Source organism: Methylobacterium platani (assembly GCF_001653715.1).
In the GTDB taxonomy this organism is placed as follows: Bacteria; Pseudomonadota; Alphaproteobacteria; order Rhizobiales; family Beijerinckiaceae; genus Methylobacterium; species Methylobacterium platani.
Map to the genome: position 1 here is coordinate 48,496 of NZ_LWHQ01000008.1, position 55,028 is coordinate 103,523.

Sequence of the window (55,028 nt, forward strand, 5' to 3'; positions counted from 1 at the left end):
GCTCGTGTCGTGGACCGTGGCTGCAGCGCGTCGACAGGTCGCCGAGGCCCCGCCGCCGGCAGATGCCGACGACGATACCGGCCGCGCGAGACGCGGCGCCCGACCCCGCCCCTACCGCGCCCCTACCGCGCCCGCGCGATACAGAAATCCACCGCCTCGAGCAGGGCCTGCTTCATCGGCGAGGCCGGGAACAGCGCCAGCGCGTCCTTGGCCATGGCGCCGTAATGGCGCGCGCGCTCGATCGTGTCCTCGAGGGCGCGGTGGCGGCGCATGATCGCGATGGCCGCGTCGAGGTCGCTCGGCTCCTCGATCTCCTGGCGCTCCAGGGTGCGGCGCCAGAACGTCCGCTCCTCGTCGCTGCCGCGCCGGAACGACAGCACGACCGGCAGGGTGATCTTGCCCTCGCGGAAATCGTCGCCGACGTTCTTGCCGAGGTCGGCGCTGGTGCCGCCGTAATCGAGGGCGTCGTCGACGAGCTGGAAGGCGATGCCGAGATTCATGCCGTAGCTGCGGCAGGCGGCGATCTCGGCCTTCGGCCGCTGCGCCAGCACCGGGCCGACCTCGCAGGCCGCGGCGAACAGCTCGGCGGTCTTCGCCCGGATCACCGCGAGGTACTCGTCCTCGGTGGTCTCGGTGCTGCGGGCGGCGGTGAGCTGCATCACCTCGCCCTCGGCGATCACCGAGGCGGCCGAGGACAGGATGTCGAGGGCGCGCAGCGAGCCGACCTCGACCATCATCTTGAAGGCCTGGCCGAGTAGGAAGTCGCCGACGAGGACGCTGGCCTCGTTGCCCCACTTGATCCGCGCCGCGACCTTGCCGCGGCGCATGTCGCTCTCGTCGACGACGTCGTCGTGGAGCAGCGTGGCCGTGTGCATGAACTCGACGCTGGCGGCGAGCTTGACGTCGCCGTCGCCGGCCGGGTCGTACCCGCTGAGCGAGGCCGTCGCGAGCGTCAGGATCGGGCGCAGGCGCTTGCCGCCCGAGGAGATCAGGTGGTTGGCGACCTCCGGGATCATCGTCACGTCGGAGCCGGTGCGCGACAGGATCATCGCGTTGACGCGCTCCATCCCGGCCGCCACGAGGCCCACCAGGGCGTCGAGGCTGGCCTCCGGATCGGAGGGTCTGTCCTGAAGGGGAAGTACGACGCCCACGCCCGCGCGATCTCCTCGGAGCCGGCCCGGACCGCGGGGCCGCTCGATCTGTTCCCGCCCCCTTTGGCACGCGAGCGCCCCCGGCGGCAACACGCAAGCTGCCGCAAGGCCCGGAACCGGGGCGGCGGCCTGGGGATGCGGCGCACCCGGTCCGCAGGTGTGGTATGGCCGCCGCGATCCGAGCCAGGACACCGCGCGAGCCCCGACGACCGCACCATGATCGAGCTGATCCGCACCAACGACCTCGTCCTGATCGGCTTCGCGGAGTCGCTGCTCAGCGGCGCCGAGATCCCGGTCCTGGTGGCCGACAACCACATCAGCGTGATGGAAGGCATGATCGGCGCCTTCCCGCGCCGGTTGCTGGTGCCGGAGGACCATGCGCGCCAGGCCCGGCGCATCCTCACCGATGCGGGCCTCGCCCACGAGCTGCGCCACGAGGGGTGAGCCGATGAGCCCGCCGGACTCCGCCTCCCCGCCCGAATCCTGGCTCGGCGGCCGGCTCAGCCTCCGCCAGCCGCCGCGCGGTGCCCACCGGGCCGGGACCGACGCGGCGCTGCTCGCCGCGAGCGCCGACAGCAAGACCGCAAGCGGCATGACGGTGTGCGATCTCGGCGCCGGCACCGGCGCGGTCGGGCTCGCCGTCGCCCTCGCCTGCCCGGAGGCGCGCGTGACGCTGGTCGAGCGCGACCCGGAGGCCGCCGGCCTCGCGCGCCGCAACGTCGAGGAGAACGGGCTCGCCGACCGGGTCCGGGTGATCGAGGCCGACGTGACGGCGCCCGGGCGCGAGCGGCGGCAGGCCGGGCTCCTGCCCGATTCCGTGGACCTCCTGCTCACCAACCCGCCCTTCTTCGAGCCCGGCCGCACCCGGAGCTCGCCGGTGTCGGCGAAGGCGGCGGCGCACGGCTTCTCCGAGCCCGGCGGCCTGGAGGCCTGGCTGCGGACCTGCGCCGATCTCGTGCGCCCCGGCGGGCGGCTGGTGCTGATCCACCGCGCCGATGCGCTCCCGGCCTGCCTCGACGCACTGGCGGGCCGGTTCGGCGGGCTCGAGGTCACGCCGGTCCAGCCGCGGGCGGATGCGCCGGCGATCCGGGTGCTGGTCTCGGGCGTGCGCGGCAGCCGGGCGCCCTTCGCCCTGGTACCGGCCCTGGTGCTGCACGGGCCGGACGGGCGCTTCACGCCGGCGGTCGAGGCGATGCACCGGGGCGCGGCGCCCTGACCGGGTCAGCGCAGCGACACCGCTCCGCCCGGGTGCCGCCACACCTTCCCGTCGAGCTCCAGCTCCATCAGCAATCCCTGCACCACCCGCGCCGGCAGGCCGGCCTGTCGCGCCAGGGCATCGACCGGGACCGGGGACGGGCCGAGCAGCTCGAGCAGGATGGCCCGGTCGTCCTGCCGCGCCGGCACCGGGTCCGGGGCATCGTCGAGGGGCGCCTGCGCCGGCTCGGCCGCCATCGCGGTGACCGGGTCGGCCGAGAAGTCGATCTCGTCCCAGTACCGGGCCGGCTCGGGACGGTCCGCCGCGTCTTCGGCGCCCGTCTCCGGCGCCGGCCCGCCGATCAGGGGCGCCAGAACCGCCATCACGTGCTCGGGCGCGGCGCACAGGGTGGCGCCATCGCGGATGAGGTCGTTGGTGCCCTCGGCACGGGGATCGAGGGGCGAGCCCGGCACCGCGAAGACCTCGCGGCCCTGCTCCAGGGCGAAGCGGGCGGTGATCAGCGAACCGGAGCGGCGCGCCGCCTCCACCACGACCGTGCCGAGGGACAGGCCCGAGATGATGCGGTTGCGGCGCGGGAAATCGCGGCCGCGCGGCTCCCAGCCCATCGGCATCTCGGCGACGACGGCGCCACCGGAACCGAGGATGCGGGTCACCAGCTCCTCGTGCTCGGACGGGTAGATCCGGTCGAGCCCGCCGGCCAGCACGGCCACGGTCCCGCTCTGCAACGCCGCCTTGTGCGCGCGGGCATCGACGCCGCGGGCGAGGCCGGAGACGATCACCAGCCCCTCGGCGCCGAGCGCGTGCGACAGGCGCTCGGTGAAGGTGAGGCCGGCCGCCGAGGCGTTGCGCGAGCCGACGATGGCGACGGCGGGCCGCGTCAGGCAGGCCGCGTCGCCGCGGATCGCCAGGAGCGGCGGGGCGTCGGCGGTCGCCTGGAGCGGGAGGGGATAGTCCGGCTCGCCCATCGCCACGAAACGGGCGCCGAGGCGGGCGGCCGCCGCGATCTCGCGCTCGGCCTCCGCCCTGGTCGTCACCCGGATCGGCTTGCCCCGGGCCTTCGCGAGGTCCGGCAGGGCCTTGAGCGCCGCGCCGGCACCGCCGAAGCGGTTCACCAATCCCCGGAAGGTGCGGGGGCCGACGCCCTCCGAGCGGATCAGCCGGAGCCAGTCGAGCCGCTGCGCGTCGCTGAGGTGCACGCCCTTCACTCCCCTCGCAGGTCCGCCGGACCTTGGGTGAGGGTCGATGTCAGACCTTCAGCCCTTCTGCCCGATGCGCCCTTCCGTGCCTGCCGCGAGGCGGCGGATATTGGGCGCGTGCTTCCACCATAGCAGCAGGGCGAGCACGCAGAACAGCACCGCGAGGTGGGTTTGCCCGAACGCCCACAGGGCGGCAGGCGTCGCCGCGGAGGCCGCGAGCGCCGAGGCCGAGGAGTAGCGCAGCAGGAAGGCGAGGCCGAGCCAGACCGCCGCGAAGACCAGCACGCCGAGCGGATAGAGGCCGAGCAGCACGCCGATGAAGGTGGCGACGCCCTTGCCGCCCTTGAAGCCGAGCCAGACCGGGAAGAGGTGGCCGAGGAAGGCGCCGAGCCCCGCCGCCAGCGCCGCCTCCGGCCCGCCGAGGCGCGACGCGAGCAGCACCGCGGCCGTGCCCTTGAGCGCGTCGCCCAGGAGCGTCGCGGCGGCGAGCCCCTTGCGGCCGGTGCGCAGCACGTTGGTGGCGCCGATATTGCCCGAGCCGATGGCCCGCACGTCGCCGAGCCCGGCGAAGCGGGTCAGGATCAGCCCGAACGGAATCGCCCCGAAGAGGTAGCCGATGCCGAGCCAGAGGGCGATCGGAATCCAGTCCGGCGTCATCGGCCGGCCTCCTCGACGCGGTGGACGATGCGGCCGGCGACCATGGTCAGCGAGGCCAGACCCTGCAGGCGCGCCTCGTCGAAGGGCGAGTTCTTCGAGCGCGACTTCAGCCGGCGCTTGTCGAGGACGTAGGGCGCGTCCGGGTCGATCAGCACGAGGTCGGCCGGGGCGCCGGGGCTGAGGCGCCCGGTCTCGCGGCCGAGGACCCGCGACGGCGCGGCCGAGAGGGCGGCGAGAAGCCGCGGCAGCGCGACGTCGCCGGCATGGACCAGCCGGAGCGCGGCGGCCAGCACGGTCTCGATGCCGAGCGCCCCGTCGGCGGCCTCCGCGAAGGGCAGGCGCTTGGTCTCGACGTCCTGCGGGTTGTGATCGGAGACGATGACGTCGATCACGCCCTCGTTGAGCGCCGCCACCACGGCCTGGCGGTCGGCCTCGGTGCGCAGGGGCGGCGAGAGTTTGCAGAAGGTGCGGTAGTGACCGATGTCGTTCTCGTTCAGCACCAGGTTGTTGACCGAGACGCCGCAGGTGACCGGCAGGCCGGCCTCCTTGGCCCGCCGCACGATCTCGACCGAATCGGCGCACGAGATCATCGCGGCGTGGTAGCGCCCGCCGGTCAGGCGCACGAGGCGGATGTCGCGCTCGAGCAGGACCGTCTCGGCCTCCCGCGGGATGCCGTGCAGGCCGAGCCGCGAGGCCATCTCGCCCTCGTTCATCACCCCGTCGCCGACCAGCGTCGGCTCCTCGACGTGCTGCATCAGCAGCGCGCCGAAATCGCGGGCGTAGGTGAGCGCGCGCCGCATCACCTGGGCGTTGGTGACGGCTTTCAGCCCGTCGGTGAAGGCGACGGCGCCGGCCTCGGTGAGCAGGCCGAACTCGGTCATCACCTGGCCGGCGAGGCCCTTGGTGATGGCGGCGGCCGGCAGCACGTGGATGCAGGCGGTGTCGCGGGCGCGGCGCAGCACGAAGTCGACGATCGCCGGCTCGTCGATCGGCGGGTTGGTGTCGGGCATGCAGACCAGGGTGGTCACGCCGCCGGCGGCGGCCGCCGCGCTGGCGCTCGCCAGGGTCTCGCGGTGCTCGGCGCCGGGCTCGCCCACGAAGGCGCGCAGATCCACGAGTCCGGTCGTGAGCACCTGCCCGCCGCACTCGATCACCTCCGCGCCCTCCGGCACGGAAGCGGGCTTGCCCCAGTGGATGTCGGCGATCGTCCGGTCGCGGACGAGCACCGCGCCCGGGCCCTCGCGGCCGGTGGCGGGGTCGATCAGGTGGGCGTTGGTGAGGAGGATGCAGGAGGGTGACATCGGCCTACGGTGCGGGAAAAAGGAAGAAGAGAGATGCGGGCCGGATCAACCGGCGATCTCGTCGAGCACCAGGGCGCGGACCAGGCCGCTGCGGGTCAGGCCCCGCCGCTCGGCGGCCTGATCGACGGCTTGAAGCTGCGCGTCGTCGAGGCCGAGATCGTCGGCCGGCGGACGAACCGCGACCGCGACGTGGCCCGCTGCGAGAGCACCGGCGACATCCGGATCCGACCGCAGGATCTCGATGGAACGGGGCGCCGGCAGGGCGGCGCCATCCTCCCGAGCCAGGCCCGACCACTGCGCCAGGGCCTCCGCGGCCTGCGCCAGAGCCTCGTCGGCCGAGTCACCGGCGGCGACGCAGCCTGGCAGGTCGGGGAACCAGAGGCCCCAGAGGGTGCCGGGTTCCTTCTCCAGTATGCCGATATACGCGGTCACGGCTCCTCGCTCCCGTCCAGCCATCCGGCGTTCCGCGCGATCGACCGGGCGGTCCCGGACGGCAGGCTGCCGCGGCCCCGGGGCACTGCGATGTGCGGGCGTCCCGGCATGGTGTAGATGTCGTGCGGGCCCTTCGAAGGCCGGATCCGCCAACCCTCCCGCTCGAGACGCCGCCGGATCGCCTGGATATCAAGGTCGAAGGCCCGCGGCGGCATGTCAAGCGGCGGTCATGCGTTCGGCAAATGCGTCGCCAGCGCTTCCAGCACCGCCATCCGCACCGCGACCCCCATCTCGACCTGCTCGCGGATCAGCGACTGCGCGCCGTCGGCGACCTCGGAGGAGATCTCGACGCCGCGGTTCATCGGGCCGGGATGCATCACCAGGGCGTCGGCCCTGGCGTGGCTCAGCTTGTCGCCATCGAGGCCGAAATAGCGGAAATACTCCTTCACGGAGGGCACGAACGAGCCGTTCATCCGCTCGCGCTGGAGCCGCAGCATCATGACGATGTCGACGCCCGCGAGGCCCTTGCGCATGTCGGTGAAGACCTCGACGCCGAAGCGCTGGAGCCCCGGCGGCAGCAGGGTCGAGGGGCCGATCACCCGCACCCGGGCGCCGAGCGCCATGAGCAGGATGATGTTCGAGCGCGCGACCCGCGAGTGCAGGACGTCGCCGCAGATCGCGACCTGGAGCCCCTCGATCCGGCCCTTGTTGCGGCGGATGGTCAGCGCGTCGAGCAGCGCCTGGGTCGGGTGCTCGTGGGCACCGTCGCCGGCATTGACCACCGCGCAATCGACCTTGCGGGCAAGGAGATGCACCGCGCCGGCCTGGTGGTGGCGGACCACGATGATGTCGGGCCGCATCGCGTTCAGGGTCGCTGCGGTGTCGATCAGGGTCTCGCCCTTCTTCACCGACGAGGAGGCGACCGACATGTTCATCACGTCGGCGCCGAGGCGCTTGCCGGCGAGCTCGAACGAGGACTGGGTCCGGGTCGAGGGCTCGAAGAACAGGTTGATCTGGGTGCGCCCGCGCAGGGTCGTGCGCTTCTTCTCGACCTGGCGGCTGATCTCGACGGCCTCGTCGGCACGGTCGAGGAGCGCCACGATGTCGAGGGGCGAGAGGCCCTCGATGCCGAGGAGGTGGCGGTGCGGGAAGCCGGGAGGTGACTGGGTGCTCATCCTGAGCCCAGGGCTATAGGAGCGCGGCGCGCCGCCCGCAAGGACGAGCGTGCAGGAACGCTTCGGACCATCGGCGGTATTTGACAAGCGCCGCGTCATCACCCACTTGTCCGCTTCGCCGCGCGAAAATCCGCGCCAGCCGCCCCGCACAAGTTGAAGCCCGATCTGCCGCGGTGTGCTCTTCGAAGAGGCAGCCCGTCCATGAAAGTCGTCGTCGTCGAGTCGCCGGCCAAAGCCAAGACGATCAATAAATACCTCGGCAGCGACTACGAGGTGCTGGCTTCGTTCGGGCATATCCGGGATCTCCCGGCGAAAGACGGCTCGGTCGATCCCGAGCAGGACTTCCATATGCTGTGGGAGCTGGAGGATCGCGGGGCCAAGCGCGTCGCCGAGATCGCCAAGGCCGTCAAGGGCGCCGACAAGCTGATCCTGGCGACCGACCCGGACCGCGAGGGCGAGGCGATCTCCTGGCACGTGCTGGAGGCGCTCCAGGCCAAGAAGGTGCTCAAGGACATCCCGGTCGAGCGGGTGACCTTCAACGCCATCACCAAGGACGCGGTCGCGACCGCGATGGCCCAGCCGCGGGCGATCGACCAGGCCCTCGTCGACGCCTACCTGGCGCGGCGCGCGCTCGACTACCTCGTCGGCTTCAACCTCTCGCCGGTGCTGTGGCGCAAGCTGCCGGGCGCCCGCTCGGCCGGCCGCGTGCAGTCGGTGGCGCTCCGCCTCGTCTGCGACCGCGAGCGCGAGATCGAGACCTTCAAGCCGCGGGAATACTGGTCGATCGTCGCGACGCTCAAGACCGAGAGCGGCGCGGTGTTCGAGGCCCGGCTGGTGGGCGCCGACGGCAAGCGGATCCAGCGCCTCGACGTCGGCAACGCGGAGGAGGCCGAGGCCTTCCGGCGCGACCTGGAGCTTGCCACCTTCACGGTCGCCTCGGTCGAGGCCAAGCCCGCCAAGCGCCATCCCCAGCCGCCCTTCACCACCTCGACGCTGCAGCAGGAGGCCTCGCGCAAGCTCGGCCTCGCGCCGGCCCAGACCATGCGGGTGGCCCAGCGTCTCTACGAGGGCATCGAGATCGGCGGCGAGACCGTCGGCCTCATCACCTACATGCGGACCGACGGCGTCGACATGGCGCCGGAGGCGGTCGCCCAGGCCCGCCAGGTGATCGGCGCCGAGTACGGCGATGCCTACGTGCCGGGTGCGCCGCGCAAGTACAGCGTGAAGGCGAAGAACGCCCAGGAGGCCCACGAGGCGGTGCGCCCGACCGATCTCGGCCGGCTGCCGAAGGAGGTCGCCCGCTTCCTCGAACCGGAGCAGGCCAAGCTCTACGAGCTGATCTGGACCCGCACCGTGGCGAGCCAGATGGAGTCGGCCGAGCTCGAGCGCACGACGGTCGAGATCTCGGCGCAGGTCGGCCCGCGCCGCATCGACCTGCGCGCCACCGGCCAGGTGGTGAAGTTCGACGGCTTCCTCACCCTCTACCAGGAGGGCAAGGACGACGAGGAGGACGAGGAGTCCCGTCGCCTGCCGCCGATGCGCAAGGACGACGCGCTCACCCGCGAGCGCATCGCCGCGACCCAGCACTTCACCGAGCCGCCGCCGCGCTACTCCGAGGCGAGCCTGGTCAAGCGGATGGAGGAGCTCGGCATCGGCCGGCCCTCGACCTACGCCGCAGTGTTGCAGGTCCTGCGCGATCGCGAATACGTCAAGATCGACAAGAAGCGCCTGGTGCCGGAGGACAAGGGCCGGATCGTCACCGGCTTCCTCGAGAGCTTCTTCCGCCGCTACGTCGAGTACGACTTCACCGCTGACCTGGAAACCCAGCTCGACCGGGTGTCGAACGCCGAGATCGACTGGCGCGCGGTGCTCCGCGACTTCTGGCGCGACTTTTCCGCGGCGATCGCCGGGACCAAGGAGCTGCGCACCGCGGAGGTGCTGGAGGCGCTGAACGGGCTTCTCGCCGAGCACATCTTCCCGGCCAAGGCCGACGGCGGAAACCCGCGCGCCTGCCCGAACTGCGCCAGCGGCCAGCTCTCGCTCAAGCTCGGCAAGTTCGGCGCCTTCGTCGGCTGCTCGAACTATCCCGAGTGCAAGTACACCCGCCAGCTCAACGCCACCGGCCTCGACGGCGACGGCGAGGGATCCGGCGAGGGCGGCCAGCCCGGCGTGCGGGTGCTCGGCGACGATCCCGAGACCGGCCTGCCCGTGACCTTACGCGACGGCCGCTTCGGCCCGTTCCTGCAGCTCGGCGAGGCTTCGGCCGAGAAGGGGGCCGAGAAGCCGAAGCGCTCCTCCCTGCCCAAGGGCCTCGCTCCGTCGGCGGTCGACCTCGAGAAGGCGCTCAAGCTCCTGTCGCTGCCCCGCGAGGTGGCGCGCCACCCGGAGACCGGCGAGCCGATCCTGGCCAATATCGGCCGCTACGGCCCCTACGTGCAGCACGGCAAGACCTACGCCAATCTCGGCAAGGACGACGACGTGCTGGAGGTCGGCGCCAACCGGGCCATCGACCTGATCGTCCAGAAGGAGCAGGGCGGCGGGCGCCCGGCGCAGGATCCCGGCCGCCTGATCGGCACCGCGCCGGAGAGCGGCAAGCCGGTCACCGTCAAGGCCGGCCGCTACGGCGCCTACGTCACCGACGGCGAGATCAACGCCACCCTGCCGAAGGGGGCGGATGCCGAGGCGGTGACCCTCGACGAGGCCCTGCGCCTGATCGCGGCGCGGCGCGAGGCCGGCGGCGGGACGAAGAAGAAGGCGGGCGCGCGCAAGGCGCCGGCCAAGGCATCCGCGAAGACGGCAAAGGCCAAGACCACGAAGGCGGAGGCTGCCGAGGCTTCCGCCGAGAACGGCGGCGAGGCGGCGACCGCCAAGCCCACGGCCCGAAAGGCGGCGGCGAAGGGCACGGCGACGACGGCCACCGCTGCCAAGAAGGCACCGGCGAAGAAGCCGGCCGCGAAGAAGAGCGCGGCGGGGGAGTAGGCGGGCGGCCAGGTTCCGCCTGTCCCGACCTGCACCGGGCGATCCGGGGAGAGGAGAAGCGGCGGTTTCTCGTTTCCCGGGAGCGACGCCGGGCCTGCCTGACGTCGCCGCTCGGTCGCGGATTCCGGGCATGCCCGGAATCCGTCGGGGAGAGGAGAGCATCGGCGCCGGAGCCTGTCCGTCGGATCTCCGACCCGCCCGGATTGCACCGCAAGAACCGGGTTTCGGCCCTCGCCCGATCTCAGGCACGGTCCGGCCACCCGCAGCCGGATCGTCCGCCATGCCCTCAACCCCCATGCCCTCAAACTCCCTGCCCCGCGCCTTCGGGCGGCTCGCCGCCGCCAATCTCGCGGCGCAATCCGCCGAGCAGATCGCGCTCGCCGCCATCCCGATCGTGGCGGTGCTGGGCCTCGGCGCGCAGGAGGGCGAGGCCGGGCTGCTCCAGACCGCGCTCACCCTGCCCTTCCTGGTCGCGGCGATCCCGGCGGGGCTGCTCGCCGACCGGCTGCCGCGCCGCGGCCTGATGGCGGGCGCCGAGCTCCTGCGGGCCGCCGCCCTCGCGACGATCCTGGTCCTCGCCCTGCTGGGCCAGGCGAGCTGGCCGCTGCTGGCCGGCCTCGGCTTCCTGTCGGCCTGCGGCACGGTGGTGTTCAGCGTCGCGGGGCCCGCCCTGGTGCCGGCGCTCGTGCCGCCGGCCGCGCTCGGCACCGCCAATGCCCGTATCGAGCTCGCCCGCACCGCCGCCTTCGCGGGCGGGCCGGCGCTCGGCGGCGCGCTGGTCGGCTGGACCGGGGCGGCACCGGCCTTCGCGGTGGCGGTGGCGCTCTCTCTGGCGGCGGCGCTCGCGCTCGTCGGAATCGCCGAACCCCGGCGCCCGGCACCGCCCCGCCGCCATCCCTGGCGCGAGATCCGCGAGGGCGCCGCCTTCGCGGTCCGTCATCCGCTGCTGCGGCCGGTGCTCGCGACCCAGGTGGTGTTCAACACCGCGTTCTTCCTGCTGCTCGCGGCCTTCGTCCCCTACGCCGCGCGCCACCTGCGCCTCGACGCCGCCGGCATCGGCGTGGTGCTGGGCCTCTACGGGCTCGGCATGATGGCCGGCGCCCTCCTCAGCCCGGCGATCCTGCGGCACCTGCGCTTCGGCCGGGTCGTCGGCATCGGGCCGCTCGCGGGTCTGGCGGCTTCCGCCGTCGTGGCGCTGACGATCGTCGTGCCGAGCCCGGCCCTCGCCGGGGCCGGGCTGTTCCTCCTCGGCGCCGGCCCGATCCTGTGGGTGATCAGCACCACGACCCTGCGCCAGGCGGTGACGCCGGCGGCGATGCTCGGGCGCGTCTCGGGCCTCAGCGTGATGAGCCAGGGGGCGCGGCCCCTCGGCGCGGCCCTGGCGGCCCTGGTCGGCGGGCTGTCGGGCGCCGAGGCCTGCCTGGTCCTGGCGGTCGTCGTCTTCGCGCTCCAGGCGCTCCTGATCTGGACCTCGCCGGCGGTGCGGCTCGCGCACCTGCCGGCCGGGCCGCCTCACCACTCGGACGAGTCGTCCCCGTCCTCCCTCAAGCCGTCGAGCACGTCGAGGCAGCCCTGCAGGATGTAGGCGGCGGCGAGCTTGTCGACGAGTTCGCCGCGCCGGGCTCGGGAGGCGTCGGCCTCGAGCAGCGTGCGGGTGACGGCGGCGGTCGACAGCCGCTCGTCCCAGAACAGGACCGGCAGGGGCAGGATCGGCTTGAGGTTACGCACGAAGGCCCGGGTCGACTGGACCCGCGGCCCCTCGCTGCCGTCCATGTTGAGCGGCAGCCCGATCACCAGCCCGCCGACGGCGTGCTTCACGGCGACGGCCGACAGGGCCGCGGCGTCGGGCGTGAACTTCACCCGCCGGATCGTCTCGAGCGGCGAGGCGATCCGGCGCTGCACGTCCGAGAGGGCGAGGCCGATGGTCTTGGTGCCGAGGTCGAGCCCGAGCAGGCGGGCGCCGCCGCGCGACTCGGCCGCGAAGGCTTCGATCGCCTCCCGGTTCACGGCCGGCCTCCGCGCGTTAGGTAGGCCTTGCCGGCCCCGCCCTGCCGCGGCGTCCGGGCGGTCGGCCGCCGAGTTCCACCCTGCACGCTCACTCGCCCGGAGATCGTCCGATGCGCATCACCTGGTTCGGCCATTCCGCCTTCCGCCTCGATTTCGGGTCCGCTCACGTGTTGATCGATCCGTTCTTCAGCGGCAACCCGGCCTTCGACGGCGACCGCACGGCGGCGACCGCGGGCGCCACCCATATCCTGGTCACCCACGGCCACGGCGACCATGTCGGCGACACCGTCGAGATCGCCGCCGAGACCGGGGCCAAGGTCGTCACCAACTACGACCTGTGCATGTGGCTGGCCTCGAAGGGCGTGACGCAGTTCGAGCCGATGAACACCGGCGGCACCGTCGACGTCGGCGGCTTCCGGGTCAGCCTGGTGCGGGCCGACCACTCCGCCGGCATGAGCGAGGCCGGGGTGACGGTGCCGCTGGGGCTGCCCAACGGCGTGATCGTGCGCGCCGAGGGCGAGCCGACGGTCTACCACATGGGCGACACCGACATCTTCGGCGACATGGCGCTGATCCAGGAGATCTACCGCCCCGACGTGCTGATGGTGCCGATCGGCGACCGGTTCACCATGGGGGCCGAGACTGCGGCGCTCGCGGTCAAGCGCTTCTTCCGGCCGAAGGCGGTGATCCCCTGCCATTACGGCTCCTTCCCGATCGTCGATCCGAGCGCCGACCGCTTTGTCGCCGCCCTCGACGGCAGCGGCGTGCAGGTGATCGTGCCGCACAAGGGCACCGCCGTCACGGTGCAGTAGGCCCTCCCGGCCGCCCTCCCGGGGGCGGCCGTCCCGGGCGGGCGGGCGTGGACCGGTTAAGGTTAACGAAAGGTTGACGTGGCGGGCCGGAGCCGGCGGGATTAACAAACCGTTAACCTGCCGTCCCCCGTCAACGAGGTCGCCCGTGGCTGCCGACATCCTTCCCTTCGCCGCCTCACGACAGGCGCCGGACCCGGACCCGCGGCAGCAGGGCCGGATGACCCTCGACCTCGACGGCGCGGTGAGCCCCTTGCGGGGCAAGCTGCCGGCCACGGCCGGGAGCTTCGCCCCGGCCGAGGCGGCCCCGCCCCTGCGGCGGGTGCCGGCCGAGGCGATCCTCGTCATCGGCCGCCGGATCCGCCAGGCGGCAACCTTGCAGGCTGCAACCTTGCCCGCCGCGACCTTGCCGGCCCGGCCGCGAATGCCGCGCAAGCACAAGCTGATGCTGCTGACCGCCGCCGCGGTGCTCTATACCGGCAGCATGGAGGCGCGCCGGCACTTCAAGCCGCGGGCGGTGCTGATCGAGGTGCCGCAGACCCGCTCCAACGCCATCGTGGCGCTGCCGGTGCGGATCCCGGCGGCCTGAGGTCCCGGGCGCCCGTTGCGGCAGCGCGAAAGCCGGTGCTATAGCGCCCCGCGGCCGTCCACCGGCCGCCGGGCCGCGCGAGCCCGGTCCCTCGCTAGTCCGAACGGAGTGCCCATGTCGGTCGACGCCAAGACGGTCCGGCGCATCGCGCACCTGGCGCGGATCGCGGTCACCGACGACGAGGTGGCGCCGCTCCAGGGCGAGCTCAACGCCATCCTGTCCTTCGTCGAGCAGCTCGACGCGGTCGACGTCTCCGGCATCGAGCCGATGACCTCGGTGACCCCGATGGCGATGAAGAGCCGCGAGGACGTGATCACCGACGGCGGGCACGCCCGCGAGATCGTGTTCAACGCGCCGCTGACCGAGGACAACTATTTCGTGGTGCCGAAGGTCGTCGAGTAATCGACGGGACGACCGACGAACGCGCACCCATGGCGGCCCTTCGGGCCCCGACAGGACGAGACGACCGTGAGCACCAAGCCGGCAGAGCTGACCGACCTTACCCTGGCGCAGGCCCGCGACGGCCTGCGGGCGAAGGAGTTCTCCGCCCGCGAGCTCGCCCAGGCCCATATCGACGCGATCGAGAAGGCGCGGGCGCTCAACGCCTACCTGCTCGAGACGCCCGACCGGGCGCTCGCGATGGCCGACGTCGCCGACCAGAAGCTCGCCGCCGGCGAGGCCCGGCCGCTCGAGGGCCTGCCGCTCGGCATCAAGGACCTGTTCTGCACCCACGGCGTCACCACGACGGCCGCCTCGAAGATCCTCGAGGGCTTCCAGCCGCACTACGAATCGACCGTCACCCACAACCTGTGGCGCGACGGCGCGGTGATGCTGGGCAAGCTCAACCTCGACGAGTTCGCCATGGGCTCGTCCAACGAGACCAGCGCCTACGGCCCGGTGGTCTCGCCCTGGCGGCGCAAGGGGCCCGACGGCGCCCTGTCCGACACCAGGCTGGTGCCCGGCGGCTCGTCGGGGGGCTCGGCCGCCGCGGTCGCGGCCCGCCTGTGCCTGGGCGCCACCGCCACCGATACCGGCGGCTCGATCCGCCAGCCGGCGGCCTTCACCGGCACGGTCGGCATCAAGCCGACCTACGGCCGCTGCTCGCGCTGGGGCACCGTCGCCTTCGCCTCCTCCCTCGACCAGGCCGGGCCGATCGCCCGCACGGTGCGCGACACCGCGATCCTGCTGACCTCGATGTCTGGCCACGACGCCAAGGACACCACCTCGGTCGATCTGCCGGTGCCCGATTTCGAGGCGGCGGTGAACCGCGGCGTGAAGGGCCTGACCATCGGGATCCCGAAGGAGTACCGGGTCGAGGGCATGCCGGCCGAGATCGAGCGGCTGTGGCAGCAGGGCGCCGACTGGCTGCGCGAGGCCGGCGCCAAGGTCGTCGAGGTCTCGCTGCCGCACACGCGATACGCGCTGCCGGCCTACTACATCGTGGCGCCGGCCGAGGCCTCCTCGAACCTCGCCCGCTACGACGGCGTCCGCTACGGGCTTCGCGTGCCGGGGAAGGACATCGTCGGGATGTACGAGGGCACCCGCGCCGCCGGCTTCGGCCGCGAGGTCAAGCGCCGGATCATGATCGGCACCTACGTGCTCTCGGCCGGCTACTACGACGCCTACTACGTCCGGGCGCAGAAGATCCGCACGCTGATCAAGCGCGACTTCGAGCAGGTCTACGCCTCGGGCGTCGACGCGATCCTGACGCCAACGACCCCGTCCGCCGCCTTCGGCTTCGGCGAGAAGGCGAAGGCCGACCCGGTCGAGATGTATCTCCTCGACGTGTTCACCGTGACGGTGAACATGGCGGGCCTTCCCGGCATCGCGGTCCCGGCGGGCCTCGACGGACAGGGCCTGCCGCTCGGCCTGCAGCTGATCGGCCGTCCCTTCGACGAGGAGACGCTGTTCGCCGCCGGCCAGGTCATCGAGGAGGCGGCCGGCCGCATCGCCCTGCCGCAGGCGTGGTGGGCGTGAACCACCCGACCGTCCCCTACTACCCGCCCGAAGTCTGGATCATGGCGGCGTTCGATCCCGTCCTGATCGGGCTCGCGCTCTATCTCGGCTGGAAGGCGGACCAGTTCGGCAAGGTGGTGCTCGTCGCGATCATCGCCCTCGTCGGCTCGGTGCTGGTCTCCTGGGTGGTGACCGGAATCGGGGTGCCGTGGCCGGCGCCGATCGGGCGGGAGTTGCCCACCTTCTTCCCGGTGCGGACGGGGGCGGCGCTCGTCTACGCGATCGTCGGCTACTCCGCCCGCCGGGTGATCGCGCCGCGCGCTTGACGCCCGAGCGCCGCCCTTCCTACTAGGCAGGACACCGTCACCTCTCCCACGGGAGAGGCGAGATTCGTGCGAGAGACAGAAGACCGCCATGACCGCTCCCGTGAACCCCAAGAAGCTGATCAAGGGCGCGCTGGGCGACTGGGAGGTGGTGATCGGCATGGAGATCCATGCCCAGGTCACCAGCCGCTCGAAGCTGTTTTCCGGCGCGCCGACCGCCTTCGGGGCCGAGCCGAACGACAACGTCTCGCTGGTCGACGCCGCGATGCCCGGCATGCTGCCGGTGATCAACCGCGAATGCGTCGCGCAAGCCGTGCGCACCGGCCTCGGCCTCAAGGCGCAGATCAACCACCGCTCGGTGTTCGACCGGAAGAACTACTTCTACCCGGACCTGCCCCAGGGCTACCAGATCAGCCAGTACAAGAGCCCGATCGTCGGCGAGGGCGAGGTGCTGGTCGACCTGCCCGACGGCGAGAGCATCACGGTCGGGATCGAGCGCCTGCACCTCGAGCAGGATGCCGGCAAGTCGCTGCACGACCAGTCCCCGACGATGAGCTTCGTCGACCTCAACCGGTCGGGCGTGGCGCTGATGGAGATCGTCTCGAAGCCGGACCTGCGCTCGTCGGAGGAGGCAAAGGCCTACGTGACGAAGCTGCGCACCATCCTGCGCTACCTCGGCACCTGCGACGGCGACATGGAGAAGGGCAATCTCCGCGCCGACGTGAACGTCTCGGTGCGCAAGGTCGGCGCGCCCTTCGGCACCCGCTGCGAGATCAAGAACGTCAACTCGATCCGTTTCATCGGCCAGGCGATCGAGGTCGAGGCCCGGCGCCAGATCGCGATCATCGAGGATGGCGGCACGATCGACCAGGAAACCCGCCTGTTCGATCCGAACAAGGGCGAAACCCGCTCGATGCGCTCGAAGGAAGAGGCGCACGACTACCGCTACTTCCCCGATCCGGACCTGCTGCCGCTGGAATTCGACCAGGCCTTCGTCGACGGCCTCGCGGCCGGCCTGCCGGAGCTCCCCGACGCCAAGAAGGCCCGCTTCATCGAATCGTACGGCCTGTCGCCCTACGACGCGACGGTGCTGGTGGCCGAGCGTACTTCTGCCGACTACTTCGAGGCCGTGGCCAAGGGCCGCGACGGCAAGAGCGCGGCGAACTGGGTCATCAACGAGCTGTTCGGCCGCCTGAACAAGGAGGGCCGATCGATCGAGGACAGCCCGGTCTCGGCGGACCAGCTCGGCGCGATCGTCGATCTCATCGGCGACGACACCATCTCGGGCAAGATCGCCAAGGACGTGTTCGAGATCGTCTGGAGCGAGGGCGGCGAGCCGCGCCAGATCGTCGAGAGCCGCGGCCTGCGCCAGGTGACCGATACCGGCGCGATCGAGGCGGCGATCGACCAGATCATCGCGGCCAATCCCGACAAGGTCGAGCAAGCGAAGGCGAAGCCGACCCTGCTCGGCTGGTTCGTCGGCCAGACCATGAAGGCCACCGGCGGCAAGGCCAATCCGGCGGCGGTGAACGCCCTCCTGAAGGCGAAGCTCGGCATCGAGTGAGGCCAACCGCCCCTGCCGCGTGACACGGGCGGGACCACGTCCCGCCCGTCGTCCCGGTGGCGCTACGGCTCCTCGGCCGGGGCGGCCGGCGGCGTCTCGCTGTCGGGCCGGGGCTCGGCAGTGGCGACCGCCTTGGTGGCGAGCAGCGGCTCGAGGCGGCGCGCCAGCTCCTGGCCGAGATGGCGGGCATAGGGACCGGTGAAGTAGCGCCCGCCGGCGCCGCGCCCCTCCAGGTGGTCGCGCGCCTTGGTCATCGCGTCGACCTCCGGCCGGCACAGGAAGCCGATCACGCCGGCCGCCTCGTACCAGCGCCCGGCGCGGGCATGCGCGAGCGCCGCCGGGTTGTTGCCGATCGTCTCGGCGAAGCAATCCGTCGCCGCCTGTTCGAGGGGGGCGAGCATCGCGCGCCGATGCTCGGCGCGGGGCCCTTGCGCGGCCGCGGCCGGGTGGGCCGCAGCGGCCAGTTCCATCGCCGCGAGGGTACCAATCGCGCCGTACAGCAGAGCTCTCATCATCCGGGCCTCGGCCGAATCAACCGCCTGTATCCCGGCAAGCCTCGTGCCGATCAAGGGCGGATCTTGGGCGAAATCCGGCGCAAAAGCAGATTCCCGACCGCCGTGTGCTGCAAACCCCAAGCTGAGCGGCAGAGTTTGCCTGGAGCCGCGGCGCTCGACCGCGAGCCGCGGCGATCGGCCGTCAGCCGCGGCGCTTGGCCGTCAGCCGCGGCGCTCGGCGTTCCAGCGGCCCTTGCAGCTGGTCGAGCCGGAGGTGGTCCAGGTTCCGTTGCCGCCGCCCTCGGCGGCGAGGCGGCCGACCACCTGGGCCGCGGCGTCGCCCCGGCTGATCGTCGCCCGCACGGCGCCGCTCGGCTGCACCCTCCCGGACACGGTGAAGTCGCTGCCGCCGGCGTAGCGGGCCTGGCCGTTCTGGATGATGACGCCGTAGCGGTAGGCGCGGTCGCAGGATCCGCTCTCGGTGATGACCTCGACGCTCCAGGTGCCGTCGAAGCGGGTCGGCGCCTTGGCGCTGCCCTTGGCGGCGAGAGCGGGCGCTACCGCGCCGGCCAGAAAAGCTCCCGCCGCGAGGGCGGACACGATCATCCTCATCAATCTCGGTTCCCGGTTCGGTCTGGCGACAAACTCGACAGGACCGGGATGGTTTCCGCATTGCGGCGTTATCCCGGACGCATCCGGCCCTACCCGGCACCGCTCGGCGCGAGGTCCGCCGCCAGGGATGCCGCCCGCCGCAGGTCGTCGACGAAGCCCGCATAGGCTTCGTCCCGCGCCTCGTCGGGCAGGCGCAGCAGGTAGGACGGGTGGACGGTGACGAAGCCCCGGAACGGCTTGCCCCCGAAATCCGAGGGTCCGCGGGCGCGGGTGATCGGGACCTGGCGGCCGGAGAGCGCCAGAACCGCGGTGGCGCCGAGCGCCACCACGAGCCGCGGGGCCACGAAGGCGAGCTCGCGGTCGAGCCACCAGCGGTAATGCGCGACCTCGCCGGCGGTGGGCTTCTGGTGGATGCGCCGCTTGCCCCGCGCCTCGAACTTGAAGTGCTTGACCGCATTGGTCAGGTAGGCGTCACGGCGGGCGATGCCCGCCTCGCGCAGGGCTCGCGACAGGAGCTGGCCCGCCGGGCCGACGAAGGGCCGGCCCTGCAGGTCCTCCTGGTCGCCCGGCTGCTCGCCGACGAAGGCGATGGCGGCGCCCGGCCTTCCCTCGCCGAGCACCGCCTGCGTCGCCCCGGGCACCAGGGGCTCGGAGGCGCGGATGATCGCATTCAGGGCTTCCAGCGAGGCGGGCTCCTGCGCTGCCATCGCGGCGAGCGCCCGGGCCGGCACGCGCTTGACGGGCGCTTCCGGCGCGCGCTCGATCATCGCGCCGACCCGCTGGCCGGCCGCCCGCACGAGCCCCGGGATCGCCGCGGTCTCGGGCATGTTGTGCCAGTACTTCTTCGGCATCTCGGCCCGCATCGCCGCGAGGTTGGTGCGCGCCGGGTTGAAGGTGCTCGCGTAATAGTCGGTCCAGCCGGCCTCGAAGGCGTCGTGCTCCGGCACGTCCTCGCGCCGGCCGGGCGGCCCGAAGGACAGGGTCCGACCGTCCCACTGCGCCGACCCGTCCGGGGTCAGGATCGACCAGTCGAAGGACGGGAAGCGGGCGGCGAAGAACGGCGCCGCCTCCGCCAGGATGTGGTGCTCGGGCTCGAACCAGGCGGCGAAACGCTCGCGACTGCCTTCTCCCGATCCGTCCCCCGCCCCGACCCAGCGAAAGCGCAGGAAGGCGTGCATCTTGTGCAGGTCGCGCCCCACCGCCTTGCGCATCAGGTGCAGGCGGTGGACCAGCGGGTCGCTGGCGACCTCGGCCAGGTGGCGCTCGCCCTGCGCCACGCGCCAGATCAACCGGTGGAGGAGGCCGTGGCGCTCCGGGTCGCGGTGCATCAGCACCGCCGGGACGAGGGTTGCCACCGCCCGCGGCAGGGCGAGGGCCGGAGCGGCGGGGCCGGCCGCGGGCTCATCCGGAAACAGCGACGGCGCGTCGCCCTCGGCCCAGGTCACCGCCTCCGGCGGGATCTCGTCCGCGACGAGGTGGCGGACCGCTGCCCGGAACCCGTCGAGGTCGGCGCCCGGCCGCAGGCGGATCGTGCGGCTTGCCATCGCACTTGCCATCAGAACAGGCTCAGCTGGCGCGGCGGCTCGGCGAGGCGCGCACGCAGGTCGAGCCGGTCGGTGAGCCGCGTCGGCGCGTAATCGGCGGCGACCAGGAAGGGCCGGGCGCGCTTGAGGCCGGAGGTCAGGCGCGCGACGTCGTCGAGCCGCAGGGTGGCGTGGCGGCGCGCCGCCACGATCTTGTCGACCGCCCGGACGCCGAGGCCCGGCACCCGCAGCAGCATCTCCCGGTCGGCGCGGTTGACGTCGACGGGGAATCGGTCGCGGTTGCGCAGGGCCCAGGCGAGCTTCGGGTCGACGTCGAGGGCGAGCATGCCCGACTCGGTCGCCCCCGCCACGTCGTCGGGCGAGAACTCGTAGTACCGCATCAGCCAGTCGGCCTGGTACAGCCGGTGCTCGCGCTGCAGCGGCGGGGATTGGCTCGGCAGGATCGAGGCGGCGTCGGGGATCGGGCTGAAGGCCGAGTAGTAGATCCGCTTCAGCCCGTAATGGTCGTAGAGCCGGGCGCTGGTGCGGATCAGCGATTCGTCGGTGCTGGCATCGGCGCCGACGATCACCTGGGTCGATTGCCCGGCGGGGGCGAAGCGGCGCTTCTCCTCCTTGGCCTGCAGGATGCGCTCGCCCATCTGGCCCATCGCGGTCTGGATCGCGGCGCCGTCCTTCTCCGGCGCCAGCCGCTCCAGGCTCGCCTCGGTCGGCAGCTCGAGGTTGATCGACAGCCGGTCGGCGTAGAGCCCGGCCTGCTCGATCAGCCACGGGCTCGCCTCGGGGATGGTCTTCAGGTGGATGTAGCCGCGAAAGCCGTGGCGCTGGCGCAGGGTCTTCGCCACCCGGATCAGCTGCTCCATCGTGTGGTCTGGCGAGCGGATGATCCCGGAGGAGAGAAACAGCCCCTCGATGTAGTTGCGCTTGTAGAACTCGACCGTCAGCGTCACCACCTCGTCGACCGAGAACCGGGCCCGGCGGACGTTCGAGGAGCGTCGGTTGACGCAGTAGGCGCAGTCGAACAGGCAGTAATTGGTGAGCAGGATCTTGAGCAGCGAGACGCAGCGCCCATCCGGCGTATAGGCGTGGCAGATGCCCGCCCCGGTGGTCGAGCCGAGCCCGCCGGCCTCGGCCTTGCGCTTCGGCGCCCCGGACGAGGCGCAGGAGGCATCGTACTTCGCCGCGTCGGCGAGGATGGTGAGCTTCTTCTTCAGGGCGTCGTCCATGCCCGCAACCTGGCGGTCGTTCCTGCTTTGTTCAAGACGGGAACGGCGAAATCCCCGTGGTCGATGGCCGCATCCGTCAGCCCTCGCCGGGAACCTGCCGCGTGCCCCATCGTTACTCTGCCGATTGGACTTGTTCTAATTCGCAAGGAGACGCCGCATGGCTTCGACCCCGTCCGCGAACTGCCACAGCTGCCGCTACTTCGACGACCACAAGCTCAACGGCGCCACCGCGCAGGGTGAGGAGGGCCTGTGCCGCTTCAACCCGCCGGTGAGCCAGCCCGAGCCGCAGGGCCACGGCCTGTGGCCGGTGGTATCGGCCCAGGACTGGTGCGGGCACTTCTCGCCGGAGATGATGGCGGGCGAGTAGGCTCCCGTCCGCGACGATGCGTCAGGAAGGCCGGCCCGCCAGGGCCGGCCTCTTCGCGTTCCGGCCCGCACCGCCGTCGCGCGACCGGACACGTCCGGAACCCCGCCACCCCCGACACGTTGCGCAGGCTCCCGCCCTCGCCACGGATGGTTGCCGATGCCGGACGACGTCACCGCCCTCTCGCGCCGCAGCCTGATGATGGCCGGCGGCGCCACCCTGGTGGGGATCGGCAGCGCGGCGGCGCAGGGCGGCGCGGGCCAGGGAACGCCGGGGCCGCAGCGGCCGGTCGATACCGGCAAGGTCGAGAACGGCAAGGTGACGTTCCCGAACTGGCGCGGCCCCTCGGACCGCCCTTCCGCGCCACCGCCGGCACCGCTGCCGCCGGCCGAGCGGGTCGGCTTCGCGGTCGTCGGCCTCGGCCGGCTGTCGCTGGAGGAGATCCTGCCGGCCTTCGGCGCGTGCCGCAAGGCGAAGCCGGTCGCCCTGATGTCGGGCTCGCCCGAGAAGGCCAAGGCCGTGGCGGCGCAACACGGCATCAGGCCGGAGGCGGTCTACGGCTACGACGGCTGGGACGCGCTCGCCCGCAACCCGGAGGTCAAGGCGGTCTACATCGTCACGCCGAACGCCGTGCACCGCGACCAGGTGATCGCGGCGGCGGGCGCTGGCAAGCACGTCCTGTGCGAGAAGCCGATGGCGGTGTCCTCGGCGGAGGCGCGGGCGATGATCGATGCCTGCGCCAAGGCGAAGGTGAAGCTGATGATCGCCTATCGCTGCCAGTACGAGCCCTACAACCGCGAGGTCGTTCGGCTGGCGCGCAGCGAGAAGTACGGCAAGGTCAAGCTGATCGAGGCGACCAACACCCAGACCATGAGCCTGCCCGAGCAGTGGCGGATGAAGAAGGCGCTCGCCGGCGGCGGCGCGCTGCCGGATATCGGGCTCTACTGCCTCAACGGCGTGCGGGCACTTACGGGCGAGGAGCCGGTCTCGGTCCAGGCGCAGATCCACTCCCCGGACGACGACCCGCTCTACCGCGAGGTCGAGGAGACGGTCGCCTTCACCCTGCGGTTTCCCTCCGGCGCGCTCGCCCTGTGCTCGACCAGCTATGGCGCGCACGAGACCCGCTCGCTGACCGTCCAGGCCGAGGGCGGCGCGATCCAGCTCCAGAACGCCTTCGCGTATCAGGGCCAGCGCCTCTTCCTCAGCCACCGCGAGGGCAAGGCGGAGGCGAAGGAGGAGCGGGTGCTGGGCGAGAAGAACCAGTTCGCCCTCGAGATCGATCACATGGCGACCTGCATCCTGGAGGACCGCACGCCCCGCACCCCCGGCGAGGAAGGCCTGCAGGACCAGATCCTGATGGAGGCGATCTACGAGGCCGCCCGCACCGGCCGGAGCGTGGCGCTCAAGGAGCCGGAGCGGAGCGTCGCGAAGGACGAGAAGGACCGCGGCGGAACGGCCAGGGACGGCAAGCCCCTCGACCGGACCCGCGGCCCCGAGCCGGAGGATGCCGGCTGAGCGAACGTCCTACCAGCCGTTGATGCGCGGCCAGACGGCCGTCACCCGGTTCTCGCCGTCGAGGACGTGGTAGCGGTCGTACTGGGCGCCGGTCGCGCAGGCGTGGTTCGGCAGGATGCGGATCCGGGCGCCGACCGCGAGGTCCGGCAGGGCCGCCGCCGAGCCCGCCCGCAGGGCCACGATGCCGTGCTCCTGGTTGGCGTCGGCGACCAGGAGATCGGGGTAGGGCCGGCCGGCGAGGTCGCAGACCACGCCGTAACCCTGGTCGACGGCCTGGCGCGCAGTGCCGCGGTCGCGCGACATCGCCATCCAGCCGGCATCGACGATGATCCAGCCCTTGGCGCGCTGATGGCCGATCACGGTCGCCAGCACCGAGACGGCGATGTCCCCGACCGCGACCGAGCCGACCCCGGCCTGGAACAGGTCGCCCACCATGTAGACGCCGGCCCGAACCTCGGTGATTCCGGTGAGGTCGCGGGCGAAGCGCGCGGTCGGGGTCGATCCGACGCTGACCACCGGGCAGGGCAGGCCCGCCGCGCGCAGGGCGCCCGCCGCCGTCACCGCGGCGAACCGCTCGTTCTCCGCCGCCGCGGCGAGCGCCACGGGATCGCGCAGGGAGTAGCTGTCGCCGGCATGCAGCATGACGCCGCGCAAGGTCGCGCCGCCCTCGACCAGCCGGCGGCCGATCGCCACCAGGGTGTCGCGGTCGCCCGGCGCGACGCCGGAGCGGTGGCCGTCGGCATCGACCTCGATCAGCACCGGCACGGCATCGCCGCTCGCCCGGGCATGGTCGGCCACCGCGTCGGCCTGTTCCAGGCTGTCGAGGATGATCGCGAGGTCGACGCCGCCGGCCCGGATCGCCGCGACCCGCGGCAGCTTCGCCGGGGCGATGCCGACGCCGTAGATCATGTCGCGCACGCCGCCCGCCGCGAAGTACTCGGCCTCCAGCAGGGTCGAGACGATCGCCGGGCCCTCCGGCGAGGTCATGGCGATGCGGGCGACGTCGATCGACTTCGCGGTCTTGAGGTGGGGCCGCAGGGCGACGCCGAGACCGGCGAGGTGGGCGCGCATCCGCTCGGCGTTGGTGCGCAGGCGCGCCTCGTCGAGGAGCAGGCAGGGGGTCGCCAGGGTGTCGAGCGTGTCGGCCATGATCGCGGGCATCCTCCCGTCGCGGGGCATGAAGCGCGCAGGAAGCACGGGAGAGGCCCCGTGCGCCATTAACGCCGCCTGCCTCCTGCATTAAGCTACAACTTAATGCTCGGCACCGACGACCTCCGCTTCTTCCTCGCCATCGCCGACGCGCCCTCGCTCGCCGCCGCGTCGCGCGCCCTCGACGTGTCGGCGCCGGCGGTCACGCAGCGCCTGCGGGCCCTGGAGGAGCGGCTGGGCGTGCACCTCGTCGACCGGACAGGGCGCCACCTCGCGCTCACCGACGAGGGCGAGCTGATCGCCGAACGCGGCCGCGCCGTCCTCGACGCCCTCGGCGACCTCGACGAGGCGCTCGCCGCCCGGCGCGGGCGGGTGGTCGGCCACCTGCGGGTCGTCGCGCCGCTCGGCTTCGGGCGGGCCTACGTCGCCCCGGTCGCGGCGGCGTTCCAGGAGGCACATCCGGACGTCGCGATCGACCTCACCCTCTCCGACCGCCTCGGCGGGATGCCGGAGGGCGCGTTCGACCTCGCGGTGCATGTCGGCGGGATCGCCCAGGCGGCGCCCGGCCTGATCGCCCGGCGCCTCGCCCCGAACGACCGGGTGGTCTGCGCCGCCCCCGCCTATCTCGCGGGCCGCGCGCCGCCGACCGCGCCCGCGGACCTGCGCTCGCACGCCTGCATCGCGCTTCGCGAGAACGACGAGGACGTGACCCTGTGGCGCTTCCAGCGCGGCGACACCGAGGAGCGGGTGCGGATCGAGCCGCGCCTGTCGAGCAACGACGGCGAGGTGGTGCGCGGCTGGGCGCTCGCCGGGCGCGGCGTCATCCTGCGCTCGGAATGGGACGTCGCCGACGACCTGCGGGCCGGCCGCCTCGTCCGCCTCCTTCCGGACTACGCCCTGCCGGAAGCGCCGGTGGTCGCGCTCCTCGGCGCGCCCCGCCGCGCCCGCGCCGCCCGGACCCGCCGCTTCCTCGACGCGCTCGCGGCTGCCCTCGACCCGCCGCCCTGGCGCGTTCCCGCAGGTCGAGCCCCGAGCGCTTCACGCGAACGCGATCCGCCCGGCCTCGCCAGCGCCGCAGAGTCCGGGTAACCCGGAGACCATGCCCGCTCGCCGCCTCGCCCGCCTGCTCGTCCCGCTTCTCGCTCTCTGGGGCGCCGGTCCCGTCGCCGCGCAGGCGCCGCGCCCTTCGAAATACGCCGACCTCGTCCGGGCCGAGCTCGTCACCGAGGAGAGCGCCGTCGCGCCGGGCGCCACGCTCACCGCGGGCGTGCGGCTGACGATGAAGCCGGGCTGGCACGTCTACTGGCGCAACCCGGGCGATTCCGGCCTGCCGCCGGAAATCGCCTGGTCGCTGCCGGCGGGCTTCTCGGCGGGGGCGGTCGCGTGGCCGGCGCCGGAGCGGATCCCGGTCGGCGACCTGATGAATTTCGGCTACGAGGACGAGGTGCTGCTGACGGTGCCGGTCGCCGTGCCGGCGACGCTCGGCCCCGGCCCGGTCTCGCTCAGGGCCAAGGTCTCCTACCTCGTCTGCGAGCGCGAATGCGTACCGGGCGAGGCCAGCCTCGCGACGAGCCTGCCGGTGGCGCCCGCCGGCACCAGCCCGCGGCCCGATCCCCGCGCGGCCGCCCTGTTCGCGCAGGAGCGCGCGCGCCTGCCGGTGCCCGCGCCCTGGCCGGTCCGGCTGCGGCAGGAGAGCGGGACGCCGGTGCTCGACATCGCGGCGCCGGGGCTGAAGGCCCGCGACGTCGCGTTCTTCCCCTATTCCGAGACCGCCCTCGAGCACGCCGCCGCGCAGGTCGCGACGAGCGACGGCGCGGGCCTGCACCTGCGGCTGCAGCGCAGCAGCCAGGCCGCCGCCGACGCGCCGGCGCCGGGGGCCGACGGCGTCCTGACCCTCACCGAGGACACCGAATCCGGCCCGGTCCGCCGCGCCTACGCGCTCGGCGACGCGGCCCCCCCTGCGCCCGCCGCCGCTTCGCCCGCCGTCACGACCCCGGTCGCCGCACCGGCGGCGACCGGGGAGGCGGAAGGCCTGTGGCACGCGGCGCTCCTGGCCTTCCTGGGTGGGCTGCTGCTCAACCTGATGCCCTGCGTCTTCCCGGTCCTGTCGATCAAGGTGCTGAGCCTGGTGCGGCATTCCGGCGAGAGCCCGGCCCGGGTGCGCCTGCACGGCCTCGCCTACGCGGCCGGCGTGCTCGCGACCTTCCTGGGCCTCGCCGGCCTGCTGATCGCGCTCAGGGCCGGCGGCGCGCAGATCGGCTGGGGCTTCCAGCTGCAATCGCCCCTGGTGGTGGCAGGCCTCGCCTACGGGCTGCTCGCCATGGGCCTCAGCCTGTCGGGCGTCTGGCACCTCGGCGGACGGGCGGCCGGGCTCGGCGACGGGCTCGCCCGACGGGCCGGGCTCGAGGGCTCGTTCTTCACCGGCGTGCTCGCGACGGTGGTCGCCACCCCCTGCACCGCGCCGTTCATGGGGGCGGCGGTCGGCTACGGCCTGACGCAGGGAGCGGCGGTCGCGCTCACGGTCTTCGCGGCGCTCGGCCTCGGCCTCGCCCTCCCCTTCGCCCTCCTGGCGGCGTGGCCGGCCGGCTTGCGGCGCCTGCCGCGGCCCGGCGCCTGGATGGAGACCCTGAAGGGGATCCTCGCCTTCCCGCTCTACCTCACGGTCGCGTGGCTGGTCTGGGTGCTGAGCCAGCAGGTCGGCCCGACCGGGCTGATGGCCGGGCTCACCGGCCTCGTGCTGGTCGGGTTCTGCGCCTGGACGATCGAGCGCGGGCGCATGGCCGGGCCGCTGGCGCGGCGGAGCGCGCAGGCGGCCGTGCTCCTCGGCCTCGTCGGGCTCGCCGGGCTCCTCGTCGCCCTCGACCGCGACCGCGCCGGACCGGTCGCAGTGGCGGCCGCCGACGGGATCGAGCCGTTCAGCCGGGCCCGGCTCGACGCGCTGCTGGCCGAGCACCGGCCGGTCTTCGTCAACATGACGGCGGCCTGGTGCATCACCTGCCAGGTCAACGACCGCGCCACCCTGCGGGCGGCCGCGGTGCGCGAGGCGTTCAAGGCGCACGACATCGCGCAGCTCAAGGGCGACTGGACCAACCAGAACCCGGAGATCACCCGGGTGCTCGAAGCGAACGGCCGCTCCGGCGTGCCGCTCTACCTGCTCTACGACGGGCGCGGCGGCGTCGCGGTGCTGCCGCAGATCCTGACCGAGGCGACGGTGCGCGACGCCCTGGCGGCGCTGCCCGCCGGCACCGGGCCGCGCGCCGCCCTGCGGTAAGCGGGGCGCAGGCCGGCCAGGGGCGCCGCAGGTCAGCCAAGCCGCCTCAGGCCTGCCAAGCCGCCGCAGGCCAGCCATGCGGTGCCGGGGCTGAACCCCGGGGCGCCTCCCGTTCTATGCTGCAATGCAGCAGTGAGGACGGCGATGCAGCATACCCTCGATCACAGCGCCGGCGCGGCGGCGGGCGGGCGATCCGCGGCCCTCGCCCTCCTGGCGCTGGCGGCGGCCTCGTTCGGCATCGGCACCACCGAGTTCGTCATCATGGGGCTGCTTCCCGAGATGGCGGCCGATCTCGGCGTCGGCATCCCGACGGCCGGCCTGCTCGTCTCCGGCTACGCGCTCAGCGTCACCTTCGGCTCGCCGGTGGTGGCGGTGCTGCTGTCGCGCCTCGACCGGCGCCGGGCGCTGCTGGTGCTGGTCGGCCTGTTCATCCTCGGCAACGCGCTCTGCGCGCTCAGCCCCGATTACCGCCTGCTGATGCTCGCCCGCATCGTGACGGCGTTGTGCCACGGGGCGTTCTTCGGCCTCGGCTCGGTGGTGGCGGCGGATCTGGTGCCGCCGCACCGCAAGGCGAGCGCGATCGCCGTCATGTTCACCGGGCTCACCCTCGCCAACGTGCTCGGCGTGCCGTTCGGCACCGCGCTCGGCCACGCCCTCGGCTGGCGGGCGACGTTCTGGGCCGTGGTCGGGATCGGCTTCGTCGCCGCCGCCGCCCTGCTCGCCTGGCTGCCGCGCCGCCTCCCCCACGAATCCGGCAGCCTCCTGTCGGAGATGCGGGTGCTGCGCCGGCCCCAGGTGGTGCTCGCGATGCTGCTCAGCGTGCTCGCCTCCGCCAGCCTGTTCAGCGTCTTCACCTACGTGGCGCCGATGCTGGCCGCGACCGCCGGCGCGACGCCGTCGGCGATCACCGGCGTGCTGCTGCTGTTCGGCGTCGGGCTGACGCTCGGCAACGGGCTGGGCGGGCGCCTCGGCGACTGGCGGCTGATGCCCTCGGTGATCGGCATCGCGCTCGCCCTGGTCGCGGTGCAGCTGGCGCTGGTGCCGGCGAGCGCCGCGCTGGTGCCCGCCACGACGCTGATCGGCCTGTGGGGCATCCTCGCCTTCGCGCTCGTCGCGCCGCTGCAGATGCGGGTGCTCACCGCCGCCGACGGCGCCCGCAACCTCGCCTCGACGGTGAACCAGGGCGCGTTCAACCTCGGCAACGCGCTCGGCGCCTGGCTCCGCGGCGTCGCGATCACGGCGGGCGTCGGCTACGGCCGGCTGCCGCTGATCGGCGCAGGCCTCGCCCTGGCGGTCGCCCTCGTCGGCGTGGTGGCGCACCGGGCCGACCGGTAGGGCGGCGCCCCGCGCGGTCGTCGATGGCTATACCGCGAGCCGCCTTCGGCCGGGCCGGCGATGCGATCGGAGACCGGGGGCGCCGGGCCGCCCCGCGGCTGCATCGATGGCGCGGAGCCGGACCGGCGCGGGTCCGTCCCGCGGATCACCGCAGCGGCAGCAGGCGCAGCCGGGGCCGCTCGGCCGCGCGCGCCGGGCTCGGGAGCGTGTCGACGAGCCCGAGACCCTGCAGAGCCGCGAGCGCGGCCAGGATCTTGACGTGGCTGAGCTGGGTGAGATCCGCCGCGGCGTCGACATCGAGGGGCACGACCCCGTCGGGATCGCTGCCGCAGGCATTCAGCAGCAGGTAGGTCTTCAGGGCCGCGAGGTTCGGGGCCTTGCGGCAGGTCAGGCCGTGCAGGGCGGCGATGCCGGCCCCGTCCGGCCCGGCGTGCAGGAGGTGCGCCGCGCCGGCCGCGGGGCCGAGGCCGGCGAGCCGATAGGCGATCGTGCCGCCCGGCCGCTCGCCGCAGGTCGTGACGAGGCCTCGCTCGACCAGCGCCTTCTTGCCGGCGCAGATCAGCGGGTCCGAGAGCCCGGACAGGGCGGCGATCCGCTCGTAGGACAGGAGGATCGACCCCGGCTCGCCCGCGGGCGGCGCGGCGTCCTGGCTGACGACCAGGGCGAGGTAGAGCTTCAGCGCCGCGATCGAGCGGCCGAGATGGCCGGCATCGGCCCGGAAGGCGCGCAGGCCACCGTCGTGGATCCAGTCCGCCGGCAGCCGGCACGCCCGGCCCTCCCGCCGCCGCTCCTGCGCCTCGGGCGCGGCGATCGCCGGCAGGCGGAGCGGGGTGCGGGCCGGATCCCGGTTCGGGCGGAGAAGCTCCGGATGCATCGTGCGGTCCTTGCGTCCCTCGGCGGGGTCCGCCTTGCCGGCACGCGCGATGCCGAGGCGATGCATCGGCGGTACGATGCCGTTTCGGCGGCATCAATATGCTGTATCCTGCCGATGCGGGAGGGGGCCTTTTCGGGTAGGCCCGCTCCCGGCCGGAGGATGACGGGATGCGCCCGCGATGACCACACCCGTCCAAGAGGCTTCTGCTCAGGCGGCTCCTGCTCGAGAGGCCCCTGCCGGGGGCACGTCCGCTGCCGGGGGCGAGCCGGCGGTCGAACTCGGGCTCGGCGGGGTTCTGCGGATCGGCCGGGCGCGCATCGCCGTCGCTGACACGCTGGCGCTGCTGCGGGCGGTCGCCCGGACCCGCTCGGTCCAGGGCGCCGCCGCCGAGATCGGCCTGTCCTACCGCGCCGCCTGGGAGCGCGTCCGCGCGCTCGAGACGGAGACCGGCCACCAACTGGTGCGCAAGACCCGCGGCCACGGCACCACGCTGACCGGGACCGGCGCCGCCCTGCACGAGGCCCTGTCCGCCGCCGCGGAGGGCCTGGCCGGTCCGCTCGCCCGCGAGGAGCGGGCGCTGCAGGCCCGCCTCGCCGCCCTGCTCGATGCCCCGCGCCGCCTGACCCTGGCGGCGAGCCACGATCCCCTGCTGATGGAGGTGCTGGCGGAGTGGGGCGAGGCCGAGGTCGCGGTGATGGGCAGTCGCGACGCGGTGATCCGGTTCGTCGACGGGCGCGCCGATGCGGCCGGCTTCCATTGTGGGGCGGTCGGGCCGGCGGCGGCCGGGCCGCCCTTCTCCGACCTCGTCGCCGACCCGGCCGTCCGGATCCGGCCGCTGCTCGAGCGCGAGCAGGGCCTGCTCGTCGCCGCCGGCAACCCGCTCGGCCTCGCGACCCCGGCGGCTCTGCGCGCCACGCGGGCCCGCTTCGTCAACCGCCAGAAGGGCTCGGGCACCCGGGACTGGTTCGACCGGCTCCTCGCCGAGGCCGGGATCCGGCCCGACGAGATCGTCGGCTACGGGCTGGAGGAATTCACCCACCAGGCGGTGGCGGCGGTGATCGCCTCGGGCGCCGCCGATGCGGGGATGGGCGCCCGCGCGGCGGCGGAGCGCTTCGGCCTCGGCTTCGTCCCGGTCGGCTGGGAGGTCTATTGCCTCGCCGTCAGCGCCGCCCTGCCGGTCGACGGGCTCGACCGGGTGCAGGCGATGCTGGCGGAGCGGATCGGGACGGTGCCGGGCTACCGGCTGGCGCGGTGAGCCGGCGTCCTCACGCCGGCAGGACCACCACCTTCGTCTTGACCGGGGTCCGGTTGTAGAGGTGGATCATGTCCTGGCTCAGGAGGCCGACGCAGCCGCTGGTGATGCCCGAGCCGATCGTCTCGGGGTCGCTGCTGGCGTAGATCGTATAGAGCGTGTAGGCGCCGTTCTGGTAGAGGTGCAGGGTGCGGGCGCCGAGCGGGTTGTCGAGGCCGCCCGGCATGCCGCGGGCGTACTTGGCGGCTTCGGGCTGGCGCTTGATCATCTCCCGCGGCGGCGTCCAGGTCGCCCACTCGCTCTTGCGCCCGACATAGGCGTCGCCGCTCCAGCGGAACCCGTCGCGGCCGACATTCGCGCCGTAGCGGGTCGCGAGCCCGCCCTCCTCGATCCGGTAGACGTAGTACTGGCCCGGATCGACGACGATCGTGCCGGGCGCTTCGCGGGTGTCGTAGCGGACCGTGCGCCGGTAGTATTTCGGGTCGACCTTGCTCATGTCGACCGCCGGGATCGGGAACCTCTCGGTCGGCACCGGCCCGTAGAGCGCCGAGACCTCGGCGAGGCTCAGGCCGTCGGAGGTCGCGCAGCCGGCAAGGCCGAGCGCGCCGAGGCTCGCGGCGGAGCCCAGCAGGAAGGACCGGCGGTGGAGGCGCTCGACCCGTTGCGTCGGCGACACGGCCTCGGCGATTGCGTTCTCGACGATCATGGTTCCGGACCTGCCCTGTCGTGCCGTTCGACGTGAGGGATCACCAGCATCCGCGCACCGAACGTCCGTGCGATGCGGACCCTGCCGCCATACGGCCCAGCTGGCAAGCGCGAGCTGTCGCCGCGCGCCCTACGCATCACCACATCGTGGCGGCGTCGCGACGAAGATCGACGACCGGTGAGGCAGGAGAGTGACGATGCCGTTCGGACATCCGGACCCCGATCCCGTCGGCCCCGGCCAGGAGAGCGTCTGGGACTATCCGCGCCCGCCGCGCCTGGAACCGGTGCCGGAGCGCCTGCGCGTCGTCTTCGACGGCGCCACGATCGCCGACACGGTGCGGGGGTGGCGGGTCCTGGAGACGTCGCACCCGCCGACCTACTACCTGCACCCGGACGACATCCGGCCCGGCGCGGTCGTGCCGGCCGGCGGCGGCTCGGTCTGCGAGTGGAAGGGCCGCGCGGTCTATCTCGACGTCGTCGGGCCGCGGCTGCGGGCCGCGCGGGCGGCCTGGGCCTATCCGCGGCCGGACGCGGCCTTCGCGGCGCTCGCCGGCCACGTCGCGTTCTATGCCGGGCCGATGGAGGCCTGCTTCGTCGGCGAGGAGCGCGTCGTCCCCCAGCCGGGCGGCTTCTACGGCGGCTGGATCACCGGCCGCGTCGTCGGCCCGTTCAAGGGCGAGCCCGGCACGATGGGCTGGTGACGGGGCGCCTCACGCCGGGACGGCGGAGCCGGCCATCGCGGCCGGCGGCGGATCGGCGTCGGCCTCCAGGCGGGAACGGCACAGATAGGTGCTGTCGAAATGCGCGACGGCCCGCAGGGCGGCGAAATCGGGGATGACGAGTTGCTGGCGCTTCAGCGAGATCAGCCCCGCGGCGCGCAGCTCCTGCAGGGTCCGGTTCACGTGGACGGTCGAGAGCCCGACCGTCTCGCCGATATCCTCCTGCGTGAGCGGCAGGTTGCAGCCGTCGGCCGTCGTCAGCCCGACCGCGCGCAGGCGGGTGACGATCTCGCAGAACAGGTGCGCGATCCGCTCCCGGGCCGTGCGCAGGCCGACATTGGCCGTCCATTCGCGCTGGATGGCGAAGGAGGCGAGCAGGTCGAGCCAGAAGGCGCGGGTGATGCGCGGGGACTTGTCCATCGCCGACAGCAGCGCGTGGGCGGGGATCTGCGCGACGCGGACCGGGGTCAGGGTCGCGACCGAGTAGTTGACGATGCTCGGGAAGACCGGCGGCGTGCCGCACAGGTCGCCGGGGATCAGGTAGGCGACGATCTGGCGGCGCCCGTCCTCGATCTGCTTGTAGCAGCAGGCCCATCCGTCCAGGATCACGCCGACCTGCCGGAGCGCGGCGCCCTCGTCGATCAGGTCGTGGTCGGATGCGACCCAGGCCACGTCGCAGACCAGCCGCTGCAGCATCTCCTTGTCGTCCGCGGAGAGGCCGGCGTATCGATCGAGCTTGCGGATGAGGTGGTGGGGCATGCCCGAGCTCACGTTGCGCCGAGAGAATGCGTTTCCCAATCGATCTCCGCATTGATCTGCATCAATACCGCAACCCGGCATATCCCGCCAAGCGATCGGACTGGCTGATCGGGTTAGGTGAGGTGGCGCACAGCAGAGGATGCGCGGCCGCCGCCGAAGCATCCCCGCCGGACTGATCTGGAGTGATACGCGCATCGACGACGCAATTGCAGGTAGCGTGTGCAGGTAGCGTGTTCGACCGGCACTATGCTGCTCAGGTCGGACAGCGGCTCTGCCGGCTCGCGAAAACCGATCGGTAGTTCGTCGCCGCCGAACCGGATCCGCGGAGATCCCGGCCAGTGCCGTCCCCTCCGCCGGAACGCGGATGCGACAGGACGCCGCGAACCACCTGGGTCCTTTTCTCCCGCGTCGCACACGGACACCCTGCGGCTCAATCGCTCAGTGGTTGCGCATCCTCGCGTTCCATATCAACACCTGCAACCAAGTCGATTGGGTAAAACGTACCAGTACGCGGCGGGGGATCCGGGGGGGACGGCATGCGATCAACTGTGCTGCAAGTGGCGCCCAGCTTCGTCCTGGGGGCGCTCGCCGCCTCGCAAGTGAGCACGTGGGAGACCGACGTCGCCAGGGGCGTGACGGCGACCGACGCCGCGACGGCAGCCCTGTTCGGCCTCGATGCCCGCGCGGCCGGACGGGGCCTGCCTCTGGCGCAGTTCGTCGACGCGATCCACCCGGACGACCGGGAGATGGTCCGCGACCGGCTCGCCGGAATGAGCGAGCAGGGCGGCCTGTTCGTGGTCGAGTACCGCACCTGCCCGAGGCCGGGAACGACCCGATGGATCCTGGCGCGCGGGCGCTACGAGCGCGATCCCCTCACGGGCGACATGATGGGGCGCGGCATCGTCATCGACATCACGGACAGCAAGCGTGACGGACACGCCGAGGACCGGGCCTTCTTCCTGATCGAGGAGGATCCGATCGACGGGTCGCTGCTCGACCGGGCCGCGGCCCAGGCCATCGCGACCCGCGAGGCGATCGACCGGCTCGACCCGGGAGACAGGAGCGAGCTGCGCCAGGTCGTCGACCTGCTGCTCGTGAGCTTCGGGCGGGCGCTCGCCCGGCGGCTCGGCTAGAGCCGCGTCCGAGGACGCGCGGGCCGCGTCGTCGCGGACGCAGCGGCGCCGTCGGAGAGCCGGAGGGCGCCCCGGCCGCTCAGCTCAGGCGCCCGCGCCGCGTGTCCCTGACCAGCGCCGCCAGTTCGTGCCCGAGTTCCATCAGCAGCATGTCGGCGAGCTTGAGCAGGAACGGCCGCCTCGCCGTCGCCAGGGTCGCCCGGAGCGCCAGGCACTGGTCGGCCGCGCGTTCGAGCACGTGGCCGTCCGGGTCCACCGGCGCGGCCGCGATGCCCGCCGCGTCCCGGCGGTCCGTGACGTCGAGGACGAGGCCCTGGCCGCGCCGCGGCCGTCCCTCCGCATCGTGGGAGAAGCGGCCCCGCACGATCACGCGGCGCACGTCGCCCTCGGGCGGGCCGGTACGGCACTCCGTCTCGACGAAGCCCAGGGCCGCGGCGCTCCGGCGCAGGAGAGCCGACACCCACGGCCGATCCTCCGGATGGAGGCCGGCCTCGCAAGCCTCGATCGGCACCCCCGCACCGGCCGTGGCGAGGTCGAGCCCGAACAGGCGGGCCGCGACCTCGTCGACGTAGAGGCGGTTCTCCGCCACATCCCAATGCCAGCTTCCGACATGATCAGGGAGCCCGGTTCCATCGGGAAGCGACGGCGCCCCGGGAGGCGGGGTTTCGATGACGCGCATGCCGACCCCGCTGTCGCAGAGGACTAATCAGAGGTTGTGATTCCGGACGATATTAAGCTCTTGCAAAGATATCAAATGATACAATCAGGACCGTGATTTTGCCAGCACCCAAAATATTTGCAGGCGATTGAACTCCTCGTCAAGACTGCGAAAGCACCCGGCCTTTCGTCAACGGCATTGCTTCCCGCCTCGACCCGCCCCCCGTCGCGGCTCCGCCCCCGGATCGACTCAAGGTTGCAAGACCCTCGTATCGCGACCGGCGCTGCGAACCGCCGGCGGCGGGCGCCGTGCGCGCGTGAGCGGGACGTCCGTCGCGGCCGGTCACGACGGGTCGGCGACGCCGTCCCGGCTCTCCCGCACGACATGGGCCAGGATCTCCGAGAGGTGGTCGGCCGACCGGTCGCGCCCGGCACGGCGGAACGCCGCGACGAGGAGGCCCGTATCCTCGCGCAGCATCCGGGTCGGCAGGTGGCTCGCGAGCGACGGCGCCACGGTGGCGACCAGGCGCGCGATGCCGTCCTGCTGGCGGTCGGGCAGCACCGGCAGGCTGAGCGCCAGGGCGCGCAGGATCAGCGCCAGGCTCTGGTGCTGGCGCGATTCCGCCGCCGCGACGATCAGGCTCTCGATCGCGTCGAGCACCTGGTCGGGCAGCCTGTCGCGGTAGACGATCCGCGAGGTCGCGGCGCGGGGGGCCGGCGCCGCCCATGCGTGCAGCAGCCGCTGCAGGGCGTGCACGGCGATCGCCCCGACGGCGGGATCCGAGCGCGCGGTCGAGATCGCCGTCCAGCCGATCGTCGCGATGTGGTCGAGGCCGACGGCCGGATCGTGCGCCACGTCGCGCTGCTCCTCGATCGCCAGGCAGGCGCGGATCGCCGCGACGAGGGCGGGATCGGCGGGCGGCCCGGTCAGCACCGCGACCGCGCTCCCCGGCGGCACGAAGCGCCCGACCGGGACCGGCAGCGCCAGGGTCCGGCCCGGATGGGAATCGAGCGCGCGGGCCAGCCCTCCGGCATCGATCCGGGCCAAATAGCCGCCGGTCGCGGCGGGGATCGGGACGCCGTCCGGGCCGGCGCCGACGGGCTCGGCGCTCGCCGCCAGCAGGGGGAGCTGGCAGGCCCGGGCCGCCAGGGCCGCCTCCCGGATCGTCGCGATGGCGGTGGCGGGCCGGGTCTGGTCGATCGTGGTGTAGATCAGCACCACCAGGGCGACGAGCGACACCGCACCGAGCAGGGTCGAGCTCATCACGCCGAAGACCGGCGCGGTCGTGTGGGTGGTCTGGACCAGGGTGATGAGGACGAACAGCGAGACGCCGACGAAGAAGCCGAACCAGGCGCTGTTGGCGCGCCGGCGCAGGTAGTGGTCGACGATCTGCGAGTTGAGGGTGGCGGCGCCCTGCTGCACCGCCAGCAGCAGGATCGAGAAGGTGATCGACGTCACGCTGATCAGGCTGCCGGCGATGGTCGACAGCATGCTGATCGCCGACTGGGTGTCGCCGACATACTGGCTGAGGAAGAGCCGCAGCGGGCTCCAGGCGCTGCGCGGCCCGGCGTCGTTGTCCAGCCGGTCGATCGCGCCGGCAAGGACCACGAAGGCGGCGACGATCAGGACGGGAAGCCCGAGGAATTCCGAGAACGAGCGCCGCAGGCCGGACGCCAGCCGCCGCACGCCCGACACCCGGCGCTGCGGCCCCGGGACCGGGTGCAGGATCATGCGGGCGCCCGCCCGCTCGCGCATCGTGTCACCGCCCGCAAGCCCCCGCTCATCCCGTCGCGGTCCATCTGGGGCATTTCCCTGCGGCATCAATCCGGGATGGGGCCGGAGCGCGGCATTCCCGCTCGGGTCTCGTGCCCGAAGCCGCGGACGCAGCGGCGATCGAGCCTGGCCGGGGCGATTGCGGGATGCCGGCCGGCGCCTTAGGCCCTTGAGCCTAGAACCTCCGATCGATTCCCTCTGGCCGCCGACGACTAATTTGAGCAATAATTGCTCTCCGTCGAGGTCCGAGGCCCGAGTATGAATTTGTTTTCCGCACAACCGGGCGGACCTGCAGGATCTCGCGGGGAAATCATCTTCGATGCGCCGTCGCCGGCGGTGGAATGTCTGATAGTGAACATGACGGCGGCCGGTGCCACGCTCGCCGTTCCGGCCGGCACCGCGATGCCCGACATGCTCACCCTCGCCGTTTCGGGCGAGTTCGTGATGCGCCGCTGCCGGGTGACGTGGTGCCGGCGCGGCCGCGTCGGCGTGGTCTTCGCGTTGCCGGTCTAGAACGACGCGCGACCCGGACCGCCGCGATGCGCCGCAGCGACCTCCGCAGCGTCGCCGGGGTGCCGTCGGCGAGGATCGGGCTTCACGGCGGCATCACCATCGTGCCGACCGGGACCTCGACCGGCCGGCGGGGATGCGATGCGTCGGGGACGCCGTCGTTCTCGCGGGCCGGCGGATGGAACGAGGCGCCGTACGGCTTCCGGCCGATCCGTTCGGACGCCGCATGACCAGCCCGCCCGGTGAAGCCGCAGGCGTCACACGCCCGGGCGAAGCCGCCCTCCGCGTCGCGAAGCGATCGACCGCAAAGCGTGTCAGATCACCTCGACCCGGGTCCCGACCGGCACGAACCGGTAGAGCTCGATGACGTCCTCGTTCAGCATCCGGAAGCAGCCGGCCGAGGCGGCGCGCCCGATCGAGCGGGGATCGGTCGTGCCGTGGATGCGGTAGAGCGACGAGCCGAGATAGAGCGCCCGGGCCCCGAGCGGGTTGCGCGGTCCCCCGGCGACGTGGCGCGGCAGGCCGGGCCGGCTGCGGCGCATCTCCGGCGTCGGCGTCCATTGCGGCCATTCCTGCTTGGCGGTGACCGTCTCGACGCCCTTCCAGGTCGTGCCGGGGCGGCCGACCGCCACCCGGTAGCGCAACGCCGTGCCGTCGCCGCGCACGAGGTAGAGGAAGCGCGCTGCGGTATCGACCACGATGGTGCCGGGACCGTGCGCGCCGGGATAGCCGATCACCTTGGCGCGCCGGACCGCCGGCAGGGCGACCGGGGACGGCGAGAGGCGCGGTCCGGCGGAACCCGGCGCGGCAAGGCCGGGAGCGGCGGGCTCCGGCGCGGGAGGGGGCGGCAGCAACTCGGCGGGACGCGCGGCGAGGCGCACGGGCGCGTCCGGGACCGGCGCGGGATCGGGCGCGCCGGCGGCACCCGGCACGGCGGCGCTCGGCGCGACCGCAGGATTTGTCGTCGGCGCAGGACCCGGCGTGAGCGCGGGACCCGGCGCGGGTGCCGCCTCGGGGGCGAGCGCGGTCAGGCGCAGCGGTGCGTCCGGCAGCGGCAGGGCCGGCGCCGTCGCCGCGGCGTTGCCCGGCGCCGGCGCGGCGGAGGCGGCGGGGCGGGAGCGGCAGCGGTAGACCCGGCGCCCGTCGGCCCGCATGGTCACCGGCCCGATCGCGTCGACGACGATCTGCCGGGCCTCCGCGCGGGCATCGTCGCCCGGATCCCCGGCCGGGCGGGTGCAGCGCATGTGGAGGCGGTAGCCGATCGCCGTATCGGAGACCTTGTCGATCCGGCAGCGCAGGTCGTGCGCCGTGAGCCGCGCCTCGGCGGCGGGCTTCAGCCGGATCTCGAACGCCCGCGGGCTCGCCGGATCGGCGCAGTCCCGCAGGGTGGGCGCCCACCAGCCGGCCGGCGACTCGTCGGCGCTCATGGCGTGGGCGGCGCCGGCACCGCAGAGGAGGAGCGCGGGCAGGAGCCGGCCGAGGCGTCGCATCGTAGGGGTTGTCCGGGCGGGTGATGGGCGGGCGGGGGTCATCGCGCGGGCGGTGCCTCGGCGACGGAGCGGAAGCCGGCTGCCGCCGGGGCGGCGGCGACGACCGAGAACCCGCCGCCGCCCGGCGGCGGCGACACGGCGGCCACCCGCACGATGCGGGCGGTCTCGCCGGCCCGGCTCTGGTCCGGGACCGGGCGCGGCGGCGCGGGCGCGTCCTCGAACAGGCCCGCCCGCAGGAGGAGCGGAGCATCCCCGGCGAAGAGCGGGCGCTCCCCGGGGTCCGCCGGGGCGCGGGCGGCCAGGCGCCCCATGCGGGTGCCGAGCCGGTCGAGGGCGAGGCGGATCGGCCTCGCCTGCGGCGCGTCGAGGCGCGCCAGGGCGGCCTGCGTGTCCGCCCGCGCCGGCACGACGTGGACGACGCGGTAGCCCCGCGCCTTCAGCTGGCGCAGCAGCTCCGGCAGGATCGCGACGGTCCGGGGCTGGATGTCGTGGAGCAGGATGATCCCGCCTCCCGCCGCGTGGAGGCGCTTGAGCACCCGCGCCAGCACCGCCGCCGGGGTGATCCGCTTCCAGTCGTCGCCGTCGACGTCGATGCTGAACGGCAGCAGCCGTTGCGCCGCGGCGTAGCCGTCGAGGGCGGGGCTGTGCCCGAGGCCGGGAAAGCGGAAGAACGGCGACAGGGCCGGCGCGTCCCCGGTCAGCACGGCGCGGGCGGCCTCCAGGCCGCCGTTGATCTGGTCGCGCCGCACGGCCGCGCTGCGGACCCGGTCGAGGTAGCGGTGCGACCAGGTGTGGGTCGCGATCGTGTGGCCCTCGGCGGCGGTCCGGCGCAGGGTGTCGGGGAACTGCGCCACCATGCTGCCGATGACGAAGAACGTCGCCTTGACGCATTCCGCCCTGAGCGCGTCGAGCACCGCGGCGGTGCGCCGGGGCAGCGGCCCGTCGTCGAAGGTCAGCACCACCTCGCCGGGCGCGAGCGGCAGGGTGCGCCCGTAGCTCGCCCGGCCGACCGGCCCCTGCGCGAACGGCACTTCGAGGGTGCGCGCGGTGCCGAGCGCGTCGGGCCGGCAGGCCGTCCCGGCAGCGGCCGGCGAGGCCCAGGACAATCCGGCCAGCAGCAGGAGCTTGAAGCAACGCACGAACAAACCCCGCCACCCCTGCCGGCCGCCCTCCGTATAATCCCAGGAAAACGTGAGTCGCGGGTAAACGCCGGAGTGTCGTACCGCAGTGCCTCGCATGACGAGACGCGACAAAATTCGGCCATTGCCATTCGATCCGGCGGTGTATTGCGGTATGTAATAAGGTTAATGACCGCATAATCGCCCGGATCGACGGGAAACGGCATCGGACCGTCCAGTATCGACGATCCGGCTCGACTGTACCGCGCCGGTCCCGGTCGCCGGCACGAGGGTCGCGGTGCGCAGCCGGGCGCGGCCGGACCGGCTTTCCGCGGCGGCGTTCCGGCGCGGGAGCCGGCGTCGCGCGCCCCGCCTTAACGCGGCGCTAACCGCGATCGTCGTTTCGTCGGCGGGGGAGCGGGAATCTCGGGCGGATGGCACGGCGCGGACATACCCTTACGGCCGAGAGCCGGCCGCACGGCGCCGAGGCACCGGCGCCCGCGCCGATCGTCGCGCCGGCTCTCGCGCCCGGCCTGCTGACCCTCGCGCGCTGGCGGCTCCTCGCCATGCACAGGGAGGCGGGCGTCGGCCATGTCGGCGGCAACCTGTCGGCGCTCGACGCGATGATGCTGCTGCACCACGAGATGCTGACGGGCCGGGACCGCTTCGTCCTCTCGAAGGGCCACGCGGCGGGCGCGCTCTACGTCACCCTGTGGAGCCGCGGCCTGATCACGGAGGCCGAGCTCGCGACCTTCCACGCCGACGGCACCCGGCTTCCCGGCCATCCGCCCGCCCGCGGCCTGCCGGGCAGCCGCTTCGGCACCGGCAGCCTCGGGCACGGCCTGCCGCTCGCCGGCGGGCTCGCGCTCGCGGCCCGGCTGCAGGGCCGGGACGGCCGCGTCTTCTGCCTGACCTCCGACGGCGAGTGGCAGGAGGGCTCGACCCTGGAGGCGCTGGTCTTCTGCGCCCACCGGCGGCTCGCCAACCTGACGATCCTGATCGACCACAACCGCCTGCAGGGCTTCGGCACGACCGCGGAGGTCGCCTCGCTCGACCCGATCGGCCGGGTCCTGTCCGGGTTCGACGTCGAGGTCCGCGAGGCGGACGGGCACGACCTCGCCGACATGCGCCGCGTGCTCACCCCCGGCACCGGCCGGCCGGTGGTCGTCGTCCTCCACACCGTGAAGGGGCACGGCGTCCCGGCGATCGAGGGCCGCCTCGACAGCCACTACCTGCCGCTGACGGAGGAGCAGGTCCGCGAGGCGATGCTCGGGAGCGCGATGCTCGGCGGCGCGACCGGGGAGACCGCCTGATGCGGCGCGAATTGTGCGCGGCGCTCGTCGCCCGGGCGGCACGGCCGGATCTCGTCTTCCTCACCGGCGATCTCGGCTTCGGCGCCCTCGAACCCCTGCGCGACGCGCTGGGCGAGCGCTTCCTCAACGCCGGCATCGCCGAGCAGAACATGATCGGCGTCGCGGCGGGTCTCGCGAGCGAGGGGCTGGAGCCCTGGACCTACACCATCGCGCCGTTCTGCTACGCCCGCGCCTTCGAGCAGATCCGCAACGACGTCTGCTTCCACCGCCTGCCGGTGCGCCTGCTCGCCAATGGCGGCGGCTACGCCTACGGGGTGATGGGCCCGACCCATCATGCGCTGGAGGATTACGGGGTCCTCTCGACCCTGCCCTCCCTGCGCATCTTCGTGCCGGCCTTCGACGAGGACGTCGCCGCCACCGTCGCGGCGGCGGGCGACGAGCCGGGCCCGGCCTACATCCGGCTCGGGCGCGGCGAGCGGCCGGAGGGCCGGGTCGTGCCGGCCTACGCGCCCTGGCGCCGGCTGCGGGCCGGCGACGGGCCGGTCGTCGTCGCGGTCGGGCCGATGGCCGGGATCGCCTGGTCGGCCTTCGCCGAGGACGCGGCCGACGGGCCGGAGCTGTGGGCGGTGACCGAGCTGCCGCTGTCGTCCAACCCGCCGCCGTCCGACCTCGTCGCGGCCCTGCGCGGGCGCACGCTCTGCGTCGTCGAGGAGCACGTCGCCCAGGGCGGCCTCGGCCAGGCGCTGGCCGCCTGGTGCCTGGAGGGCGGCATCGCGCTCGGCGGCTTCCGCCCGATCGCGGCCGCCGGCTACCCGTCCGGCACCTACGGCTCGCAGGGCTTCCACCGGCGCGAGAGCGGCCTCGATGCCGGCTCGCTGCGCGAGAGGATCGGCGCGAGGATCGGCGCATGACCCGGTCCGAGGCCGACTGGATCGACACCCTCAAGGGACCCATCGCCGTGCTCGGCGCGGGCGGCTTCGTCGGCTGCAACCTGTTCCGCCACATCCTGGCGCGGCGCTCCGACGTCTACGCCGTCGCCCGCACCCTGCCGGCGCCGCGCCTGCGGGGAATCGACCCGGGCCGCCTGATCGCGGTCGACTTCACCGACCGGGCGGCGACCGCCAGCTTCGTGGAGGCGATCCGCCCGGCGACGGTGTTCGACTGCGTCGCCTACGGCGCCTATGCGTTCGAATCCGACGCCGACCTGATCTACGCCACCAACTTCACCGCCCTCGTCGGGCGCCTGGAGCGGCTGGCCGCGAGCGGCCGCCTCGCGGCCTACATCCATGCCGGCTCGTCGTCCGAGTACGGCCTGAACTCGGCCGCGCCGTCCGAGGAGGCGGCGCTCGTCCCCAACAGCGACTACGCGGTCTCGAAGGCGGCGGCGGCGCAGTACATCGCCTATGCGGGCAAGACCCGGCGCTGGCCGGTGGTCAACCTGCGGCTCTACTCGGTCTACGGCCCCTACGAGGATGCCGGCCGGCTGATCCCGGCGGTCGTGTCGCGCGGGCTCGCCGGGGGCTATCCCGACCTCGTCGACCCGCGCATCGCCCGCGACTTCGTCTACGTCGAGGACGTCTGCGCGGCCTTCGTGCGCGCGGCGGCCAAGATGTCGCTCGACCTCTACGGCGAGTCGCTCAACATCGGCACCGGGACCGAGACCACGATCGGCGACCTCGCGGGGACCGCCCGGGAGGTCTTCGGCCTCGCCGAGGCGCCGCGCTTCGGCGCGATGGCGCCCCGCGCCTGGGACCTCGCGCGCTGGCAGGCCAATCCCGGGAAGGCCGAGCGCCTGCTCGGCTGGCGCGCCGCGACGCCGCTCGCGCAGGGGCTCGCGCGCACCGCCGCCTGGATGCGCGAGGCCGGCGCCGAGGTGTCGGGGATCACCAAGGCCGGCGCCGTGCGGCGGCGCAGCATCGCGGCGATCATCGCCTGCTACAAGGACGAGGAGGCGGTGCCGATCATGCATGCCCGCCTGACGGCGGTGTTCCGCAAGATCGACGTCGACTACGAGATCATCTTCGTCAACGACGCCAGCCCCGATCGCTGCGGCGAGGTGATCAAGGCGTTGTCGGCCGCCGACCCGCACGTGCTCGGCATCACCCACTCGCGCAACTTCGGCTCGCAGATGGCCTTCCGCAGCGGCATGGAGCTGGCCTCGGCCCAGGCCTGCGTGCTCCTCGACGGCGACCTGCAGGACCCGCCCGAGCTGATCGAGCCGTTCTACCACGCCTGGGTCGCCGGGAGCGACGTCGTCTACGGTCGCCGCGTCGAGCGCGAGATGCCGCTCGCCTGGGGCCTGCTCTACAAGGCGTTCTACCGGGTCTTCGCCGCCTTCAGCTACGTGCGCATCCCGCACGATGCCGGCGACTTCTCGCTGATGGACCGGCGCGTCGTCGGCTGGCTGCTGAACTGCCCGGAGCGCGACCTGTTCATGCGGGGATTGCGCGCCTATGTCGGCTTCCGGCAGACCGGCGTCGACTACGTGCGCCCGAAGCGGATGTTCGGATCGAGCACGAACAACCTGCTCTCCAATCTCGAATGGGCCAAGCGCGGGATCTTCTCGTTCTCCAACACCCCGCTCAAGATGCTCACCGCCGCCGGGATCGGGCTGCTCGGCCTGTCGGCGCTCCTCGGCCTGATGCTCGTCGCCCTGCGGCTGATCGTGCCCGACATCGCGCCGCGCGGCGCGGTCTCGATCCAGCTCGCGGTGCTGTTCTTCGGCGCCCTCAACCTGTTCGGGATCGGGCTCGTCGGGGAATACGTCGCGAAGATCATGGAGGAGGTGAAGGGGCGCCCGCGCCTCATCCGGGCGGCGCTGATCCGCAACGGCGCCGCGACCGACCTGCCGCCCGAGGCGGGGCCGCGCCGGTGATCCCTCACCCCGCGCCGGGCCCCGCGGGACGATCCGGGGCGGGGGCAGGCCTCGGCCGGTTGCCCTTCGCGGTCGTGCTGCTGCTCGCGGCCGCGCCCGACCTGCTGTTCCTCGCCACGCATCTGCGCACCGCGCCGCTCGCGGCGGGGGCGGTCGTCTTGCTCGGCATCGGGCTCGTCGCGGTCTTGCGCGACCTCGCCCGGACCTCCGAACCCCTCGACGGGCCGCTCCTCGCGACCGCCCTGGCCGCAGCCGCCGCGCTCGACCTGCTCGGCGGCCAGGGGCACCTGTTTTTCGCCAACGACGACTGGCTGATCCGCGACGCGGTCCTGCGCGACCTCGTCGCCGAGCCCTGGCCGGTCGGGTACCTCTATGCCGGCGACCCGACGATGCTGCGCGCACCGCTCGGGCTCTACCTGCTGCCGGCGGCGATCGGGAAGCTCGCCGGGCTGCACGGGGCGCACGCCGCGCTCCTCGCCCAGGACACGCTGCTGTTCGGCGGCCTGTTCTACGGCTTTGCCCGCCTCGCCCCGTCGCGCCGGCACGGCCTCGCCCTGCTCGCGGTCTTCGTCGCCTTCAGCGGCTGGGACGTCGTCGGCAGCCTGGTCGTCGGGGACCCGCTCATCCCCGGCCGGCACCTCGAGCAGTGGCTCGGCACGCTGCAATTCTCCTCGCACGTGACGCAGCTCTTCTGGGTCCCGAACCACGCGGCGTCGGGCTGGATCTTCGTCGGGGCCTATTGCCTGTGGCGCGCCTCCGCCCTGAGGGCGACGTCGCTCGCGGTGGTGTTCGGCCTGTGCGTGTTCTGGTCGCCGCTGAGCATGATCGGCGCCCTGCCCTTCCTCGGGGCCGCTCTCCTCGCCGACCTCGCCGGCGGGCGGGTGACGCCGGGCGCCCTCGCGGCCCTCGCCTGCGCGGGGATCGGGCTCGCACCGGTCGCGCTCTATCTCGGGGCGGATGCCGGGCGCGTCCCGCACGGGCTCCAGGACTTCACCGGGATCTTCGCCACCCGCTACGCCCTCCTCGCCGCCCTGGAGGTCCTGCCGGCGCTGGTCGTGCTCGGCCTCGCGCCCGGCCCGCTCGCGGGCGCGGGGCGATGGGCCCGGTGGGAGACCGGGCTGGTTTTCGCGAGCCTGCTGCTGGTGCCGCTCTACCGCCTCGGCGGGGCGGATTTCGTCATGCGCGCCTCGATCCCGGCGCTGGCCGTGCTGGCCTTGCGGGTCGGCGCGGTCGTGCCGGGCCTCGCTCCCGGGCGCCGGGCGGTCGCGATCGCGCTCCTCGGCATCGGCGCGGTCACGCCGCTCTACGAGGTGATCCGGGCGCTCGTCGTCCCGCCCTTCGCGGTCAGCACCTGCAGCCTGCTCGCCGCCGCCCGGACCCCGCCCAACAACGGGCCGCTCTTCCACTACGTCGCCCGGGTCGACGCCCTCCGGGGCCACCTCGCCGGCCGCGTCCTCGCGACGCCGGAGACGTCGATCCGGCCCGCGCCGCAGGGCCCGTGCTGGCCCGACCACCCGGCGCACCGGGAGGGGGCGGGGACGGTGTTCTAAGCAGATTTCGCCGAAGTGGTTACCGGTTCGGCGCCAAAAATCTGCGACAAAACAAGAACCTAAGCGGGCGAAGCGTTGGCCTGCCAACGCAAGTCTGCTTAGGACGCGGGCCCGGCGCCCGCGACCGCGGCGGCTCGAAGGTGCTCCGGGATTAGCGCCCCGCTAACCGAGACGGCCGTTCCATCGCGGTCGACCCGCGGGCGGCCGGCGAACGGCGCCGCGCGCCAGGCCCCGAGGACGAGCCCGTGACCCCGGACACCCAGACCCTCGCCCCGACCGCGATCCTCGACCGGCTCCAGAACCGCGACTGCCCGGTCTGCGGCGCGCCCGAGGGCCGCGCCCGGCCGTTCCTGTCGGCCTCGCTCGATCCCGCGCGGATCGGCGCGCTGAGCTTCGCCTCGCGAAAGGCCCCCGAATACATGTCGTTCCGCCTGGTCCGCTGCCAGACCTGCGAGACCGTGTTCGCCGCCGAGGCGCCGGAGGCCGAGGCGCTGGCCGCGGCCTACCGGGAGGCGGGCTACGACAGCGCCGAGGAGGCGCGCTACGCGGCCTGCACCTACGCGCGAGCCCTGGCGCGGCATCTCGGCCCGGCGCAAGGCAGGGGCGCCGCCCTGGAGATCGGCGCCGGGACCGGGATCTTCCTGGATGAGTTGCTGGCGCTCGGCTTCTCCGAGGTCGTCGGGATCGAGCCCTCGCACGAGGCGGTCGCGGCGGCCCCGGCGCCCTTGCGCCCGCACCTGCGGGTCGGCGTGTTCGAGCCGGGCCTGTGCCGGCCCGGCAGCCAGTCGCTCGTCTGCTGCTTCCAGACCCTGGAGCACGTCCCCGACCCGCGCGGCCTGACCCGGGAGGCCTACGCCCTGCTGCGGCCCGGCGGGCTGATCGCCTTCGTGACCCACGATTACCGGGCGCCGGTCAACCGGCTCCTCGGCCGGCGCTCGCCGATCGTCGACATCGAGCACATGCAGCTGTTCTGCCGCGCCAGCCTGCACCGCCTCCTCGGCGAGGCGGGCTTCGAGGAGATCCGGATCGGCACCATCCGGAACCGCTATCCCTTGCGCTACTGGCTGCGGCTGCTGCCCCTGCCCGGGCCGCTGAAGCCCGCCGCCCTGGCGGCCGCCGAGGCGCTGGGCCTCGGCCGGCGCAGCGTCGGCCTGAATGTCGGCAACCTCCTCGGCGTGGCGCGCAAGCCCGGGTGAGGCGCGGTTCGATCAGGACGCCGCCTCGCCGGCGGACGGGCGGCGCGCCGTGACGGTGTAGCCGAGGCAATCCTCGCCCCAGTCGCGGCCGAGCGACAGGGTGCCGATCAGCCCGAGCAGGCCGAGGACCGGCAGCAGGGCGACGCCGAGGAGGCGGCGCGCCGGGTTTCCGGCCGCGCCCATCAGCGGCACGAGGCAGAGCGCCATCGCCTTGTAGCAGGCGACGGTGAGCGGGTTGCCGCGCGCGGTGACGCGGATCTCGCGAAAGCCCGCCCGGCGCAGCAGCCCGTCGAGGGAGGACGGCGTGTAGCGCCAGTAATCGTAGGGGATGAAGTGCCAGCGGGCCGAGAACGGCACCGTCAGGACGAGGCGACCGCCGGGGCGAAGCACGGCGTGGAGCTTCGCCGCGAAGGGCTCCGGCGCCTCGACATGCTCCAGCACCTCGGTGCACAGGACGACGTCGACGGAGGCCGGGGCGATCCCCCACTCGTCCCCCTCGAAATACTCGGTGTCGGGCACCGCGTAGCCGAACCGGTCGCGGGCGTCGCTCGTGTCGATGCCGCGGTAGCGCGCGGCGCGCGGCAGCAGGGGGCGGAAGACCTGGGCGCCGCAGCCGACGTCCAGCACGTCGCCGGAGGCGGTGGCGAGTTCCCCGCGCAGGTCGCGCCAGGCGGAGCCGGCCTGGAGATCGACGAGGCGCCGCCCCGCCGCGAGCAGGTCGTCCCAGCGGGAGCGCCGGGGGCGGAAGACCGGCGGCTTGAACCGCTCGGCCTGCGAGCCGACCAGGTTGCGGCGCGTGGCGTGCGTGCTCATCCGGCTAAGCCCCGACGGTTGCGGCCGCCCATCCGCCGCGGGACGGTCTTGCGACCGGACCAGGCTGCACCGGACAATCTGATTTTACGGTGAAGAGAAGTGGCGCGCCCGAAAGGATTCGAACCTCTGACCCCCAGATTCGTAGTCTGGTGCTCTATCCAGCTGAGCTACGGGCGCCCGATCGAAGACCGTGTCCTCGACACTATGACGGTCGATGCCCGGTTGGACCAGGCAGAACCGTGATCGACAAGAGTAAAATGGCGCGCCCGAAAGGATTCGAACCTCTGACCCCCAGATTCGTAGTCTGGTGCTCTATCCAGCTGAGCTACGGGCGCCTGACCGGGGGGAGCGGTGCGCCCCGCCGGTGAGGTGGGATCTAAGGGGTCCGCCCTGGCTTGGCAACCCCTATTTCGCCGGCGGAAGAGGGGGCCGGCGGGTGCCGCCCCCTCCCCCGGTCAGAAGCCGGCTTGCGTGACGAACTTGGTGTTGAGGTAGGCTTCGATCGCCTCCGAGCCGCCCTCGCTGCCGTAGCCCGAATCCTTCACGCCGCCGAACGGCGTCTCCGGCAGGGCGATGCCGTGATGGTTGATCGACATCATGCCGCTCTCCACCCGGGTCGCGAGCTTGGTGGCGGTCTCGGCCGAGCGGGTATAGGCGTAGGCGGCGAGCCCGTAGGGCAGCCGGTTGGCCTCCGCGAAGGCCTCTTCGTCGTCGGAGAAGCGCTGGATCGCCGCGATCGGCCCGAACGGCTCCTCGTTCATGATCCGGGCGTCGAGCGGCACGTCGGTGAAGACGGTCGGCTCGAAGAAGTTGCCCTGGTTGCCGATGCGCTTGCCGCCGGTGCGCAAGGCAGCGCCCTTCTGCTCGGCATCGGCGACGAAGCCCTCCATCGCCTCGATCCGGCGGCCATGGGCGAGCGGGCCCATCTTCACGCCGTCCTCCAGGCCGTTGCCGACCGTGAGGCCGCGCGACAGGCCGACGAAGCCGTCGACGAAGGCGTCGAACACCGAATCGTGGACGAGGAAGCGGGTCGGCGCGACGCAGACCTGGCCGGCATTGCGGTACTTGTTGGCGCCGAGCACCTGGACGGCCTTGGTCACGTCGGCGTCGCGGAAGACGATCGCCGGGGCGTGGCCGCCGAGCTCCATCGTGGCGCGCTTCATGTGCTTGCCGGCGAGCGCGGCGAGCTCCTTGCCGATCGCGGTCGAGCCCGTGAAGGTGATCTTGCGGATCACCGGGTGCGGGATCAGGTAGGACGAGATCTCGGCCGGGTCGCCGTAGACGAGGCCGAGCACGTCGCCGGGCACGCCGGCATCGAGCAGCGCCTGGATCAGGGCGGTGCAGCTCGCGGGCGTGTCCTCCGGTCCCTTCAGGATCACCGAGCAGCCGGTGCAGAGGGCGGCGGCGACCTTGCGCACCGCCTGGTTGATCGGGAAGTTCCACGGCGTGAACGCCGCCACCGGGCCGACCGGCTCGCGGATCACGAGCTGCATCACGCCCTCGGCGCGCGGCGGGATCACCCGGCCGTAGGCGCGCCGGCCTTCCTCCGCGAACCAGTCCATGGTGTCGGCGCCGCCGAGCACCTCCATCTTGGCTTCCGCCACCGGCTTGCCCTGCTCGAGGGTCATGATCCGGGCGATCTCGTCGGCGCGCTCGCGCATCAGGTTGGCGGCCTTGCGCAGCACCTTGCTGCGCTCGAAGGCCGAGACCTTGCGCCAGGCCTTGAAGCCGCGATCCGCCGCCTCGAGCGCCTGGTCGAGATCCTGGCGGGTCGCGACGGCGAGCTGGCTCAGGGTCTCGCCGGTGGCCGGGTTGAGGATCGGGATCGTCTGGCCGGCGCTGCCGGCGCGCCACTCGCCGGCGATGTGGAGCTTCACGTCTGGGAACATCGGGGCCTCATCCTCGTTCGGGAGCGGACGGACCCTTAACTAAGGCAGTCCCTCCCGGCGAGACAGGCTCCGGCGCGCAACGCTCCGTGCCGGGACGCGCCTTGTCTGTTAGAGCCAGGCCTGACAGGATCCCGGCCCTGCCGGCTCAGCGCGAGCCGATGGCGCGGGCGATGTCCTCGAACCGCTTCTGCGTGCTGCCGATCTGGCCGTAGACGGTCTGGCGGGTACAGGCGGACACCGTCATGCCGTGGTAGAACAGGCCGGAATCCCGCTGGCCGCGACAATCGAGGTAGTTCGGCAGCACGAAGACCGAGACCATCGCCAGGGCGAACAGGCCGAGCTTCAGGACCAGCTTCACCGGCCAGGGCAGGTACGAGAAGGCGCGCTCCTTCCGGTACTCGGCCGGCGCGGGCGTCACGATGATGCGCACGTCGCCGCGCTCGTAGTCCCGGTCGGGCCCCCGGCCCAGGCCGCGGTCGAGCCGGCCGATCCCACCGCTCCGCTCCTCGCTGCGCATCCGCATGTCCCCCGGCCCGTGCCGCTGTGATGATCCCCGCGGCCGATTTCGCCGCCGGCGGATTAAATTTCGGTGCGTCGCAAGGGTCGCAGTCTTCGCGAGTCGACCAGGGGTGGGGATATCTCCCTGTCCTCGCGCCGCGGACCCGCGGGCCGCCCGCGCGCCGCGTGCGCCGGCGCACCGCGGCCGGGGCCGGAGACGGGCATGGAGGTGAGGCCCTGACGGGCGTTCCTCCAAGACTTCGGGCCGCCCGCGAGGGCGGCTTTCTTCTGTCGGCAACTCGCGTTCGAGGGACCTTGCGAGGCACCTTGCCTGCCGGAGGTCCGGGCCGGTCAGAGCACCACGTGCAGGCCGAAGGTCTCGGGCCGGAACGGCAGCCGGAAGGTGACGGCGAACCCGCTCTGGAGGTGGCGCACCACCGTGGCGCGGCGCTTGCCGACGGTGATCGCCTCGCCGACCGGCGGCAGCTCGGTCGTCGCGATGGCCGCGCCGGTCATCGACAGGTCGACCACCCTCCCCGGCAGCACGCGGCCGTCGGCACGGCGCACCTCGACGGCGGTGTGGGTCGGCACGATGCGGGGGTCGCTGCGCTGGTCGGCGCGCCCGCTCGCCTGGGCGGCGAGCCAGTCGAGGCGCGCGGCGAAGCGCGTCCGGCGCTCGGGCCCGACCTCCACCGCCAGGGTGAAGCCCTCGGCGGAGATGGCCTGGATCGCGCCGGTCACCGGGCCGACATCGTCGAGATAGAGCGTGACCGGATCGCCGAGGAGGCCGCTCTCGGGCGCCAGCACCTCGACCGTCTCGAGCGACAGGCTGCGGGTCTCGCAGGCATGCTCCACCCCGCCCGGGAGCAGGTAGCGCCCACCGACCCGGATCTGGATCGCGCGGGAATCCGGTTCGGGCTGAAAGTGCAACTTCAAGGCGCTATTCACGATCTCACCGATGCCAGGAGTAGCATCGCCCCGGCCTCGCCCGGCCGCAAGGGCGCGGGCTGCTCCGCGGACATCTTCCGCAAAGAGGCTTAATGGCCGGTGCATGTGATCGCCGCGATCGGCGGTCCTGCCGCGTGGAGGCGCCGTGCCGGCACCGTCGAGGGAGACCGGCACGCGACTTGGCCGCGCCGGAGCGGGCCGGCATTGCCGTGCCTGATCTCGACGGCCACCAGAGTCCGGCCTCCCCGGCCAAGTGTCGTCTTGCGGCGAGACCTGCCGGTCCAAGCTCATCGGTGTCTTCATTTGGCCCCGGCGACAATGTTTCGTCCTGATCGGTGCCGGAAACGCTGAGTTCCGTCGAATTCGAGCGAACCGGTTTGGGCCGGGTTCGCATCTGGCTGCTTCTCTGGACGGGAAGCGGACGACATGGGCGGATGGTCATGGGTACGGTCATGGGTACGGGCTCGGGTGCACCGGTCGTGATGGATGCACAGGAGACGGAAGACCGGCTCGTCGCGCTCGAGGCGCTGACGACCGAGCTGATCCGGGCGCTGCACCGCGCGGGCGTGCTGCGGGAAGCCCAGGTCGGCGCGCTCCTCGACCGGGTCGAGGAGCTGATGACCGGGCAGCCGGGCGCGACCTTCGCGGCCCAGCAGCTCGCCGCCGCCGCCGACCCGCAGGGGCCGGGCGCGGAGATCGGCGAGGTGCCGCCGGAAGCCGCGCTCTGCGCCAGCTTCCGCCGCATCCTGTACGGGCGCGAGGCGGCGGACGCCCGGCCCTGACGCAACGCGGCGCGCAATCACCACGCAATCGCCCGCCGCTATCCCTGCCGTCCCGGCCCGAGACCGGGACGATGCAGCGGGGACGAGACCATGACGACGACCATTGCCGGGCCGCGCCTCGGCCTGCTGCTGCGCGGCCTGCTGACGGCGGTGTTCCTGGCGGCCGCCGGCATGAAGCTCGCCGCGACGCCGTTCGAGGTCGCGGGCTTCGCGCGGTTCGGCTACCCGCACTGGTTCATGCTCGCGGTCGGCGCGGCCCAGGCGCTCGGCGCCGTGCTGCTCTGGGTCCGCGGCGCCACCTGCCACGGCGCGCTGCTGCTCGCCGCCATCATGGCCGGGGCGGTCGCGAGCCACCTGCGCGCCGGCGACCCGGTCGCGATGGCGCTGCCCGCCCTGGTGCTCCTCGCCCTGCTCGCCGGCCTCGCCTATGCGCGGCGCGGCGAGGTCGCGCCCGCGCTCCGGGCCTGATCGCTACTCCGCGGCGAACAGGCCGGCGGGCTCCTGTGCCGCCCCCTTCGGATCGCCGGGCGCGGTCTCGCAGCCGAGGCCCGGCAGGGCGACGACGCGGTTGCCGCGGAAATCGGTGCGGCAGATCGCGGCGCCGCGGCTCTCGACATAGGCCAGCAGCCGGCGCGCCCGGCCGGGCGAGCGCGAGCCGATGGCCCGGGCGAGCGCGTCGTCGGACGGGCACGGGGCGCCGGCGCGGGCCGCGCGGGCGAGCAGCAGGAACAGGCCCTGGACCTCCTCCGGCAGGCCGGCACAGGCCGCCATCACGGCTTCCGCCTCGTCGCCGTCCGCCGCCTCGCCGTCGACGCCGGCCCGCGCGATCGCGAGCCGCCGGCGGAACCGGCCGAGGTCGAGGGGCTCGCCGGACAGCCGGCGCATCCGGCAGCGGACCAGGAAGTCCTGGTAGAGCACGGCGATCGGGTGGTGCGCCCCGTCCGGATCGGCGGCGATCTCGCGCAGGATGTCGGCCAGAGCCGCCTCCCGCTCCGCCTCGCTCATGCTCGGCGGCGCCTCGACCGGTTCCGGCGGGCGGTACTGGGCGAGCTGCTGCAGGAGGTCGGTCGGCGTCGCCCGCGGGGCCGGGGCCGGGCGGGGCGCGGGCATCCAGGCCACCTCGCTCTCGGCCGGCGTCAGGATCAGCTCGCGCAGGTCGTCCCCGGCGGCCGGGCTCGGCAGCGGCACGAGCTTCGGGCTCGACGAGCGCGCCGAGGTCGCGACCGGCCCGATGGCGATCGGCAGCGGGCGCTTCGACAGGGCGGGCCCGAGCGCGATGAAGTGGCCGCGCTCGAGGTCGCGGAAGCTCTCGGCCTGGCGCCGCTCGAGACCGAGCAGGTCGGCGGCGCGAGCCATGTCGATGTCGAGGAAGGTGCGGCCCATCAGGAAGTTCGACGCTTCCGCCGCGACGTTCTTGGCGAGCTTGGCGAGGCGCTGGGTCGCGATGATGCCGGCGAGCCCCCGCTTGCGCCCGCGGCACATCAGGTTGGTCATCGCCCCGAGCGAGGCCTTGCGGGCCTCGTCCGAGACTTCGCCGGCGGCGGCCGGCGCGAAGAGCTGCGCCTCGTCGACCACCACCAGCACCGGGTACCAATGGTCGCGCTCGGCCTCGAACAGGCCGCCCAGGAAGGCCGCGGCGGCACGCATCTGCGCCTCGACGTCGAGGCTCTCGAGCGTCAGCACCACCGAGACGCGGTGCGCCCGCACCCGCGCGGCGATGCGCTGCAGGTCGGCCTCGCCGTGGTCGCCCTCCACCACCACGTGGCCGTGGGCATCGGCCAGGGTGACGAAGTCGCCCTCGGGGTCGATCACCACCTGCTGCACGTGCGGCGCGCTCTGCTCCAGCAGGCGGCGCAGGAGGTGCGACTTGCCCGAGCCGGAATTGCCCTGGACCAGGAGGCGGGTCGCCAGCAGCTCTTCCAGGTCGAGGGCGGCCGGCCGGCCGCCGCTCGCCATCCCCATCTCGACGCTGATCGTCATCTCTCTTCCCTGCGGTGGCCCGACTCGTAACACGGCGCGGGCCGCCCCGATCCGCGTCCCGGGTCGGGGTCCACAGGCAGTTCGCCTCAGCCGGAGGTCAGCGCCCGCGATCCCTCCCCCATCCCGTCGACCATCCGCCGGCACCACGCCGCGATCGGATCGTCGGGCTCGAGGAGGTCCTGCACGCCGACGCCGCGGGCCCACAGGAAGGCACCCATCACCGCGTGGTCGGCGTAGAGCGGCCCGTCGCCGCCGAGGTAGGATTGCTGGCGCAGGACCGCGCGCACCGGCGAGAGCGTGCGCCGCAGGGTCGCGAGCTGCGCCGCGCGATCGGGGCAGACCGCCTCCAGCGGCTTGCCGAACCGCGCCTCGCGGCTCTGACGGAAATACGCCCGGTCGGGCTCGGCGAGGTGGCGATGGATGTCGAGGAGGAGGAGCGGTGCCAGGGCCGGGTGCAGCACCTGGTCGGTCCAGGCGACGTGGAACCGCGTCAGCGCCGCCCCGGCCTGCCCGCCGAACAGCGACGGCCGGTCCGGGTGGGCGGCCTCCAGACGGGCGGCGATGACCGACGATTCCGCGATCGCCCGCCCGTCCTCGACCAGCACCGGCACCTTGTCCGAGCCCGAGAAGGCGAGCGCCTCGGTCTCGGTGAAGCGCCAGGGCCGGCCCTCGAAGGCCAGGCCCTTGTGCTCCAGGGCGAGGCGGATGCGCCAGCAGAACGGGCTGAAGCGCCGGTCCGGATCGGCGGCGGCGAGTTCGTAGAGCACGCGGGTCAAGGGCTTCCTCCGGCGGCGGCGCCCTCGCCTCGTTCGCGGGCGGGGCGCCGGGGCGCGGGGCGGATCATGGCCGCCGGGGACCGCGGCCGCAATGCGGGCCCGCGCAGGGCCGCCTGCCCGCTCCGATGCTCCCCGCGCGCGATCCCGCAGGGCGTCGACCCCGCCGACAGAGAAAAAACTTCCGCCACGCAGTCATTTTAGAGATACCACGCTCTTTCCACGCGGTTAGTTTGGTATTCCCGTTCATTGACGCTCGGACGGACGGATGAGATCGTTCCACGACCTTCGGCAAGCCCGCCCCGCTGGCGGCGGACGGCCGGACGACATCTTCTGGAGATCGATCGATGCGACCGACACGCCGCTCCGTGCTCGCGGGGCTGATGACGGCCGGCGCCCTCGCGCCGGGCCTGGCCGCGACCGTGACGACGGGCCCGGCCCGCGCCGCCGAGGAGGCCGGCCCGAAGGAATTCCGGATCGGCTACCAGAAGATCGGGCTCATCGTCGTCACCCGCCAGCGGCAGCTGATCGAGGCCCAGCTCGCCGGTCGCGGCGTCA

General features: G+C 73.2%; 54 protein-coding genes and 2 tRNA genes (1 of these 56 running past the window's edge). 28 read left to right on the forward strand and 28 right to left on the reverse strand.

The genetic code is table 11. From position 1 onward, the window contains the following. Positions 1-122: 122 nt before the first annotated feature. Positions 123-1,151 carry a polyprenyl synthetase family protein gene (locus tag A5481_RS03645; protein ID WP_064503780.1) on the reverse strand — a complete coding sequence of 343 codons (1,029 nt, stop codon included), beginning with the start codon at positions 1,149-1,151 and terminating at the stop codon, positions 123-125. A 216-nt stretch (positions 1,152-1,367) separates the two neighbouring features. Here A5481_RS03645 and A5481_RS03650 point away from each other — a divergent pair, with 216 nt between their 5' ends. Then, positions 1,368-1,595 carry a putative signal transducing protein gene (locus A5481_RS03650; protein ID WP_064503781.1) on the forward strand — a complete coding sequence of 76 codons (228 nt, stop codon included), beginning with the start codon at positions 1,368-1,370 and terminating at the stop codon, positions 1,593-1,595. Between the two features lie 4 nt (positions 1,596-1,599). Next, the gene (locus tag A5481_RS03655; protein WP_064503782.1) at positions 1,600-2,367 is read left to right on the forward strand and encodes a tRNA1(Val) (adenine(37)-N6)-methyltransferase; all 768 of its coding nucleotides are present in this window, start codon (positions 1,600-1,602) and stop codon (positions 2,365-2,367) included. 5 nt (positions 2,368-2,372) lie between these two features. Here A5481_RS03655 and dprA read toward each other — a convergent pair whose 3' ends face one another. Genes dprA through A5481_RS03685 form a run of 6 tightly spaced genes read right to left on the reverse strand, consistent with a single transcriptional unit; the run spans position 2,373 to position 7,128 of the window. Beyond that, positions 2,373-3,563, reverse strand: coding sequence for a DNA-processing protein DprA (gene dprA / locus A5481_RS03660; protein ID WP_064503787.1), 1,191 nt, complete (start codon positions 3,561-3,563; stop codon positions 2,373-2,375). Positions 3,564-3,620: 57 nt separating this feature from the next. Continuing rightward, complete coding sequence (gene plsY, locus A5481_RS03665; protein ID WP_048436987.1) at positions 3,621-4,220, reverse strand: glycerol-3-phosphate 1-O-acyltransferase PlsY; 600 nt, start codon at positions 4,218-4,220, stop codon at positions 3,621-3,623. Further along, on the reverse strand, positions 4,217-5,521 hold the full coding sequence (locus tag A5481_RS03670; protein ID WP_048436988.1) for a dihydroorotase: 1,305 nt from the start codon (positions 5,519-5,521) through the stop codon (positions 4,217-4,219). The genes plsY and A5481_RS03670 overlap by 4 nt, the downstream gene beginning before the upstream one ends. Before the next feature lie 45 nt (positions 5,522-5,566). Beyond that, positions 5,567-5,953, reverse strand: coding sequence for a type II toxin-antitoxin system HicB family antitoxin (locus A5481_RS03675; RefSeq protein WP_053082586.1), 387 nt, complete (start codon positions 5,951-5,953; stop codon positions 5,567-5,569). After that, complete coding sequence (locus A5481_RS35885) at positions 5,950-6,168, reverse strand: type II toxin-antitoxin system HicA family toxin (protein WP_048436990.1); 219 nt, start codon at positions 6,166-6,168, stop codon at positions 5,950-5,952. The genes A5481_RS03675 and A5481_RS35885 overlap by 4 nt, the downstream gene beginning before the upstream one ends. A gap of 12 nt (positions 6,169-6,180) precedes the next feature. Beyond that, the gene (locus tag A5481_RS03685; protein ID WP_048436991.1) at positions 6,181-7,128 is read right to left on the reverse strand and encodes an aspartate carbamoyltransferase catalytic subunit; all 948 of its coding nucleotides are present in this window, start codon (positions 7,126-7,128) and stop codon (positions 6,181-6,183) included. 201 nt (positions 7,129-7,329) lie between these two features. Between A5481_RS03685 and topA the strand changes: the two genes are divergently transcribed. Both topA and A5481_RS03695 read left to right on the forward strand, forming a co-directional pair. Further along, positions 7,330-10,107 (forward strand): type I DNA topoisomerase, encoded by a 2,778-nt coding sequence (topA, locus tag A5481_RS03690; protein WP_048436992.1) that lies wholly within the window; start codon positions 7,330-7,332, stop codon positions 10,105-10,107. 280 nt (positions 10,108-10,387) lie between these two features. Next, entirely contained in the window at positions 10,388-11,692 is a 1,305-nt protein-coding gene (locus tag A5481_RS03695) for an MFS transporter (protein ID WP_048436993.1), read from the forward strand. On the opposite strand, the gene ruvX is transcribed toward A5481_RS03695, so the two are convergent. After that, positions 11,620-12,114 (reverse strand): Holliday junction resolvase RuvX, encoded by a 495-nt coding sequence (gene ruvX / locus A5481_RS03700; RefSeq protein ID WP_048436994.1) that lies wholly within the window; start codon positions 12,112-12,114, stop codon positions 11,620-11,622. The two genes, A5481_RS03695 and ruvX, sit on opposite strands and share 73 nt — an antisense overlap. Positions 12,115-12,224: 110 nt before the next feature. Here ruvX and A5481_RS03705 point away from each other — a divergent pair, with 110 nt between their 5' ends. The 6 genes from A5481_RS03705 to gatB all read left to right on the forward strand — a co-directional run bounded on the left by A5481_RS03705 (position 12,225) and on the right by gatB (position 17,355). Continuing rightward, positions 12,225-12,926, forward strand: coding sequence for a metal-dependent hydrolase (locus A5481_RS03705; RefSeq protein WP_048436995.1), 702 nt, complete (start codon positions 12,225-12,227; stop codon positions 12,924-12,926). Positions 12,927-13,071: 145 nt separating this feature from the next. Next, the gene (locus A5481_RS03710) at positions 13,072-13,512 is read left to right on the forward strand and encodes a hypothetical protein (protein ID WP_064503784.1); all 441 of its coding nucleotides are present in this window, start codon (positions 13,072-13,074) and stop codon (positions 13,510-13,512) included. A 114-nt stretch (positions 13,513-13,626) separates the two neighbouring features. Beyond that, entirely contained in the window at positions 13,627-13,914 is a 288-nt protein-coding gene (gene gatC / locus A5481_RS03715; protein WP_048435542.1) for an Asp-tRNA(Asn)/Glu-tRNA(Gln) amidotransferase subunit GatC, read from the forward strand. Between the two features lie 66 nt (positions 13,915-13,980). Beyond that, positions 13,981-15,489 (forward strand): Asp-tRNA(Asn)/Glu-tRNA(Gln) amidotransferase subunit GatA, encoded by a 1,509-nt coding sequence (gene gatA / locus A5481_RS03720; protein ID WP_048435541.1) that lies wholly within the window; start codon positions 13,981-13,983, stop codon positions 15,487-15,489. Between the two features lie 41 nt (positions 15,490-15,530). Next, the gene (locus tag A5481_RS03725) at positions 15,531-15,794 is read left to right on the forward strand and encodes a hypothetical protein (protein WP_048435547.1); all 264 of its coding nucleotides are present in this window, start codon (positions 15,531-15,533) and stop codon (positions 15,792-15,794) included. Positions 15,795-15,882: 88 nt separating this feature from the next. Next, positions 15,883-17,355 carry an Asp-tRNA(Asn)/Glu-tRNA(Gln) amidotransferase subunit GatB gene (gatB, locus tag A5481_RS03730; protein WP_048435540.1) on the forward strand — a complete coding sequence of 491 codons (1,473 nt, stop codon included), beginning with the start codon at positions 15,883-15,885 and terminating at the stop codon, positions 17,353-17,355. Positions 17,356-17,417: 62 nt separating this feature from the next. Here the strand turns inward: gatB and A5481_RS03735 are convergent, their stop codons facing one another. The 4 genes from A5481_RS03735 to A5481_RS03750 form a co-directional block, all read right to left on the reverse strand. Then, complete coding sequence (locus A5481_RS03735; protein WP_053082483.1) at positions 17,418-17,870, reverse strand: hypothetical protein; 453 nt, start codon at positions 17,868-17,870, stop codon at positions 17,418-17,420. 201 nt (positions 17,871-18,071) lie between these two features. After that, positions 18,072-18,455: a large exoprotein involved in heme utilization or adhesion gene (locus A5481_RS03740; RefSeq protein WP_082173283.1), complete on the reverse strand. Its 384-nt coding sequence runs from the start codon at positions 18,453-18,455 to the stop codon at positions 18,072-18,074. A 95-nt stretch (positions 18,456-18,550) separates the two neighbouring features. Further along, complete coding sequence (locus A5481_RS03745; RefSeq protein ID WP_048435538.1) at positions 18,551-20,017, reverse strand: UdgX family uracil-DNA binding protein; 1,467 nt, start codon at positions 20,015-20,017, stop codon at positions 18,551-18,553. Beyond that, on the reverse strand, positions 20,017-21,228 hold the full coding sequence (locus tag A5481_RS03750) for a putative DNA modification/repair radical SAM protein (protein ID WP_048435537.1): 1,212 nt from the start codon (positions 21,226-21,228) through the stop codon (positions 20,017-20,019). Before A5481_RS03750 ends, A5481_RS03745 begins: the two co-directional genes overlap by 1 nt. Before the next feature lie 157 nt (positions 21,229-21,385). On the opposite strand from A5481_RS03750, the gene A5481_RS03755 reads away from it, so the two are divergent. Together A5481_RS03755 and A5481_RS03760 are read left to right on the forward strand one after the other, a co-directional pair. Continuing rightward, positions 21,386-21,595 carry a hypothetical protein gene (locus A5481_RS03755; protein ID WP_048435536.1) on the forward strand — a complete coding sequence of 70 codons (210 nt, stop codon included), beginning with the start codon at positions 21,386-21,388 and terminating at the stop codon, positions 21,593-21,595. A gap of 156 nt (positions 21,596-21,751) precedes the next feature. Then, positions 21,752-23,107, forward strand: a complete 1,356-nt coding sequence (locus tag A5481_RS03760) for a Gfo/Idh/MocA family protein (RefSeq protein ID WP_048435535.1) — start codon at positions 21,752-21,754, stop codon at positions 23,105-23,107. 9 nt (positions 23,108-23,116) lie between these two features. Here the strand turns inward: A5481_RS03760 and A5481_RS03765 are convergent, their stop codons facing one another. Further along, a complete protein-coding gene (locus A5481_RS03765) occupies positions 23,117-24,256 on the reverse strand; it encodes a DSD1 family PLP-dependent enzyme (protein ID WP_245239007.1) in 1,140 nt (379 codons plus the stop codon). A 105-nt stretch (positions 24,257-24,361) separates the two neighbouring features. Between A5481_RS03765 and A5481_RS03770 the strand changes: the two genes are divergently transcribed. The 3 genes from A5481_RS03770 (at position 24,362) to A5481_RS03780 (ending at position 28,862) form a co-directional block, all read left to right on the forward strand. Next, complete coding sequence (locus A5481_RS03770) at positions 24,362-25,345, forward strand: LysR family transcriptional regulator (protein ID WP_048435533.1); 984 nt, start codon at positions 24,362-24,364, stop codon at positions 25,343-25,345. 10 nt (positions 25,346-25,355) lie between these two features. Continuing rightward, on the forward strand, positions 25,356-27,527 hold the full coding sequence (locus A5481_RS03775; RefSeq protein WP_048435532.1) for a protein-disulfide reductase DsbD family protein: 2,172 nt from the start codon (positions 25,356-25,358) through the stop codon (positions 27,525-27,527). 144 nt (positions 27,528-27,671) lie between these two features. Next, positions 27,672-28,862 (forward strand): MFS transporter, encoded by a 1,191-nt coding sequence (locus tag A5481_RS03780; RefSeq protein WP_048435531.1) that lies wholly within the window; start codon positions 27,672-27,674, stop codon positions 28,860-28,862. A gap of 145 nt (positions 28,863-29,007) precedes the next feature. On the opposite strand, the gene A5481_RS03785 is transcribed toward A5481_RS03780, so the two are convergent. After that, entirely contained in the window at positions 29,008-29,802 is a 795-nt protein-coding gene (locus A5481_RS03785) for a hypothetical protein (protein ID WP_053082482.1), read from the reverse strand. Between the two features lie 112 nt (positions 29,803-29,914). On the opposite strand from A5481_RS03785, the gene A5481_RS03790 reads away from it, so the two are divergent. Further along, positions 29,915-30,991 (forward strand): substrate-binding domain-containing protein, encoded by a 1,077-nt coding sequence (locus tag A5481_RS03790; protein ID WP_082173281.1) that lies wholly within the window; start codon positions 29,915-29,917, stop codon positions 30,989-30,991. Between the two features lie 10 nt (positions 30,992-31,001). Here A5481_RS03790 and A5481_RS03795 read toward each other — a convergent pair whose 3' ends face one another. Then, positions 31,002-31,694 (reverse strand): L,D-transpeptidase, encoded by a 693-nt coding sequence (locus A5481_RS03795; RefSeq protein ID WP_048435530.1) that lies wholly within the window; start codon positions 31,692-31,694, stop codon positions 31,002-31,004. Between the two features lie 196 nt (positions 31,695-31,890). On the opposite strand from A5481_RS03795, the gene A5481_RS03800 reads away from it, so the two are divergent. Continuing rightward, positions 31,891-32,394, forward strand: coding sequence for a DUF427 domain-containing protein (locus A5481_RS03800; RefSeq protein WP_048435529.1), 504 nt, complete (start codon positions 31,891-31,893; stop codon positions 32,392-32,394). A 9-nt stretch (positions 32,395-32,403) separates the two neighbouring features. Here A5481_RS03800 and A5481_RS03805 read toward each other — a convergent pair whose 3' ends face one another. After that, a complete protein-coding gene (locus A5481_RS03805) occupies positions 32,404-33,171 on the reverse strand; it encodes a Crp/Fnr family transcriptional regulator (RefSeq protein WP_048435528.1) in 768 nt (255 codons plus the stop codon). A gap of 557 nt (positions 33,172-33,728) precedes the next feature. Between A5481_RS03805 and A5481_RS03810 the strand changes: the two genes are divergently transcribed. Further along, positions 33,729-34,304: a PAS domain-containing protein gene (locus tag A5481_RS03810; protein ID WP_245239006.1), complete on the forward strand. Its 576-nt coding sequence runs from the start codon at positions 33,729-33,731 to the stop codon at positions 34,302-34,304. 79 nt (positions 34,305-34,383) lie between these two features. Here the strand turns inward: A5481_RS03810 and A5481_RS03815 are convergent, their stop codons facing one another. Beyond that, positions 34,384-34,893 (reverse strand): PAS domain-containing protein, encoded by a 510-nt coding sequence (locus A5481_RS03815; protein WP_053082481.1) that lies wholly within the window; start codon positions 34,891-34,893, stop codon positions 34,384-34,386. Positions 34,894-35,304: 411 nt separating this feature from the next. Beyond that, positions 35,305-36,717: a DUF2254 family protein gene (locus tag A5481_RS03820; RefSeq protein WP_048435526.1), complete on the reverse strand. Its 1,413-nt coding sequence runs from the start codon at positions 36,715-36,717 to the stop codon at positions 35,305-35,307. A gap of 375 nt (positions 36,718-37,092) precedes the next feature. On the opposite strand from A5481_RS03820, the gene A5481_RS33240 reads away from it, so the two are divergent. Continuing rightward, a complete protein-coding gene (locus A5481_RS33240; RefSeq protein WP_156311964.1) occupies positions 37,093-37,248 on the forward strand; it encodes a hypothetical protein in 156 nt (51 codons plus the stop codon). 26 nt (positions 37,249-37,274) lie between these two features. Beyond that, positions 37,275-37,475, forward strand: coding sequence for a hypothetical protein (locus tag A5481_RS03825; RefSeq protein ID WP_048435525.1), 201 nt, complete (start codon positions 37,275-37,277; stop codon positions 37,473-37,475). A gap of 84 nt (positions 37,476-37,559) precedes the next feature. Here the strand turns inward: A5481_RS03825 and A5481_RS35825 are convergent, their stop codons facing one another. Together A5481_RS35825 and A5481_RS03835 are read right to left on the reverse strand one after the other, a co-directional pair. Next, complete coding sequence (locus tag A5481_RS35825; RefSeq protein ID WP_064503785.1) at positions 37,560-38,735, reverse strand: L,D-transpeptidase; 1,176 nt, start codon at positions 38,733-38,735, stop codon at positions 37,560-37,562. Positions 38,736-38,773: 38 nt separating this feature from the next. Further along, the gene (locus A5481_RS03835; RefSeq protein ID WP_197514136.1) at positions 38,774-39,874 is read right to left on the reverse strand and encodes a polysaccharide deacetylase family protein; all 1,101 of its coding nucleotides are present in this window, start codon (positions 39,872-39,874) and stop codon (positions 38,774-38,776) included. Between the two features lie 413 nt (positions 39,875-40,287). Here A5481_RS03835 and A5481_RS03840 point away from each other — a divergent pair, with 413 nt between their 5' ends. From A5481_RS03840 to A5481_RS03860, 5 genes are all read left to right on the forward strand, one after another. Continuing rightward, a complete protein-coding gene (locus tag A5481_RS03840; protein WP_245238660.1) occupies positions 40,288-41,166 on the forward strand; it encodes a transketolase in 879 nt (292 codons plus the stop codon). After that, on the forward strand, positions 41,166-42,077 hold the full coding sequence (locus A5481_RS03845) for a transketolase family protein (RefSeq protein WP_048432420.1): 912 nt from the start codon (positions 41,166-41,168) through the stop codon (positions 42,075-42,077). Before A5481_RS03840 ends, A5481_RS03845 begins: the two co-directional genes overlap by 1 nt. Further along, positions 42,074-44,041, forward strand: a complete 1,968-nt coding sequence (locus A5481_RS03850) for an NAD-dependent epimerase/dehydratase family protein (protein WP_048432419.1) — start codon at positions 42,074-42,076, stop codon at positions 44,039-44,041. Before A5481_RS03845 ends, A5481_RS03850 begins: the two co-directional genes overlap by 4 nt. 59 nt (positions 44,042-44,100) lie before the next feature. Beyond that, a complete protein-coding gene (locus tag A5481_RS03855) occupies positions 44,101-45,591 on the forward strand; it encodes a hypothetical protein (protein WP_053082253.1) in 1,491 nt (496 codons plus the stop codon). 245 nt (positions 45,592-45,836) lie between these two features. Further along, positions 45,837-46,787, forward strand: coding sequence for a class I SAM-dependent methyltransferase (locus A5481_RS03860; RefSeq protein WP_053082252.1), 951 nt, complete (start codon positions 45,837-45,839; stop codon positions 46,785-46,787). Positions 46,788-46,799: 12 nt separating this feature from the next. On the opposite strand, the gene A5481_RS03865 is transcribed toward A5481_RS03860, so the two are convergent. The 6 genes from A5481_RS03865 to A5481_RS03890 all read right to left on the reverse strand — a co-directional run bounded on the left by A5481_RS03865 (position 46,800) and on the right by A5481_RS03890 (position 50,923). After that, positions 46,800-47,600 (reverse strand): class I SAM-dependent methyltransferase, encoded by an 801-nt coding sequence (locus A5481_RS03865; RefSeq protein WP_053082251.1) that lies wholly within the window; start codon positions 47,598-47,600, stop codon positions 46,800-46,802. Between the two features lie 100 nt (positions 47,601-47,700). Further along, positions 47,701-47,777 (reverse strand) — tRNA-Arg (locus A5481_RS03870). Positions 47,778-47,858: 81 nt separating this feature from the next. Then, positions 47,859-47,935: transfer RNA gene (locus A5481_RS03875), tRNA-Arg, on the reverse strand. 120 nt (positions 47,936-48,055) lie between these two features. Next, entirely contained in the window at positions 48,056-49,489 is a 1,434-nt protein-coding gene (locus A5481_RS03880) for an NAD-dependent succinate-semialdehyde dehydrogenase (RefSeq protein ID WP_048432418.1), read from the reverse strand. Positions 49,490-49,634: 145 nt separating this feature from the next. Continuing rightward, entirely contained in the window at positions 49,635-50,012 is a 378-nt protein-coding gene (locus tag A5481_RS03885; RefSeq protein ID WP_210179211.1) for a hypothetical protein, read from the reverse strand. 326 nt (positions 50,013-50,338) lie between these two features. After that, on the reverse strand, positions 50,339-50,923 hold the full coding sequence (locus tag A5481_RS03890) for a PilZ domain-containing protein (RefSeq protein ID WP_245238658.1): 585 nt from the start codon (positions 50,921-50,923) through the stop codon (positions 50,339-50,341). A 494-nt stretch (positions 50,924-51,417) separates the two neighbouring features. On the opposite strand from A5481_RS03890, the gene A5481_RS03895 reads away from it, so the two are divergent. Beyond that, entirely contained in the window at positions 51,418-51,717 is a 300-nt protein-coding gene (locus tag A5481_RS03895) for a hypothetical protein (protein ID WP_048432424.1), read from the forward strand. Positions 51,718-51,807: 90 nt separating this feature from the next. After that, positions 51,808-52,185: a DoxX family protein gene (locus A5481_RS03900; protein WP_048432417.1), complete on the forward strand. Its 378-nt coding sequence runs from the start codon at positions 51,808-51,810 to the stop codon at positions 52,183-52,185. Between the two features lie 3 nt (positions 52,186-52,188). Here the strand turns inward: A5481_RS03900 and A5481_RS03905 are convergent, their stop codons facing one another. Together A5481_RS03905 and A5481_RS03910 are read right to left on the reverse strand one after the other, a co-directional pair. Further along, the gene (locus A5481_RS03905; protein WP_048432416.1) at positions 52,189-53,697 is read right to left on the reverse strand and encodes an ATP-binding protein; all 1,509 of its coding nucleotides are present in this window, start codon (positions 53,695-53,697) and stop codon (positions 52,189-52,191) included. A gap of 86 nt (positions 53,698-53,783) precedes the next feature. Next, positions 53,784-54,473: a glutathione S-transferase N-terminal domain-containing protein gene (locus A5481_RS03910; RefSeq protein ID WP_048432415.1), complete on the reverse strand. Its 690-nt coding sequence runs from the start codon at positions 54,471-54,473 to the stop codon at positions 53,784-53,786. A gap of 344 nt (positions 54,474-54,817) precedes the next feature. Here A5481_RS03910 and A5481_RS03915 point away from each other — a divergent pair, with 344 nt between their 5' ends. After that, positions 54,818-55,028, forward strand: partial view of an aliphatic sulfonate ABC transporter substrate-binding protein gene (locus A5481_RS03915; protein WP_048432414.1) — the 5' portion only. It continues 773 nt past the right edge of the window; the window shows 211 of its 984 coding nt (coding positions 1-211); it begins with the start codon at positions 54,818-54,820; its stop codon lies off the right edge, out of view.

What these genes read in the sequence shown, in the direction of transcription:
- A5481_RS03650 (WP_064503781.1), top strand. Translation starts at nt 1,368, where the DNA reads ATGATCGAGCTGATCCGCACCAACGACCTCGTCCTGATCGGCTTCGCG.
- A5481_RS03655 (WP_064503782.1), top strand. Translation starts at nt 1,600, where the DNA reads ATGAGCCCGCCGGACTCCGCCTCCCCGCCCGAATCCTGGCTCGGCGGC.
- plsY (WP_048436987.1), bottom strand. Translation starts at nt 4,220, where the DNA reads ATGACGCCGGACTGGATTCCGATCGCCCTCTGGCTCGGCATCGGCTAC.
- A5481_RS03670 (WP_048436988.1), bottom strand. Translation starts at nt 5,521, where the DNA reads ATGTCACCCTCCTGCATCCTCCTCACCAACGCCCACCTGATCGACCCC.
- A5481_RS35885 (WP_048436990.1), bottom strand. Translation starts at nt 6,168, where the DNA reads ATGCCGCCGCGGGCCTTCGACCTTGATATCCAGGCGATCCGGCGGCGT.
- A5481_RS03685 (WP_048436991.1), bottom strand. Translation starts at nt 7,128, where the DNA reads ATGAGCACCCAGTCACCTCCCGGCTTCCCGCACCGCCACCTCCTCGGC.
- topA (WP_048436992.1), top strand. Translation starts at nt 7,330, where the DNA reads ATGAAAGTCGTCGTCGTCGAGTCGCCGGCCAAAGCCAAGACGATCAAT.
- A5481_RS03695 (WP_048436993.1), top strand. Translation starts at nt 10,388, where the DNA reads ATGCCCTCAACCCCCATGCCCTCAAACTCCCTGCCCCGCGCCTTCGGG.
- A5481_RS03705 (WP_048436995.1), top strand. Translation starts at nt 12,225, where the DNA reads ATGCGCATCACCTGGTTCGGCCATTCCGCCTTCCGCCTCGATTTCGGG.
- gatC (WP_048435542.1), top strand. Translation starts at nt 13,627, where the DNA reads ATGTCGGTCGACGCCAAGACGGTCCGGCGCATCGCGCACCTGGCGCGG.
- A5481_RS03725 (WP_048435547.1), top strand. Translation starts at nt 15,531, where the DNA reads ATGGCGGCGTTCGATCCCGTCCTGATCGGGCTCGCGCTCTATCTCGGC.
- gatB (WP_048435540.1), top strand. Translation starts at nt 15,883, where the DNA reads ATGACCGCTCCCGTGAACCCCAAGAAGCTGATCAAGGGCGCGCTGGGC.
- A5481_RS03735 (WP_053082483.1), bottom strand. Translation starts at nt 17,870, where the DNA reads ATGATGAGAGCTCTGCTGTACGGCGCGATTGGTACCCTCGCGGCGATG.
- A5481_RS03740 (WP_082173283.1), bottom strand. Translation starts at nt 18,455, where the DNA reads ATGATCGTGTCCGCCCTCGCGGCGGGAGCTTTTCTGGCCGGCGCGGTA.
- A5481_RS03745 (WP_048435538.1), bottom strand. Translation starts at nt 20,017, where the DNA reads ATGGCAAGTGCGATGGCAAGCCGCACGATCCGCCTGCGGCCGGGCGCC.
- A5481_RS03750 (WP_048435537.1), bottom strand. Translation starts at nt 21,228, where the DNA reads ATGGACGACGCCCTGAAGAAGAAGCTCACCATCCTCGCCGACGCGGCG.
- A5481_RS03755 (WP_048435536.1), top strand. Translation starts at nt 21,386, where the DNA reads ATGGCTTCGACCCCGTCCGCGAACTGCCACAGCTGCCGCTACTTCGAC.
- A5481_RS03760 (WP_048435535.1), top strand. Translation starts at nt 21,752, where the DNA reads ATGCCGGACGACGTCACCGCCCTCTCGCGCCGCAGCCTGATGATGGCC.
- A5481_RS03765 (WP_245239007.1), bottom strand. Translation starts at nt 24,256, where the DNA reads ATGGCCGACACGCTCGACACCCTGGCGACCCCCTGCCTGCTCCTCGAC.
- A5481_RS03770 (WP_048435533.1), top strand. Translation starts at nt 24,362, where the DNA reads ATGCTCGGCACCGACGACCTCCGCTTCTTCCTCGCCATCGCCGACGCG.
- A5481_RS03775 (WP_048435532.1), top strand. Translation starts at nt 25,356, where the DNA reads ATGCCCGCTCGCCGCCTCGCCCGCCTGCTCGTCCCGCTTCTCGCTCTC.
- A5481_RS03780 (WP_048435531.1), top strand. Translation starts at nt 27,672, where the DNA reads ATGCAGCATACCCTCGATCACAGCGCCGGCGCGGCGGCGGGCGGGCGA.
- A5481_RS03785 (WP_053082482.1), bottom strand. Translation starts at nt 29,802, where the DNA reads ATGCATCGCCTCGGCATCGCGCGTGCCGGCAAGGCGGACCCCGCCGAG.
- A5481_RS03790 (WP_082173281.1), top strand. Translation starts at nt 29,915, where the DNA reads ATGACCACACCCGTCCAAGAGGCTTCTGCTCAGGCGGCTCCTGCTCGA.
- A5481_RS03795 (WP_048435530.1), bottom strand. Translation starts at nt 31,694, where the DNA reads ATGATCGTCGAGAACGCAATCGCCGAGGCCGTGTCGCCGACGCAACGG.
- A5481_RS03800 (WP_048435529.1), top strand. Translation starts at nt 31,891, where the DNA reads ATGCCGTTCGGACATCCGGACCCCGATCCCGTCGGCCCCGGCCAGGAG.
- A5481_RS03805 (WP_048435528.1), bottom strand. Translation starts at nt 33,171, where the DNA reads ATGCCCCACCACCTCATCCGCAAGCTCGATCGATACGCCGGCCTCTCC.
- A5481_RS03820 (WP_048435526.1), bottom strand. Translation starts at nt 36,717, where the DNA reads ATGCGCGAGCGGGCGGGCGCCCGCATGATCCTGCACCCGGTCCCGGGG.
- A5481_RS33240 (WP_156311964.1), top strand. Translation starts at nt 37,093, where the DNA reads ATGACGGCGGCCGGTGCCACGCTCGCCGTTCCGGCCGGCACCGCGATG.
- A5481_RS03825 (WP_048435525.1), top strand. Translation starts at nt 37,275, where the DNA reads ATGCGCCGCAGCGACCTCCGCAGCGTCGCCGGGGTGCCGTCGGCGAGG.
- A5481_RS35825 (WP_064503785.1), bottom strand. Translation starts at nt 38,735, where the DNA reads ATGCGACGCCTCGGCCGGCTCCTGCCCGCGCTCCTCCTCTGCGGTGCC.
- A5481_RS03840 (WP_245238660.1), top strand. Translation starts at nt 40,288, where the DNA reads ATGGCACGGCGCGGACATACCCTTACGGCCGAGAGCCGGCCGCACGGC.
- A5481_RS03845 (WP_048432420.1), top strand. Translation starts at nt 41,166, where the DNA reads ATGCGGCGCGAATTGTGCGCGGCGCTCGTCGCCCGGGCGGCACGGCCG.
- A5481_RS03850 (WP_048432419.1), top strand. Translation starts at nt 42,074, where the DNA reads ATGACCCGGTCCGAGGCCGACTGGATCGACACCCTCAAGGGACCCATC.
- A5481_RS03865 (WP_053082251.1), bottom strand. Translation starts at nt 47,600, where the DNA reads ATGAGCACGCACGCCACGCGCCGCAACCTGGTCGGCTCGCAGGCCGAG.
- A5481_RS03880 (WP_048432418.1), bottom strand. Translation starts at nt 49,489, where the DNA reads ATGTTCCCAGACGTGAAGCTCCACATCGCCGGCGAGTGGCGCGCCGGC.
- A5481_RS03885 (WP_210179211.1), bottom strand. Translation starts at nt 50,012, where the DNA reads ATGCGGATGCGCAGCGAGGAGCGGAGCGGTGGGATCGGCCGGCTCGAC.
- A5481_RS03895 (WP_048432424.1), top strand. Translation starts at nt 51,418, where the DNA reads ATGGATGCACAGGAGACGGAAGACCGGCTCGTCGCGCTCGAGGCGCTG.
- A5481_RS03900 (WP_048432417.1), top strand. Translation starts at nt 51,808, where the DNA reads ATGACGACGACCATTGCCGGGCCGCGCCTCGGCCTGCTGCTGCGCGGC.
- A5481_RS03905 (WP_048432416.1), bottom strand. Translation starts at nt 53,697, where the DNA reads ATGACGATCAGCGTCGAGATGGGGATGGCGAGCGGCGGCCGGCCGGCC.